Raw genomic sequence first — 57671 nt, 5'->3', positions numbered from 1 at the left:
GATGACGCAGACCAGGCCGAAACAGAGGATCGCCAGCGGAACGCTCTGGACCAGCATCAGGCTGATATTTTGCCAGCTGAGGAAGTAGGGCGACTGCACGCTCAGCCACACCAGCAGCGCCAGAAACAGGATCAGGGGGAATTTTTCAACAAGCGTCGCCAGGCCCGGACGGCCGCGACGCTGGATAGCGGTATTCATGGTGAAGGCTCCTGTCCGCCGTTGATCGTCACCAGCAGGGCGTCGAGGGTCAGCCCGCGGGTGGGCAGATTGGCCGCCAGCGCACCGCGCCAGAGGACGAGGATCCGGTCGCATAGTCCGAGCAGTTCGGTGGCGTCGCTGGAGGAGACCAGCACCGCCCGCCCTTTATCGGCCAGCTGGCGCGTACGTTGATAAATATCGCGGCGGGCGCCGATATCAACCCCGAGGGTGGGTTCATCGAGAATAAACAGCCGGGCATCGGTGCCGAGCCAGCGGGCGAGGATCGCTTTTTGCTGGTTGCCGCCGCTCATGTAGCGTACCGGCAGTGCCGGGCGACCCGGGCGGATCGCCAGCTGTTCTATCCAGTCGCGCGCTTTCCTCTCGGCGATCCCCCGCCGCTCCCAGCCAAAGGTGGCGGTCTCCGGCAGCGAGGCGAGATTAATATTGTCGGCGGTAGTGAAGGAGAGGATAAGCCCCTGATGGCGGCGGTCGCGCGGGACCAGCGCCATTCCGGCGCGGATCGCCTGCTTTGGCGTACGGATTCGTCGCGGCAGGCCGTCGAGATGGATAGTGCCGCGCTCCGCCGGACGCAAGCCGTAGAGTAAGTCCACCAGCACATCGCGCCCGGCGCCGAGCAGGCCGGCGACGCCGACGATCTCCCCCGGGTGAATATCAAAAGAGAGATCCTGCAGCTGCCGTCCGTCGCTCAGCTGGCGCACCGAGAGCAGCGGAGCCTCCCCGTTGTCTGCCGCCGGGCGCTGGCGCGGAGTATACAGCTGGTCGATTTCCCGGCCGACCATCATGGCGATCAGCGCCTCGGTATTCTGCAGCAGGTCGCGGTCGGGATAACCGACCACTTCCCCGTTGCGCAGCACAGTGCCACGGTCGCAGAGGCTGGCTATCTCATTGAGATAGTGGGAAATATACAGAATGGCAATGCCCTGGTCGCGCAGGCGCAGGATGGCGGAGGTGACCAGACTGGCCTCCTGGGCCTCGAGGGGGGCGGTGGGCTCATCGAACACCACCAGCCGCGCCGCGCCGTCGATCAGCGCGCGGGCAATCTGCACCAGCTTGCGCTCGGCCAGGCTCAGGTCTCGCACCAGACGTTCGGGGTCGATCGCCAACTGCCAGTTTTGCTGGAAAAATTGCGCCGTGGCGGCCTTCATCCGTCGGCGATCCAGCGCCCCCCAGCGGGTGCGATACTCCTGGCCCAGAAACACCGATTCCGCGACGGTAAAGTGCGGGATCAGGTTGAGCTCCTGGTGGATAACGCGGATGCCGGCGGCTTCGATGGCTGCCGGGTTGCCGAGGGGCAGCGGGCGACCGTCGAGGGTCGCGCTGCCGCTGTCGGCCTGATAAACGCCGGCGAGGATCTTGATCAGCGTCGATTTACCGGCGCCGTTCTCGCCAATCAGGCCATGAATCTCCCCCGGATTGAGGCGCAGGGTAACCGCATTAAGCGCCATTACGCTGGCAAAACGTTTGCCGATCTGGTCCATGACCAGACCCGCGGCGGGGCGCTCCCCGCCAGGGTGTTGATTTATCACTGCAGTTCGCCGTATCCCAACTGTTTATACACCGCTTTCGCTTCCTGCGGACCTTTCACCGGTATCACCGGGATAAAGGTTTGCACCGGCAGTTTCTGACCGGCAAAGTAGCGGGCCACATTGTCGGCGGAGGTCTGGCCGATCAGATGCGGCTGCTGCGCGACGTTAGCCACGAAGGGGCTGCCGGGCTCCGCCATGATCTCCAGCGTTTCCGGACCGGCGTCGATGGCCGTCACTTTCACGTCCTTATCACGGCCGGTCTCTTCCAGCGCCTGGACGATACCGATGGCCGGTTGATCCCAGCAGGCGACATGGATGGCGTCCAGTTTGCCTTTCGGATACTGGCTGAGTAATTCGAGGGTTTTCTTCCGCGCGTCTTCCGGCGAGTTGGCGAACTGTTCCGCGAGCTCGGGCTGGATAATATGAATACCCGGGTAATCCTTAAGGACATATTTCCATTGATCGTAACGAATTCCGCAAATACGCAGCGCGCTGGAGAACGCATTAAATACAGCGACGTTGCCTTTACCACCTAATTCGCCCGCCATGTAGCGACCGATGGTGGAGCCCAGAGTGTAGTTATCGGAGGTGGTATTATTGACCGAATATTGTGAAACATGATCCACGGTGAATACCGGGATACCAGCATCACGCAATGCTTTAAATTTGGGTTCGACGGCGCTGTCGCCGAGAATACTAATTACCGCATCCACCTTGCGTGACAGTAAAATATCGTGATTATTGGCATGAACCTGGTTATCCCGGCCGCCATCGACGCCAATGACTTTGCCTCCCAGTTTCTCCACTTCCTCTGTCGCGCCTTTAAAAGCTTCGCGATCCCAGAAATGCTGGGTGCCTACTACGGCAACGCCAATGGTTTTTCCCTGTAAGGAGAGGGTATCAGCGGCAGTGACGCTCAGCGAGGCAAGGGAAAGCAGTCCCAGCGCGGCAGGCAATAATTTTCTCTTCTGCGACATTGTTATTATGATCCTGTGATGAAGGTGGTTGCGGACCGGTAGCATGACAAGAAGCACCTCGCCACCTCAAATACAAAATAAGTCTAAGTTATGCCGGCAATGTTATATCGCGGAAACGCCAGAGAAAAAGTTTATTTTGTCATGAAGAACCTGAAAATATTTCATGATGGCGGATAAGCCTTTTTATTTTGTGGTTTTATTTTTGGCTTATTCCGTGTTTATTTAGCAGATAAAGACAATTTTCTGTTTATTATGAGTGTATGGGAAATACGGCATCTACAGAGAAAAAGAGAAGATTGCGCGGGCTAAAGCTTTTTTTAGCAGCGCAATGTCTGGCCGGGTAAGCAATATTACCGCATTTCCCCGCTTTATTTTAACGAACCTTAGGCTGAGAAGAACGCGGGCGCTATGAAGAAACAGCATAATTATACGGTGATGCACTGGGGAACCTGGCAGGTGGAGAGCCGCGAGGGCGAGATCGTGGCGGTTAAGCCGGTGCCCTGGGATAAAAACCCTTCACGCATCGGTCAGTCGCTCCCCGACGCGGTGACCAGCCAAACGCGCATTCGTCGCCCGGCGGTACGCGCCGGCTATCTGCAGCACGGGCCGGCGTCACGAGAAGGGCGAGGCAAGGAGCCCTTTGTCGAAGTCAGCTGGGAGGTGGCCCTGGACCTGGTGGCTCGCGAGCTGCGCTCGGTCAAGGCGCGCTGCGGCAATGAGGCGATTTACGGCGGCTCCTACGGCTGGGCCAGCGCCGGGCGCTTTCACCATGCGCAGAGCCAGCTGCACCGTTTTCTTAAGGGCTTTGGCGGGTATACCGCCAGCACCAATACCTATAGCAGCGCCGCGGGCGAGCGTATTCTGCCGCATATCCTTGGGCCGCTGAGCCCGCTGCATCGTCAGCATACCCATTTTTCCGAGCTGGCGCGGGAGTGTCAGCTGTTTGTCGCGATTGGCGGCCTGCCGCTGCGCAATGCCCAGGTCAACGGCGGCGGCGCCAATGACCATATGTTGCCGTACTGGCTGGATAAGATGCAGGCCAACGGCACGCGGTTTATTAATATCAGTCCGGTGCGCAATGACCTCAGCGCGGTGCCCGACGCCGAGTGGCTGGCCATTCGGCCGGGCACCGATACCGCACTGCTGCTGGCGCTGAGCTATGTGCTGATCGCTGAGTCCCTCTACGACCAGGCGTTTATCGCCAGCCATACCGTCGGGTTTGCCCCTTACCGCGCGTATCTGTTGGGCGAGCATGACGGCATAGCGAAAACACCGGCGTGGGCGGCGGCAATTACCGGCCTTGACGCCCAGCGCATCGCCGAGCTGGCGCGGGAGATGGCCCGCCACCGGACGATGGTGAATATCTCCTGGTCCATCCAGCGCGCCCGTCAGGGGGAGCAGGCCTACTGGGCGACGGTGGCCCTGACCGCGCTGCTGGGACAGATCGGCACGCCGGGCGGCGGCCTCGGGTTTGGCTATGCCTGTACCAACCTGGCGGGGGCGGTGCGAAAAGCGTTTTCCGGCCCGCGCTTGCCCGCCGGCGAAAATGCGGTGGACAGCGTTATCCCGGTGGCGCGGCTGTCCGATATGCTGCTGCACCCGGGAGAAGCCTATGAGTTCGACGGTCAGCTGCTGCATTATCCCGACATCCGTCTGGTCTACTGGGCGGGAGGCAATGCGTTTCACCATCACCAGGATATTAACCGACTGTGCGAGGCCTGGCGCCGTCCGGAGACGGTGGTGGTGCATGAGCAGTACTGGACCGCGCAGGCCAAATTCTCTGACATCGTCCTGCCGGCTACCACCTCGCTGGAGCGAGAGGATATCGGCAGCGGCGGTCATGACGGATTTATGATTGCCATGAGCGCGCAGATCCCGCCGGTGGGCGAGGCGCGTGATGATTACGCTATTTTCCTCGATCTTGCCGGGCGGCTGGGCTTCGGAGAACTGTTCAGCGAGGGGCGGGACGCCGGGCAGTGGCTGCGCCATCTCTATGAGGAGTCAAGGCCGCGGGCGCAGGAGGAGGGCATTGCGCTGCCCTCGTTCGAGGATTTCTGGCAGCAAGGGGTGCTGGAATACAGTGCGCCGGAGCGGCCGCAGGTCTTTCTCGCCGATTTTCGCGCCGATCCGCAGCGCTATCCGCTTTCCACGCCCTCCGGCAAGATTGAACTCTTTTCCTCTACCGTCGCCGGGTTTGGCTATCGCGAATGCCCTGGCCATCCCTGGTGGGATGAGGAAGAGGCTGCCCGGCAACGACTGGAGGCGGCGCGCTGGCCGCTTCATCTGCTCTCCAGTCAGCCACGCGCCCGCCTGCACAGCCAGTATGATCACGGCAGCGTCAGTCGGGCGACGAAAATTCAGGGACGCGAGCCGCTGTGGATGCATCCGCGGGACGCGCAGGCAAGAGACATCCACGAAGGCAGCGTGGTGAAGGTGTATAACGACCGCGGGGCGATTCTGGCGGGCGTGCATTTGAGTGAACAGATTTTGCCGGGGGTGGTACAGATGTCCACCGGCGCCTGGTATGACCCTCTGGATCCGAATGAAAAAGGAACCCTCGATAAGCACGGTAATCCCAACGTGTTAACCGAGGATCGCGGCAGTTCGCGCCTGGGGCAGGGCTGTAGCGCCCAGAGTTGTTGGGTGGAAATCGCCCCGTGGCGAGAGGAACTGCCGCCGATCACCGCCTTTGACCCGCCGAAGTTTATTGCGGTTTAAGCGTGGGAGGATCGCCGGCGGCGGGGCGGGTAGCCCGGAGAAGGCGCAGTATGCGCCGCCTCCGGGAAAGCGCGGTCCAGGCAGTTTAAGGCTCCTGACCAGGCGGTAATGGATGACAGGACGACGTTACGCCAGCCGTGGGTAGGCGCTGGCGATATCGTCGCCGGTAAACTGGGCGATCCAGCCTTCCGGGTTATCAAAAATGCGAATGGCGGTGAAGTTCGGTTCTGATCCCATATCAAACCAGTGCGGAGTGTGGGCAGGAACCGAAATCAGATCGTTCTTTTCGCACAGCACCTGGAACACCTCGTCGCCAATGTGCAGGCAGAACAGACCGGCGCCCTCGACAAAAAACCTGACCTCGTCTTCGCCATGGGTGTGCTCATTCAGGAATTTTTCCCGCAGCGCCTCTTTCTGCGGGTTATCGGCGCGCAGGCTGATGACGTCCCAGCTCTGATAGCCCTTTTCGGCGACCAGTTTGTCAATCGCATGCTGATAGGCGGCAATCACCGTTTCTGCGCTGGGGTCTGCGCCGAGGTCGCGGTCGGCCTGCCAGCGTTCGAAACGGACGCCTTTGGCGTTAAGCTGCTCCTGAATCGCTTTGGCGTCGGTGCTGTGCCAGACCGGCGTTTGCGGATCGGTCACAGAAAATAGGGTTAATGCGCTCATGCTGGGATCTGCTCCGGATGAATGTCGTCAAAACGCTGAACCTGAGGGTGGTGGCTTGCCGGGTCGCGATCGCCGCGTACCAACTGGACAGTGCGCAACCCCGCGGCTTCGGCGGCGTCGAGTTCCTGATGGATATCCGACAGGAACAGGATGGCCCCGGGGGCGTGGCCCAGGTGTTCAGCAATGTTGCGGTAGGACTGCGCTTCGCGTTTAGCACCTACCAGGGTATCGAAATAGCCCGTAAACAGATGAGTAATATCACCTTCATCGCTGTAGCCAAATAACAATTTCTGCGCTGCCACGGAGCCAGAAGAATATACATACAAATCAATGCCCTGTGCTTTCCATTTCTCCAGCGCCGGCAGCACGTCCGGGTAGAGATGGCCGGTAAAGTCGCCGTTGAGGTAGCCATCGCGCCAGATGATCCCCTGGAGTGCCTTCAGCGCAGTGGATTTACGGTCTTCGTCCATAAAGGCGAAGAGGGTAGCAATCAGGTCGGCGGTGCTGGCGGCGGGGGAGTCTGTCTCTCGGCGCAAGTTGTCGAGAATCGTTCTCACCGGCTCAGCGTGCTGTTGAGCGGTCACAAAGCCGGCCAGTCGTTCGCGGGCGTAGGGGAACAGCACGTTATGCACGAAGCGGATATCGCTGGTAGTGCCTTCGATGTCGGTCACGATGGCGCGGATCATGGTTTCTCCAGAGTGGGCGTAGCGTGGAATAACATTAGCATTTAGACGTCTAAGCGTCTTGATTGCCAAATATTAACATCGTGTTATAGTGGCTTCAACAACAGCATTACAATCGGTACAAAAAGAATGAGTAATAACCCATTGATTCCAGAGAGTAAACTCCCGTCACTTGGCACCACCATTTTTACCCAGATGAGCGCTCTCGCCCAGCAGCATCAGGCCATTAACCTGTCTCAGGGCTTTCCCGATTTTGACGGCCCGCGCTATCTTCAGGAGCGTCTGGCGTACCACGTGGCGCAGGGGGCGAATCAGTATGCCCCGATGACCGGCGTGCCGGCGCTGCGCGAGGCGATCGCTGACAAGACGGCGGAGCTGTATGGATATCGACCCGACGTCAACAGCGATATCACGGTCACCGCCGGGGCGACGGAGGCCCTGTACGCGGCGATCACCGCCCTGGTGCGCCGTGGCGACGAGGTGGTCTGTTTCGATCCCAGCTACGACAGCTATGCTCCCGCGGTGGCGCTGGCCGGCGGCGAATTACGCCGTATTGCCCTTCAGCCGCCGCATTTTCGCGTCGACTGGCAGCAGTTTGCCGCGACGCTGAGCGACAAAACCCGGCTGGTGATCCTCAACACCCCGCACAACCCCTCGGCCACGGTCTGGCAACGCGAGGATTTTGCCGCCCTGTGGCAGGCGATAGCCGAACGTGAGATCTATGTTCTCAGCGACGAGGTCTATGAGCATATCAACTTTGCCGAAAACGGCCACGCCAGCGTGCTGGCGCATCCGCAGCTGCGCGAGCGGGCGGTGGCAGTCTCTTCGTTTGGCAAAACGTTTCATATGACCGGCTGGAAGGTTGGCTACTGCGTGGCCCCGGCGGCCATCAGCGCGGAGTTGCGTAAGGTTCATCAGTATCTGACCTTCTCGGTGAATACCCCGGCGCAGCTGGCGATCGCCGATATGCTGCGCGAGGCGCCAGAGCACTATCTCGAGCTGCCGGCGTTTTATCGTGAACGCCGCGATCTGTTTATTGAGGCGCTGCGCCCCAGCCGGCTGAAACTCCTGCCCTGTGAGGGCACCTACTTCCTGCTGGCGGACTACAGCGCCCTCTCCGATCTTGACGACGTGAGCTTCTGCCGCTGGCTGACGACAGAGGTTGGGGTGGCGGCGATCCCGCTCTCCGTCTTCTGCGCCGACCCGTTCCCGCACAAGCTGATCCGTTTGTGCTTCGCTAAACAACCGGAGACCCTGCTGGCCGCGGCGGCGCGTTTGTGCCAGCTATAGTTATTTAATGGTCCATGCCTGAGAGAACTGGCGGCCGGCGAACATTTCCGTCAGGCCGCTGATTTGCTTCAGACGCAGTACCTCATCGGCATCCATCCCCAACTCTTTGCCGATCTTTTGCGGTGTCCAGCCGAGCCGGGTCAGCTCGCGCACAATCTCCGACATGGCGTGGATTTGGTGACGTCCCCGCGCCCGGTTGTGGCGTATGGTTGCCGCCATCAGCCCATCGCGGGAGGCGGTTTCATTCGGCAGACAGGTCACCGGCAGATAGCCTCGCAGGGTTTTCTTCAATGACGCTTTGCTGCAGGCCAGTTCATGACGGTGAAAACCATCGACAATGGTATACGCCTGCGGACCCTGGCGGATGACCACCACCGGCTGGGTAAAGCCATCGGCTTCCAGCGAGGTCTGCAGCAGACGTTTTTCCGGCGGCGCCACGTTGTTCGGATTGTAGTCATTGGGGGCGACCTGCTCCTGTTTGACCCACAGCACGCAGTCAACCGGCTGGGAGCGGAAGGGGCTGCGCTGGTGGAGCACATGGCGAAACGCGTTGATAGCCTCGATGCGCGCTTCATCATCCAGCGTTTGCAGGAAAGCGTCCAGCGCCTGCGTTAGTTGTTGTTGCATAATATCCCCCATTGTTGGCGATGTTTTTCCATACGTTTTCGGTAGCGCTGATAGTGGCTGCTTTTGGTCGGACTGAACGAGAGCTGACGGCACCAGTAGTCGTTATTGAGCAGCACTTTGCAGACTCGTCGCCAGGAGGGGATATCCTTTGTGCCAATGTCCCCGGGCTGGGTGTCGGGAATATCTTCCATCCCTTTTTTCTGATACCAGCGCAGGTAGACGGCGATTTTATTGCGATAGTGCTCGGCGGTGGTTTCCGGCATGCTGTCGAGCAGGAAAAGAGCATAGCTTTTCCATGTCAAATGGTCGGGTTTGTCGATTTTTCGGTGACCGTAGAACTGATTGTCATGCCCGGCATAGACGCCGCCGCTGTGCGCGCCGCTGACCCGCTGACACATCGCGGCCCAGCGTTCCGGCTCCAGCACATGGTACAGCCACAGCCCCTGGCGCTGCTCCGGACCGAAGGGTTCGCAGATGCGCATGTAGCGCAGCGGCACTCCGGCCTGATACATCAGATCGTACAGCGGATTATAGGGCTGGCCGCTTCTGGCAAACCAGGTCCAGATATCGGCGGTTTTCCAGTCATAGAGCGGATAGATGTACCAGGCGTGCCCTCCCGGCGCCGAGGTGGTCCACGGTTTATCGTCGGCGAAGCGCTGTTTGCGCTGGGAAGAGATGGTCATAAAGCGATTCAGCGACTCATCAGCCCGAATGCCCACCAGCACGGCGGCGGGCCGCCGCTGGGAAAACCACTCGGCAAAATGGCTGACGAAGGCCTCAAAGCTCATTCCGGGTTGGTAGAAGGGGAAATAATCCGGGTGGGCGATCGCCCCTGGCGGCGGCTGGCGGACCCAGCGGGTTCCGGGCTCCCAGCATTGCCATTGCGGCTTATACTGCGTCAGGGCATTTTGGGTCGTGAGCGGCAGGGCGACCCAGTAAAAGGTGTCGATGACATCCTGATACAGGGCGCGCAGTTTTTCACAGTGGGCGATGGTGCAAGAGAACTGTGCTTCCCAGTCAATAAACAGTACGCTGATTTTCTTGCCCTGTAACCGAGCTGCCTGCGCGGTTAAATGCAGCATAACGGTGGAGTCTTTTCCGCCAGAGAAAGAGACGCAAACGCGTGAAAAATTATCCAGAACCCATTGGATCCGCTGCTCCGTCGCCTGCAGCACCGACTCCGGTAAGGGATATTTGATAAACGACATGACCATTAATCCTTTAATACGAGATATTCCCATTTGGTCAGTATAAACGATGAGGGTCGGGAGTTTAATGGTCGTTTTTTTTATTCGGGCAATGTGGGGTAAATAGTGGATATGTTATCCATTGTTATTAATTTGTGGTTGTGATGCTACTCTATCATTCATTAGAATGCTGATTAATTCAGATAAGAAATGATTCTGCGAAGATGAATGATGGTGGTTAATATATATTGTGATATCCGGGAAGAGATTATCTATATTGATGACGTGAAGCTGCATAGTGGGTGAAATAAAATCAAATAAATAGGAAGGAACGAAGCCAATTAAGTCGGTTTTACTGATCATATTAAGAATGGTCATAAACGAGTCACTGAGAAAGGCGATATTGTTCGGGTTCAGCCACGGCATGCTGCTCTGCTGAACGCGCTGAATCACGGGATCGTTGGTGATGTAGTGGGTAAAAAACTCCTGCGCCAGCGCTTCAACCGATGTGAGTTCCTCACGCCGCGGATGGTCCATCCGGCACAACGCCAGCGTCTGCACCGTCTTATAGGGCTGACAAATAGTAGCGCGGTTGTTGATGGGCATTCGGGTGAATACCAGATCCGCCTGGCGATACGCCAGCAACTCCTCCGCCGATTCCGTGGTGGTCAGGTTATGGTGCTCAATCTGTAAATTAGCCTGATGACAGAGCTGGTTAATCATAAAATGGCTGTTTACTGAACAGAACAGCGGCGGGCCATATATCACAATACGCTTTCGCAGTTCGGTGCGTTTATTGAGATTGATTGTTTTTTCCAGTTGTTCAAGGTTTTGTTGCAGATGATAATGAAGATTGACGGAGGCGGTGGTGGGCGTCATGCCTTTCCCGACCCGAACAAATAGCGGATCATTTAATTGTTGGCGCAGACGCTGCAATGACTGACTCACCGCCGACGGGGTGATAAATAACGTCGCCGCCGCTTTGCTGATGCTTAAATGTTGATATATACACTCAAAAATAACCAATAGGTTTAAATCGAACTTTTTCAGGTCGTAAAGATTTGCCATTAATGCAGTCCTGTGTATTATCAGTGCGAATTGAAATATTCATAATAAGAATGTTGAATGGCTTAATATGCGTGGTGTGAATTTATTTTTGGCCAGTAATATTAAGCTTTGCTTAATATATCTTATTGTCGATAGCGGCGCCAGCGGTGGTTGTTGTCTGGCGCCACTCCACAATAAGATTATTTCTTTTCACCCATCATAATTTGTAGCTTCTCTTTATCCGGCAGGCCGACCACCTGCTGCAGCATATTGTCCTTATTCATATAATAAATGGCTGGCGTGACGTTGGCCCCCAGATCGTCCATCAGCTGCTGATTGACGTTGAGCATTTTCATTTTCTCGGGCGGGATAGCCTTCGGTATCGTCAGGGCCATTTTGCCGTTCGATTGCTCGTAATCGTGCCAGGTTTTCGCCGGATCTTTACTGGCGAGAATCGCTGCGGCAGTGACCGGGCTCTCCGGCTTGATCACGCCCACCAGCAGGGTGCGGATCTGCACTTTACCGGCGTCTACCCAGGGACGGGACTGCTGCCAGAACTGTTTGCAGTAAGGGCAGAAGGGATCGGCAAAGACATACAGCACGATGGGGGCGTCTTTGTTGCCATCCTGCAGCCAGTGGGCGCTGGCCATCTTCTTCCACATCTCTTGTCCCGCCGGCGTGTAGAGTTCTTTTTGAAACAACTGCTCGCTGAGGTTGTTGCCGTTCTCGTCATACATATAGCCGGAAATGGCATGTTTGCCGTCTGGCGTGAGGTAGATGGCGACGCCCATATCCTGGTATTTACCCAGCCAGCCTTTCATTCCCCCCGGCGCGTCAAAGGGTTTGATGATGGTAATGCCTTGTTTTTCAATAGCTTTTACCGGGGCGGGTAGTTCTTCCGCATAGCTGCAAAAAGGCAAAAGGCTGAGCAACAGCAGACGTTTTAACATGAGTATTCCTTGTAAAATCAGCAGGAAAGGAAGAAAGATTGCCAAACCTATTACAGTTATAGGCAGGATCAGCAGAACGACGGATTGCCCTTTCCTGGCGTGGGTGATGTAATCCTGGATGCTGTTACATTAAGGTAATGTAGAGCGCAACACATAGCCAGTCTGACTGGCGCTGAACCTACCTTCGGGTATTTCAGGTAACGGGGCCGCCTGAAAAGGTGGCCTTTTTACTTTTGTCGCGGCAAATGATGCGAAAAACAGCGAACAGCGCTGAACGCGTCGCCAGGTTCACAAAGTTGTCTTGTTCCGGTTGTTAGATAACGCTTATTGATTCGATAATGTAAACGCATTGGTCGGGTCAGGAAAAATTCGTTAACTTAGACCTCAACGAAAACACGGAGGAAGTATAGATGTCCTTAATTAACACCAAAATCAAACCGTTCAAAAACCAGGCATTCAAAAATGGTGAATTCATCGAAGTCACCGAGAAAGACACCGAAGGCCGCTGGAGCGTCTTCTTCTTCTATCCGGCTGACTTCACCTTCGTCTGCCCGACCGAACTGGGCGACGTGGCTGACCATTACGAAGAACTGCAGAAGCTGGGCGTAGACGTTTACTCTGTTTCTACCGATACCCACTTCACCCACAAAGCGTGGCACAGCAGCTCTGAAACCATCGCGAAAATCAAATACGCGATGATTGGCGACCCGACTGGCGCCCTGACCCGTAACTTCGACAACATGCGTGAAGATGAAGGTCTGGCTGACCGCGCCACCTTCGTGGTTGACCCGCAGGGTATCATCCAGGCAATCGAAGTTACCGCTGAAGGTATCGGCCGTGATGCGTCTGACCTGCTGCGTAAAATCAAAGCGGCGCAGTATGTTGCTTCCCACCCAGGCGAAGTGTGCCCGGCGAAATGGAAAGAAGGCGAAGCGACGCTGGCTCCATCCCTGGACCTGGTCGGTAAAATCTAAATTTCCGTCGCCTTTCACGCTATAGCGGCGTTGGCGTTGCCTGCTCACCCCGGTCACTTACAGGTGTAAGCTCCCGGGGATTCTCAGGCTAGCCGCCTTGCTCTGGCGCGACATGCTCAGGAAATTGCGTAGATTATCAGGGCGCTTTGGCGCCCATTTTATTCCAACACCATGATGCAAGCGCATTCAGGCAGCCTGACAAGGCCGCTTGCATGATGATGTTTTAAGCCCAGGAGATAACAATGCTCGACACCAACATGAAAACCCAGCTCAAGGCCTATCTTGAGAAGCTGACTAAGCCTGTTGAGCTGATTGCCACGCTGGATGACAGCGCTAAATCGGCAGAAATCAGGGAACTGCTGGCTGAAATTGCTGAACTGTCAGACAAAGTCACCTTTAAAGAAGACAACACGCTGGCGGTACGCAAGCCATCGTTCCTGATTACTAACCCAGGTTCCGACCAGGGCCCACGCTTTGCGGGCTCCCCGCTGGGCCACGAGTTTACCTCGCTGGTGCTGGCGCTGCTGTGGACCGGCGGTCATCCGTCGAAAGAGGCCCAGTCTCTGCTGGAGCAGATCCGCGATATCGATGGCGACTTTGAGTTTGAAACCTACTACTCGCTCTCCTGCCATAACTGCCCGGACGTGGTCCAGGCGCTGAATCTGATGGCGGTGCTCAACCCGCGTATCAAACATACGGCGATTGACGGCGGGACGTTCCAGAATGAGATCACCGAGCGCAACGTGATGGGCGTGCCGGCGGTGTTCATGAACGGCCAGGAGTTTGGTCAGGGACGGATGACGCTGACGGAAATCGTCGCCAAAGTGGACACCGGTGCGGAAAAACGCGCAGCGGAAGAGCTGAATCAGCGTGACGCTTACGATGTGCTGATCGTCGGTTCCGGCCCGTCCGGCGCGGCGGCCGCGGTTTACTCTGCGCGTAAAGGGATTCGTACCGGCCTGATGGGCGAACGCTTCGGCGGCCAGGTGCTGGATACCGTGGATATCGAAAACTACATTTCGGTGCCGAAAACCGAAGGCCAGAAGCTGGCCGGGGCCCTGAAAGCGCACGTTAGCGACTATAACGTCGATGTGATCGACTCCCAGAGCGCGACCAAACTGACGCCGGCGGCGACAGAGGGCGGCCTGCACCAGATCGAAACTGCCTCCGGCGCGGTGCTGAAGGCGCGCAGCGTCATCATCGCCACCGGGGCGAAATGGCGCAATATGAACGTGCCTGGCGAAGATCAGTATCGCACCAAGGGCGTAACCTACTGCCCACACTGCGACGGTCCGCTGTTTAAGGGCAAACGCGTGGCGGTAATTGGCGGCGGTAACTCCGGCGTGGAAGCGGCTATCGACCTGGCGGGCGTCGTGGAGCATGTGACCCTGCTGGAATTCGCACCGGAGATGAAGGCCGACCAGGTGCTGCAGGATAAAGTCCGCAGTCTGAAGAATGTCGATATCATTCTCAATGCGCAGACTACGGAAGTGAAAGGCGACGGCAGTAAGGTCACCGGTCTGCAGTACCGTGACCGGGTGAGCGGCGATGAGCATCATGTCGCGCTGGCGGGGATTTTCGTGCAGATCGGCCTGCTGCCTAACACCACCTGGCTGGAAGGCGCGGTTGAGCGTAACCGTATGGGTGAGATCATCATCGATGCGAAGTGCGAAACCAACGTCAAAGGCGTATTCGCCGCCGGTGACTGCACCACTGTGCCGTACAAGCAGATTATTATCGCGGCAGGGGAGGGGGCGAAAGCGTCGCTGAGCGCCTTTGACTACCTGATCCGCACGAAAACCGCATAACAAGTCAGACAATAGACCTGCATAACCAAGAGGCTACCCTGGGGTAGCCTCTTTTTTTATGCTCTTTTTCCTCACCCTTACCTGACGACCATCACCGGGATATGGGCATGACGGATGACGCTCGAGGCGTTGGATCCCAGCAGGTGGGTACTGATGGAGGGATTGCGTGAGCCAATCACCACCACGTCGGCGTTTATTTCACTGGCCAGTTCGTTGACCATGTCGCGCACGCTGCCGAAACGCACATGCAGCTTGATACGTGAGGGGTCAATGCTGAAATGGCTGACCATGGTCTGCAGGCGGGTTTCCGCCTCATGCTGCAGATGCTCCTCAAAACGCCGCAGGTCGGCGGTAAACCGGCTCATGGTGAAGCTCGCTGAACCGGGTAATACGTGGAGCAGATGGATTACCCCGTCCTGCTGGGCCAGAAACTCCGCGTGCCGGACGGCTTTATCGCTCAGCGCCATCTCAAAGACATCAACCGGCATAATGATAGTCTTATACATATGCAATCCTCCTTGTTCGTTTGCGTCTATATCAACATATTATATGCGGATATTGTGTCATTCAGGTCGCAAAACTGTCAGTCAGGCAGGCGCAAAGCGTAAAAAAAGGTTAGCGGGGGGCAAGACAGCAGAAAGAGGATGTGTGGACATCCTCTGAATAAAGCGCGATACGCCTCAGGCAGCGGACATTAGCGGTGGAATTCGCCAGCGGCTTCCGGCTGGTACAGCAGCGCCAGCACTTCCAGGTGCGTTGACGCCCCGCCCGGCAGCTCCCAGTGAATGGTGCTGCCGACCTTGAGGCCGAGCAGAGCGGCGCCCACCGGCGCGAGGACCGAGAGCTGGCTGGCGCTGTCGGTCACCTGCGACGGAAACACCAGCGTCCGCACGCGCTCTTCGCCGCTGGTTAAATCTCGGAATTTAACCGTACTGTTCATGGTGACGACATCGTGCGGCATCGCTTCCGGCGCCAGCATTTGCGCGCGGTCGAGCTCGTCGTTCAGGGCATCGGCAACCGGCGAGCTGGCGAAAGCTGGCTGCTCCAGCAGCCTGTCGATACGTTCGGCATCCAGTTCGTTAATGATGATTGCGGGTCTGGTCATTGCATACTCCATGTTATCCAGGAACCTGTCCGTAAAAGAAAACCCTCGCCGAAAAAGGCAAGGGTTAAGGTTCTCCCATCATACTGAGAGTTGCCGGCAGTTTGAAGTGATGAAACGCACAATCAGCGCGCAACGACCCCCGGCGAACGACGTTTTCTGGTCAGCACGCCGCGTCGCGCTAGTGGCCAACCTTATCGAGGATAAACTGCGCGCCGCAGTTACCTGGGTGAGGCTGAGGCAAAAAGGCGGAAGTGGCCAGCGGGGCATTGATGGTCGCGGCGTTGAGCGAGATTTGCATCTCGGTCAAATAGGCCGGATTACCGTTACAGGTTAATTTAAACGCCTTCACGCTCTGCGGACCCCAGGCGCGGGCCACAGCGGCATCGAAGTCGGCGCGGCTAACGGTTTGGCCATAGTGTTTGGCAATGAAATCGCCCACCGGGCTGCGCTTAATTTCTCCATTCAGGCGCACCATGGCGCCAAAATAGCTGTCGGGATCGAAGCCGAAGCAGACGCCATGTTTGGCGTATTCGTAACGTTCGAGGCAGGAGGTGCCGCCCGCGCCCGGCATCACGCTATTCAGTTTGTTGGCCATCTCCAGCGACAACCCGGTCTCCGCCGCCTGACATTTGCGGTTCGCTTTCACCTCCGGCATGTCGGGCACCGGGCGCGTGGCGCAGCCGTAGCGCATCCAGCGTCGTTCATCCACTCCGCGCGCGGCAATGGACTTTGGCAGCCCGGGCCACAGGCCATGCACGGTCAGAAAATCGGCTTTATTCGCGGTTTCCTGCTGCAGGCGACACTCTTCCGGTTCGTTGCGGTTACGGTCATACATGCTCTGACAGAATCCGGTTTGCCAGGAGAGGGCCAGGACATAGCGGTCAAAATCAGCGTATCGCGTCGCGGTGAGCGGTTCAGCGCCGGTCTGAGTGGCGGTAAGCACAAGGGCAAGCGCGGCGAATTCCTTCCTGAACATGTTTATTCCTGATTGTGGATGGCAAAAGATAACGGGGGGTTATTAAAGCATAAAAAAGGCGCCTGCTGGCGCCTTTTCACGTGGTTAGACCATTAGTGGACCGCGCTGCCGGGGACGAGGATCTCGGTCGCGACGATCACCACCAGCAGGCCAACCATCACCGGCACCGAGGTGCGTTTGACCACTTCGAACGGGGAAATCTTCGCCATCCCGGCGACGGCCACCACCACGCCAGAGACTGGCGATATTGTGCGGCCAAGGTTCGAGGCCTGCAGCATCGGGATCGACAGATAGGCCGGATTGATGCCGGAGGAGTGCGCCAGCTTGGGGATCATCTCGACAAAGGCGTAGAACGGGGCATTGCCGGAGCCGGTGGTCATCGCCGCCAGCATGGTCAGGATCACCAGCACCAGCATCAGAATAATACTGGCCGAGCCGAAGGAGGTAGCGATGGAGATCAGACCATTGATGAAGCCGATGGTGCTTAATCCCTGAGCAAAAACGCCGGCGGCGACCAGCAGCATCACCACGCCGGCGAAGGCGTCAGCCATCCCGCGGTAGGCGACTTCCAGTCCGCTGAAGACGTTTTTGGTGTTGAACCCGCGCAGGAATTCGAGGATCGCCGCCAGCAGCATGCAGCCGACGAGGATGGTAATAATGTGCAGTTCCGGTCCCCATTTGCCATCGAAGATCAGCACGCCAATAATAGGCGTAAACGGCAGGATGGCGTACAGCGCCGGAGCGTTGGTGGTGATCTCGTTGACGTCGAGCATTTCGTGGGAAATGTTCTCTTTTTTATCCAGGTAGCGCTGCCAGAAGAAGTGGGCGATCGCCATGCAGATGATAGCGGCGATGGAGATCGGCAGCGTGGTCTTAAAGGCAAAGTCGATCAGCGGCATTTCGGCCGCTTTGGCCGCCAGCACGACGTCGCCCGAGGTGGGCGAAAGGATAATCGCCGCCGGCGAGGCGCAGATGGCCGCCGCCGCCCCGCGGCTGATACCGACGTTTACCATCACCGGGAACAGGGTCGCCATCAGCAGCACGCCGAGGCCGGTCGCGGAGGAGACGGCCAGTGACATCAGGCAGGCGACAAAGTAGGCGGCAATCATCAGCAGATAGGGCGAATTGATATAGCGCAATGGCTTTGAGGCTAATTTCACCACCATATCATTGGCGCCAATATGAGTCATATAAGTGGCGAAGCCGCACAGCATCATGATCATCATACCCAGATCGCCGCCACGGCTCATGAGGAGAATCTTAATGTATTCAATAATGTCAGTGGCGGAGTAACCGGTGCCCGCGGTATTGCCTGGTAAGACTTTATGTCCCAGCAGGGCGCTGACGATCAATAAGATTAAGCCCCCGACGAACAGCACCCCGGTGGCCGAGTAGCCTTTGATGATATAGCGGGCGACGCCCACAATGACCACGATCCCGATCAGGATCTCAATAAACGTCAGCATTTATTACCCCTAAGCCCAAAGAATATGTAGTGAAAAAGCGTCACACCAAATTTTAATGTGCGAATGTGCCGAAAAAACGGACGAAACTCGCTGATGCAAATCAATAAAGCGACAAGAACTACGCGTCCCCGTTACGCCTGGATATAATCACCAGATGGATAGTTAAGTGGTTCTGATGGTCAGCGGGAGAAAATCAGGAGTTTGCCTTATTTCGTTCAACCTGTATTGAGACTATCTTTGCTATTTTAGGTGGCTTTTAAATGAAAGTGGTAATAGAAAAGTGTTGATGTTACGTCGTTTTTCATTGTTTTCTCTTGGTTTTTTAGGATGGTTATTGGTGTCCGGAAACGCCAGCGCGTCGTTTTCATCGACCCTTAGCGAAGGTTACCATACCTTAAGTAATAACGTTGCGCAGACCTGGAATGAGCCAGAGCACTATGATCTGTACGTTCCAGCCATCACCTGGCACGCGCGCTTTGCCTACGATAAGGAAAAGACGGATAAGTATAACGAACGTCCGTGGGGGGCCGGTTTCGGCGTCTCCCGCTGGGATGAGAAAGGGAACTGGCACGGCCTGTACCTGATGGCGTTTAAAGACTCTTTCAATAAGTGGGAGCCCATTGGCGGCTACGGCTGGGAGAAAACCTGGCGCCCGCTGACGGATCAGAACTTCCGCCTCGGTCTCGGCTATACCCTTGGGGTGACGGCGCGCGATAACTGGAACTACATTCCGATTCCGGTGATCTTGCCATTAGCGTCAATAGGTTACGGTCCGGCAACGTTCCAGATGACCTACATTCCCGGCACCTACAATAACGGTAACGTTTACTTCGCCTGGGCTCGCATACAGTTTTAATTCGCTAAGTCTTAGCAATAAATGAGATAAGTGACGCGTCTTGTGGAAAAACAAGGACTAAAGCGTTACCCACTAAAAAAGATAGCGACTTTTATCACTTTTTAGCAAAGTTGCACTGGACAAAAGGTACCACAATTGGTGTACTGATACCCGACACAGCATTAGTGTCGATTTTTCATATAAAGGTAATTTTGATGTCTAAGATTAAAGGTAACGTTAAGTGGTTTAATGAGTCCAAAGGATTCGGTTTCATTACTCCGGAAGATGGCAGCAAAGATGTATTCGTACACTTCTCTGCAATCCAGTCCAACGGTTTCAAAACTCTGGCTGAAGGTCAGCGCGTAGAGTTCGAAATCACTAACGGTGCCAAAGGCCCTTCTGCTGCAAACGTAATCGCTCTGTAAGCAACGCGTCAGTAGAATATAAAAACCCGCTAAACAGCGGGTTTTTTTTTGCCTGTTGATTACGCCTTTAGCGGCTGGCGGCCTGCGAGAAGAGCCAGAAGGCGACAGCCGTCATGGCAAACGAACCCAGCAAGTTCACCGCAACGTTGAGGAGCGCCCAGCTCACTCGCCCCTGCTGCAGAAGAAACACCACTTCCGCAGAGAAGGTGGAAAAGGTGGTCAACCCGCCGCAGAAACCTGTGGTGATCAGTAGCTTCCACATCGGGTCAATGCCGGTCAGTCGATTAAACCACGCCAGCCCGGCGCCGATCACAAAGGCGCCTAACAGGTTGGCGGTCAGCGTTCCAATAGGGATAGCATGGTGCACAGGATTGAGCTTCATGCCGAGCCACCAGCGCAAAACGCTGCCGGTGCCGCCGCCAATAAAAACGGCGCAAAGAAGTTGAAACACGGTCGTTTCCTGCTATTTGATGTAAGAGAGTGTCAAGTGTAGCGCGCAACGGGCGCAATTGGCTATTCATAACCTGACGGGAGAAAAACATGCGGGTAGCGGCAGGGCAGTTTATCGTCACGCCAGTATGGCAGACGAATGCGCACACTTGTGTGGCGATGATGCAGCAGGCGGCGCGTGAAGGGGCGGCGCTGCTGGTGCTGCCGGAGGCGTTGCTGGCACGTGATGACAACGACCCGGATCTGTCGGTGAAATCGGCCCAAACGCTGGATGGGGCGTTTTTGCAGCTGCTGCTGGCCGAGAGCGCGCGTAACGGCCTGACGACGATCCTGACGCTGCATGTGCCCTCGGGGGAGGGAAGAGCAACCAACACGCTGGTGGTATTGCGTGAAGGGAAAATCATTGCCCATTATCACAAACTTCATTTATACGACGCCTTCGCAATGCAGGAGTCCCGGCGGGTGGATCCCGGCCGGCAAATTCCCCCGGTGATTGACGTGGCGGGATTTCGCGTTGGCCTGATGACCTGTTACGATCTGCGTTTTCCGGAACTGGCGTTGTCGCTGGCGCTGAACGGTGCGCAGCTGCTGGTGCTGCCCACCGCATGGGTGAAAGGGCCGCAAAAAGAGCATCACTGGGCGACGCTGCTGGCGGCGCGCGCGCTGGACACGACCTGCTACGTCGTGGCGGCAGGCGAATGCGGGACGCGTAACATCGGGCAGAGCCGCATCATCGATCCGCTGGGGACCACCGTGGCGGGCGCGGGGAGCGAGCCGCAGCTGATCTATGCCGATATTTCCGCAGACTACCTTACGCGGGTTCGCGAGCGTTTGCCGGTGCTGCAGAACCGACGGTTTGCGCCACCGCAATTATTGTGACGTTTTTTTAAACAAGGCTTGATTCACCTTGTTACAGATTGCTATTGTGTCCGCGCGCCAAATACCCGTATTGTTTATCCCAATAATTCGCTGTGCACGTCAGGACGGACACCCCAGCGCTCACTCCCGGAGGGGAGGCCTCGGGCTGAATCACGCGGCCCGCGCACAGGTGGATTACAATATGACGGATAAATACGTGTATGATGGCGTATTCGCAGCTTGTATAGAGAAGAAGGTTAGCTATGGGTGAGATTAGTATTACCAAACTGCTGGTAGTCGCAGCACTGATTATCTTAGTGTTTGGTACCAAGAAATTACGTACGCTGGGCGGCGACCTGGGTTCGGCTATCAAGGGCTTTAAAAAGGCCATGAACGAAGATGATGATAGCGCGAAGAAAACCACCGCTGAAGACGAAGTACCGGCGCAGAAGCTCTCTCATAAAGAGTAATTCTCCGGCTGCGTCCCCTGGCGGGATGCGGAAGGTTCGGCGAAGAGGCCGCGACGTTTACGTTGCGGCCTTTGTCGTTTTTATCGACGCCGCGCAGGAAAGATGCAACTAATTGTTACGGGAAGGCGAAGCGGATGAAGCGGAGAGCGCCGCTGCGCCGGGAAGTGACGCAGCGGGAGAAGCGGCAGGTTATTTAACTTCCATCCCTTTAGCCTGCAGGTCGGCATGATAGGAAGAGCGAACGAAGGGGCCGCAGGCGGCGTGGGTGAAGCCCATCGCCATGGCTTCTGCTTTCATCTCTTCAAACTCTTCCGGGCTAACGTAACGCTGCACTGGCAGGTGGTGACGGCTCGGCTGCAGATACTGGCCTAACGTCAGCATGGTGACGCCATGACGGCGCAGGTCGCGCATAACTTCGATGATCTCGTCGTTGGTTTCGCCCAAGCCCACCATCAGGCCGGATTTTGTCGGGATCTCCGGGTGCGCTTCTTTAAAACGCTCCAGCAGCTTCAGCGACCAGTTGTAATCCGCGCCCGGACGCACCTGACGATAGAGGCGCGGTACGTTTTCGAGGTTGTGGTTGAAGACGTCCGGCGGGGTCACCGTCAGAATCTCCAGGGCGCGATCCATGCGGCCGCGGAAATCCGGGACCAGCGTTTCGATTTTAATCGTCGGGTTTTTCTCGCGAATGGCGCTGATGCAGTCGGCAAAATGCTGTGCGCCGCCATCGCGCAGGTCGTCACGGTCCACCGAGGTGACCACCACGTAGCGCAGCCCCATATCGGCGATAGTTTGCGCCAGCTTCTGTGGCTCGTTCGCATCTGGCGCGACCGGGCGGCCATGCGCGACGTCGCAGAATGGGCAACGGCGGGTACAGATCGCGCCGAGGATCATAAAGGTCGCGGTACCGTGGTTGAAGCATTCTGCAAGGTTCGGGCAGGAGGCCTCTTCGCATACGGAGTGCAGGCCGTTCTTACGCATCGCTGCTTTGATTCCCTGGATACGGGACGAGTCTGCCGGAAGTTTGATTTTCATCCATTCCGGTTTTCTGAGCAGAGCTTCACGCTCAGTTGCCACGTTCTTCACCGGGATAAGGGCCATTTTATCGGCGTCGCGGTACTTAACACCGCGTTCCATCACAATGGGTTTACTCATAGCGTGCGTGTTCCAGTTGCGAGTCACGAAGGAAAGCGAATTAATTCAATGAAATGTTGCAATTATCAACTATTTTTGAATCAAGAGCAGGCAGTATACCATTGAAAAGGGGCAGAAAGCAGCCTGCCTGCCCGGCAAATTGTAAAATAGTTGTTGTTTTATCCTTTTCCCTTCCGTGCGCTACGCCTTAAACGCTTGGATCACGGTCTCAATGATCTCTTTCAGCAATGGCTCTTTCCCGCTCTGCTTATTGAAGTGCAGCGCAACATCAATCTGTTCTTCCCGCAGGGAGGGAACATCCAGGGTTTGCAGCGGCCAGAGACGGGATACCATGGCGAACAGGCGCTCGGTGGTTAGCCCCAGCATATCGCTCTCGGCGATCATTGCCGCCTGGGTCAGCAGGTTGAAGGTGCTGAAACCGCAGCGGCGCTCGCCCATCTCCTCCTGCAGTCGACGATGCAGCGTAGGGTAGCGCTGGCCTTCAGGCAGCAGCAGCGCAAACTCGTATTGCGCGAGGGCGGATTCATCTTGTGGACCGTCCAGCGCAGGATGCCCAGCGCGGCAGTACATCTGCACCCGATCCTGATACAGCACGTGATGGCTTAGCGCCTGACCGCTGTGCAGATGGGTGTCGATTAACAGATCCACCTGGCGCTGGTCGAGCTGCCGCGCGGCGTCGGTAAGGGCGATGTTGTGCAGCAGTATCTGCGGAAAGGCCGGCTTCAGCGCGCTGGCCAGGCAAGGCATCAGCAGCGCCCCCATGGCTGGCGTAGTGGCGATAGTGATCACCCGCTGCTGGTCCGGGCTGCCGGTGATATCCAGCGCGCTAAGGAAAGCCTCCATACCGCGGCTGATGTACTGGTGAAGGTGGGTGGCATAGGCGGTGGGCGTCACGCCCTGGCCTTTGCGGATAAACAGCGGATCGGGGAACAGCGCCCGCAGTTTGTTAATTGACTGGCTAATGGCCGACGGCGTGATATTGAGTATCTTCGCGGCATTGACGATACCTTTGTGTACATACACGGCTTCGAAGATGGTCAACAGATTGAGGTCAATATTACGCAGGATGCGAAACATCTGACGGTCGTAACGTTCGTCCTGTCTGTCAGGAGATTCTGACGGCGGCGTATTCTCTGGCACGCGATGAGTCCGGTTGGGAATGATAGGCCAAGTATAGCGGCCCGCGGCGTTGCCGTGCGTGACAATTGATTGCAAAAATAATGTGTTACTTGTTCAGCCCCCCGCCGTCAGCGGGGCGCTGATCTGCCGCTTAACCCTGAGGCAGGTATTCGTGCGGGGGATGGTTCAACAGCGCCAGCAGATTGGCGACCAGCCGCGGAGCGACAGTCTCCGGGGTGGCTTCCGGTAGCCACTGACGCATTTGCGTCATCTCCATACCGGCATAGCCGCAGGGGTTGATACGCAGAAACGGCGTCAGATCCATCGCGATATTGAGCGCCAGGCCGTGGAAAGAGCAGCCTTTACGGATCCGCAATCCCAGAGAGCAGATTTTGCGATCGCCGACGTAGACGCCAGGGGCATCGGCGCGGGGGTGCGACTCAATCCCATATTCGGTAAGGGTATTGACGACCGTTTGCTCCAGCAGCGTCACCAGTTCACGCACCCCCAGCTTGCGGCGCTTGAGGTTCAACAGGACGTACATTACCTGCTGTCCCGGGCCGTGATAGGTTACCTGGCCGCCGCGATCGCTTTGGATCACCGGAATATCACCGGGCACCAGCAGGTGTTCCGCTTTGCCGGCCTGACCCTGGGTAAAGACCGGGTGATGTTCTACCAGCCAGATCTCATCGAGGGTATCTTCATCACGGGCGTCGGTAAATTCATGCATCGCCTGCGAGACGGGTTCGTAAGGTTGCAGGCCAAGCTGCCGGATTAGAATTTTATTGTGCTGCAAAACAACATCTCCGCCGGGAAGAGAGAATTCAGGTCGGGGAGTATATCACAGCCGTGTGAAAGGGAATGAGAAGACCCGGCACGGCGGCCGGGTCAGGGAAAGGGTTACAGCACCATCCGAACGATATCGATATTGCCTAACTCTTCGTACAGCGTTTCCACTTGTTCAATGTGGGTGGCGTTGATGGTGATGGAGACCGAGTGGTAGTTACCTTTGCTGCTCGGTTTTACTGACGGCGAGTAATCACCTGGCGCATGGCGCTGTACCACTTCCACCACCTGATCAACCAGCTCAGGCAACGCCTGCCCCATTACTTTGTAAGTAAATGGCGTAGGGAATTCAAGCAGTTCGTTAAGTTTGGTTTTCATGTCAGCTCCGGTGTTACGACAAAATAATAACTCCCACCAAGGGCGGGAGTTATCAGGTTACTTGGATGAATAGTATATGGGGATGGAAATCACACTTTCAAGCGTTCGATTTTTAACCAAACCAGTGGTGGAACATTAATTTAATGTAATCAATAATTTTACCGAAGAAATTACCTTCCGGAATTTCCTGCAGCACCACCAGCGGGCGCTGGTCAATGGTTTTACCATCCAGCTGGAAGTTAATGGTGCCGACGACCTGGTTTTTCTGCAGCGGGGCATGCAGCTCAGTGTTATTCAGCACGTAGCTGGCTTTCAGATCTTTCATCCGGCCGCGCGGGATGGTCAGGTAGACGTCTTTATCCACCCCCAGCGAAGCGCGATCGCTGTCGCCGAACCAGGCTGGTTCGGATGCAAACTCTTTGCCGGCTTTAATCGGGTTGACGGTTTCGAAGAAGCGGAAGCCCCAGGTCAGTAGTTTTTTGCTTTCCGACTCACGCCCTTTGAACGTCCGGCCGCCCATTACCGCCGAGATCAGACGCATCTGGCCTTCGGTGGCGGAAGCGACGAGGTTGTAGCCTGCTTTGTCGGTGTGGCCGGTTTTGATGCCGTCGACGTTCAGGCTGTTATCCCACAGCAGGCCATTACGGTTCAGCTGGCGGATGCCGTTGAAAGTGAACTCTTTCTCACGATAGATCGAGTATTCGTTCGGCACATCGCGGATCAGCGCCTGGCCAATCAGCGCCATGTCGCGCGCCGAGCTGTACTGGCCGTCAGCGTCGAGGCCGTGAACGGTCTGGAAATGGGTGTTTTTCAGGCCGAGGGCGTTGACGTAGTTGTTCATCAGGCTGACGAAGGCATCCTGGCTGCCGGCGACATAGTCGGCCATCGCCACGCAGGCATCGTTACCGGACTGCAGGTTGATACCGCGGATCAGCTGGGAAACCGGCACCTGCATCCCCGGTTTGAGGAACATCAGGGAAGAGCCTTTGAATACCGGGTTGCCGGTGGCCCAGGCGTCGTTGCCGACGGTGACCAGATCGGACTCTTTGAATTTGCCCGCTTTCATCGCCTGACCAATAACATAGCTGGTCATCATTTTGGTCAGACTGGCCGGGTCGCGGCGGGAGTCGGCGTTGTTTTCAGCCAGCACCTTGCCAGAATTGTAATCGATAAGGATCCAGGATTCGGCGTCAATCTGCGGGGCGCCTGGGATCATCGTTTTGATATTCAGGTCATCGGCGCGGGCAGCGGAGGAGAGCGCTGCAACGGAGAGCGCCGTGATGAGTAAACGAGCGGTGAAAGAGGTCTTCATGGTCAGAACAACGGCATCCGTGATGGAGTTAAAAAAAGTGCCTTACTATAGCAAATGCTCTGCGGGCCAGCATCCGACATTGCGCATGAGTTTGTTAATGACTTTTACATGCGCAAGGTGAACGGGCTGCCCGCGGCCTTTAGTTGGCGCGAGTAATAAAGGACTGCAGCTGCGCTTCGCTTTGCAGGCGCTGCTGAACGGCGCTGGCCTGCGCCTTGTCGGCAAATGGTCCCAGCTGAATACGCCACACCGCGCCGTTTTGCATGACCCGGCCTGGCACAGAGAACTGCTGGCTCAGACGCTGCTGATACTGCTGCGCCCGCGCCTGGTCGCTCACTGCGCCCACCTGGACGACAAAGTTACCGCTGGCGCTGGAGGTGGCGGAAGAGGAAGCGGCAACGGCGCCGGCGGCTGCGGCCGCTGCGGGCGCGACGCTACCCTGGATGGAGCCGGGGGCGGTCACCGGCGCTGCTGGCGTGGCGCCGGCGGCAGGTGCGGTCACGGTGGCGGCCGCGGGTTCGCTGCTCTCCAGCACGCCGCTGTTCAGCGGCGTCGGGGCGCCGAGGAAACCGCCGCTGTTCACCGGAGCGCCAACGCTATCTTCCGGCTTCAGCGTGCTGTTGCTGATCGGGCGAACGTCAGTGGGCGCAGGCTGGTTCATGCCAGCAGCGTCACCGCCGTCCAGATTCGGACGGGCGGGCAGAGCGTAAGTCTGTTTGGCGACGGTGGTACAAGCCATTCCCGGGCCGGAAAGCGAACCGTCAGGCGCGACGATGATGGGGTCGATACGCACTTTGGTGTTGTTCGAGGTGTTCAGGCGGTCGGCGGACGCGCGAGAGAGCGAGATAACCCGATCGTTGCCGTAGGGACCGCGATCGTTAATCCGCACGACGATCATGCGCCCGTTGGCGAGGTTGGTGATCCGCGCATAGCTCGGGATCGGCAGCGTCGGGTGCGCCGCGGTCAACTGCGTCGGGTCGAAGGTTTCACCGCTGGCGGTCAGGTTGCTGTTGGGTTCCGCGTCATAGATCGCCGCGAAACCGGCCTGAGTAAAGTTTGCCGGATCCTGGACGATTTTGTAGCGCTTACCGTCGCGCTCATAATCCTGATTCGCCGTCGCGTTCGGCGTTTCATACTGCGGATCGGCGCCGCTGATCTCAACCGTCGGGCCATTACAGACGGCCGGCTGTGGAGTACTGACCGTCTTTTGTTGCACGTCATCACTCGAACATGCCGCCAGCAGCCCCGCTGCTATGCAGATCCCCAGCCATTGCTTACGCATTGCGAACCCCTTTAAACGCTTTTCGACAACATTTTTCTGTGGGTATGGATCGACATCACGATACCAAACCCGGCCATCAATACGATCAGGGCGGAGCCCCCGTAGCTCACCAGCGGCAACGGTACGCCCACCACCGGTAAAATACCACTCACCATACCAATATTTACGAAGACATAAACGAATAAAATCAACATTAAACCACCGGCCATGACCCGGCCAAAGGTGGTCTGCGCCTGAGCGGCGATCCACAGTCCGCGCATGATCAGCAGAATATAGAGCGCCAGCAGGATCAGCACGCCAATCAGGCCCAGCTCTTCGGCGAGAACGGCGAAGATAAAGTCGGTATGGCGTTCCGGCAGGAACTCCAGCTGCGACTGGGTGCCGTGCAGCCAGCCTTTGCCGCGCAGACCGCCAGAGCCAATGGCAATTTTAGACTGAATAATATGATACCCCGCGCCCAGCGGGTCGGTTTCCGGATCGAGCAGCATCATCACGCGCTGGCGCTGATAGTCGTGCATCAGGAAGAACCACAAAATCGGGATAAAGGCGGCGACCAGCACCACCGCAATGCCGATCAGTCGCCAGCTGAGGCCGGAGAGGAACAGCACAAACAGACCGGAGAGGGCGATCAGAATCGAGGTCCCGAGGTCAGGCTGCGCCGCTACCAGCAGCGTCGGCAGAAAGATCAGCACCAGGGCAATACCGGTGTTCTTCAGCGAAGGGGGGCAGACGTCGCGGTTAATAAAGCGCGCCACCATCAGCGGCACGGCAATTTTTGCAATCTCCGACGGCTGAAAGCGGACGATACCGAGATCCAGCCAGCGCTGCGCCCCTTTGGAGATGGCGCCGAAGGCGTCGACGGCCACCAGCAGAATAATACAGAAAATATAGAGATAGGGCGCCCAGCCTTCATAGACCCGCGGCGGGATCTGCGCCATGACGATCATGATCACCACGCCCATGGCGATCTGGCCGATTTTACGCTCCATCATGCCGACGTCCTGACCGCTGGCGCTCCAGATAACCAGTGCGCTGTAGGTCAGCAGCGCCAGCAGGATCAGCACCATGGTGGGGTCAAGATGGATCTTATCCCACAGCGATTTTTTGTTCGGATTATCCGTCATTATTGATCCTCCCCTGCGGTCACCGCCGGGTTTTCGCTTGGTAGCGTGGTGTTGTTATCGCCCAGCATGATGTGATCGAGGATTTGGCGCATAATCGTACCGACCGCCGGGCCGGCACCGCCGTTTTCCAGGATCATCGCCACGGCAACCTGCGGGTTGTTATAAGGCGCAAACGCCGTCATCAGTTTATGGTCACGCAGACGCTCAGAGATTCGGTGCGCGTTATAGGTTTCGTTGGCCTTCAGGCCAAACACCTGGGCGGTACCGGACTTGGCCGCGATTTTATACGGCGCGCTGGCGAAATACTTGTGCGCGGTGCCGTTGCCGCGGTTGGCCACGCCGAACATGCCGTCTTTGGCGATTTCCCAGTAGCCGGAATGAATGTCGCCTACCGGCGGCTCATGAGGCTGGACCCACGGAACGGGCTTGCCGTCTTCCACGGTGCTTTGCAGCAGGTGCGGCACTTTCACCACCCCGTCGTTAATCAGGATCATCAGCGCTTTGTTCATCTGGATCGGCGTGGCAGTCCAGTAACCCTGGCCGATGCCCACCGGAATGGTGTCCCCCTGGTACCAGGGTTTCTTAAAGCGTTTGAGCTTCCATTCGCGGGTCGGCATGTTGCCCGAGCGCTCTTCGGCAAGGTCGATACCGGTATAGTGGCCGTAGCCAAACTTGCTCATCCACTCCGCGAGGCGATCGATGCCCATGTCATAGGCGACCTGATAGAAATAGGTATCCGCGGACTCCTCAAGCGCTTTGGTGACGTTCAGGTGGCCGTGGCCCCATTTTTTCCAGTCACGATAGCGTTTTTCCGAGCCGGGCAGCTGCCACCAGCCCGGGTCAAACAGGCTGGTATTGCGGGTGATCACCCCGGCGCTCAGCGCCGAGACGGCGACGTACGGTTTGACCGTCGATGCCGGCGGATAGACCCCTTGCGTCGCACGGTTGACCAGCGGCGTGTTCGGATCGTTGAGCAGGCCGGAGTAATCTTTACTGGAGATGCCGTCGACGAACAGGTTCGGGTCGTAGCTCGGCGTCGAAACCAGCGCCAGAATGGCGCCGGTACGCGGGTCGGTGACCACCACTGCGGCGCGGCTACCAGCCAGCAGCGTTTCGATATACTGCTGCAGCTTGAGGTCAAGGGTGAGGTAGATGTCGCGTCCGGCCTGCGGCGGCACCTCTTTGAGCTGACGAATCACGCGGCCGCGGTTGTTCACTTCAACCTCCTCGTAGCCGGTCTGACCGTGCAGGACGTCCTCGTAATAACGCTCAATACCCAGCTTACCGATGTCGTGGGTCGAGGCGTAGTTGGCCAGTTTGCCCTCTTTATCGAGGCGGTCGACGTCTTTATCGTTAATTTTCGAAACGTAGCCGATGACGTGCGTCAGCGCCGAGTTATAGGGATAGTAACGGCGCTTGTAGCCTTTGACTTCCACGCCGGGAAAGCGGTACTGGTTGACGGCAAAGCGGGCCACCTGCACTTCGCTGAGGTTGACCTTTACCGGAATCGAGGTAAAGCGATGGGAGCGGGCGCGCTCCTTTTTGAAGCCGGCGATATCATCGTCGGTTAAATCGACGACGTCGCGCAGCGCATCCAGCGTTTGCTGCACGTTATCGACTTTCTCCGGCATCATCTCCAGCTGATAAATGGTGCGGTTAAGCGCCAGCGGAGTGCCGTTACGATCGTAAATAATGCCGCGGCTCGGCGGGATCGGCACCAGCTTGATGCGGTTTTCGTTCGAACGCGTCTGATAGTCGTCGAAGCGAACGATTTGCACATTGTACAGGTTGGCGATCAGAACGCCGGTAAGCAGCAAAATCCCCAAAAAAGCGACCAGCGCCCGGCGCACGAACAGCGAGGATTCAGCCGTATAGTCGCGGAAAGAATTCTGTAATTTCATTCGCTGCTCAGTCTACCCTGATCATCATTACTCACGGTGGTACGGATGGTTGGTGGTAATGCTCCACGCCCGATACAGGCTCTCGGCCACCAGTACGCGCACCAGCGGGTGAGGTAAGGTGAGGGTGGAGAGCGACCAACTCTGTTCCGCCGCTGCTTTACAGGCTGGAGAGAGGCCTTCCGGGCCGCCGACCAGCAAACTGACGTCGCGCCCGTCCTGTTTCCAGCGTTCCAGTTCGCGCGCCAGCTGCGGCGTATCCCATGGTTTACCCGGAATATCCAGGGTCACGATGCGGTTTTTACCGGCAGCGGCTAACATCATCTCGCCCTCTTTTTCGAGGATGCGCTTGATATCAGCGTTCTTGCCGCGCTTACCGGCTGGGATCTCCACCAGTTCGAACGGCATATCTTTGGGAAAACGGCGCAGATACTCGCTAAAGCCGGTCTGTACCCAGTCCGGCATTTTGGTGCCAACGGCCACCAGCTGCAACTTCACGCATTAACTCCAGAGTTTTTCCAGCTCGTACAAACGACGGCTCTCTTCCTGCATGACGTGAACCATCACGTCGCCGAGGTCGACGACGATCCAGTCGGCGGCGGCTTCCCCTTCAACGCCCAGCGGCAGCATGCCGGCGGCGCGGGATTCCTGAACCACGTGGTCGGCGATGGACATCACATGACGCGTGGAGGTGCCGGTGCAGATAATCATGCAATCGGTGATGCTGGATTTGCCATGTACATCAATGGCAACGATGTCCTGACCTTTCAGGTCATCAATTTTGTCGATAACAAAATCCTGGAGTGCTTTACCCTGCAAGTGTTCCCCCTGGGTGCGTGAAGATTGATAATCATAAAGAGCCTGACAGTATACCTGAACTGATGAAAAAGTCGGGTGAAATGTCTGTCGGCAGGCGTTCGCGGCGGGGTATCATCCCATCCCTCGCCGAGGATTGCATCGCCATTTTTGTAAAACAATTTTCTGCAAAGCGGCTTTGGCGGATGCTGCCTGGCAGCGGAGAATAGCAGCCTGCTCTGGCCTGTCAATGGTTCGGCGGGAATTCTTCTTCCGACTGCCAGACGGCCTGGCTATTTAATACCCGCAGGGTGGTGAAATCGTGGCGGATTTCGAGCAGGCTCCAGGCGCCATGGGCTATCGGAAAGTGCCACATCGCCGCGGCGGGCATCTGCAACAGCAGGGCGGTCAGCAGGCTCAGAACGCCCTGATGGCCGACGATCAGCAGATGGTCAAGATGGCGGCAGTCGGTCAGCGTGGGGATAAACTCGCTGACGCGGCGGGCAAAACGCTGAAAGCTTTCGCCGTTAGTAGGGGCCGCGTGCTGCCAGTCAGCACACCACGCGGCATAGTTTTGCGCATCTTCTCGTTGAAGGTCGCGATGATGACGCATCTCCCAGTCGCCGAAAAACATCTCATTGAGCGCGGCATGGCATTCGCGCGGGATAGCGCGATCGCCAAGCAGCAGATCGGCCGTTGTCCCGGTCCGCGCCAGCTCGCTACAGAAGACTTTATCGAAAGGCACCGCGCGCAGCCGTTCGCCGAGCGCTCGCGCCTGAGCGACGCCTCGCGGCGTCAGGGGCGTTGGGGCATGGCCGCTGTATAATCCGGCAACGTTGGCTTCGGTTTCGCCATGGCGAACTAACCATAATTTCATGAACAGGCTCTGACAGGCGATGGAGAGGTGGCGTTACCATAGCGCTTTTTTCGCGTCAGGCCCAGCGCGGGGTCAGCAATAGAGACCCTGCTCGCGGATGTAGTCCAGCACCGCGGCCGGCAGCATCTCGGCGCAGGACTCGCCGCGCTCGAGGCGCTGGCGAATGATCGTCGCCGAAATATCGAAACACGGTGTCTCAGCCAGGTAGATCACGCCGGAAGGGCGGCGATGCAGAGATTCCACATCGTGGGTTAAATGGCGATCCAGCCAGCGCTGATCGGCCTCATGGGCCATGGTCAGTGGGTAACCCGGCCGGCGGCAGACAATCAGGTGAACATTGTCGAGGATGGTTTCATAGCGGTGCCAGGTGGGAAAGGTGAGCAGCGAATCCTGGCCAATGATAAACGCCAGCGGCTTGTGCGGCCCCTGCTCCTGGCGCCACTCCTGCAGCGTTTGCGCCGTCCAGGAGGGGGTATCGCGCTGCAGTTCGCGTTCATCGAGCGTGAACAGCGGCTTATCGGCAATCGCCAGCTTCAGCATGTGCACGCGCTGGGCGCTTGTGGCTTCCGGTTGTGGACGGTGCGGCGGGACGTTATTAGGCATGATGATGACCTTGCTCAGGCCAATCTGATTCGCCAGGATCTCGACCGGCTTGAGGTGACCATAATGCACCGGATCGAAGGTGCCGCCATAGATTGCCTGTAAGTGAGTCATATCAACCATCAATAAAAACGTCCGCCAGGGCTTTGTGGCAGAGCAACAACGAAAGACTTTCCAGTTCGGGCCAGACGTCGTACCCGTAATCCTGTTTAAAGGTCAGTTCCGCACGGGTCAGAAGAGTCACCGCCTGGCGCAGCTGTTCGCCGCTCAGTCGGGCGAGGGCGTCGCTGAGCAGCTGACGGCGGTTTTGCCAGACCCGATGTTTATCAAACAGCGAACGCAGCGGCGTCTGTGCCGACTGGCGCTTGAGGGTCACCAGCAGCAGCAGCTCCCGCTGTAGCGTACGCAGCAGGATCGCCGGCTCGCAGCCTTCAAGACGGAGCTGCTGCAGGACGTGCAGCACGCGCTTACTTTTGCCTGCCAGTAGGGCATCGACCCAATGGTAAGGGGTAAAGTGCGCGGCATCGTTCACCGCCTGCTCAACGCGGGGCAGCGTCAGCTTACCGTCCGGCCAGAGTAGCGCCAGACGCTCCAGCGCCTGCGCCAGCGCCAGCAGATTGCCTTCGTAACAGTAGCACAGCAGCTGGCTGGCCGCGTCGTCGAGCTGCAGCTGATGCTGTTTGGCCCGGGCGGCAAGCCAGCGCGGCAGCTGCGCGTATTCCGGCGTCTGGCAGCTGACCTGGACGGCGCGCTGCGCCAGCGCGGTGAGCCACGCGGCATTCTCCTGGGCTTTGGTCAACTTACTGCCGCGAACTATCAGCAGCAGGTCGTCGTGCAGCAGACCGACCAGCGTCGCCAGCTGTTCGTTGATCGCCGCGTTGGGGCCATTCTCTGGCAGGATTAGCAACAGGGTTTGCCGGCTGGCAAACAGGCTCATCGCCTGGCTTAAGGCGAAAAGCGCCTGCCAGTCGGTGCTGTTGTCGATAGAAAAGGTATGGTGTTCGGTAAAGCCTTGTGCGGCAGCGGCTTCGCGAATAGCGTCCTGGCTTTCCTGCAATAACAAAGGATCGTTGCCAAGCAGCAGATAGGCCGCGCGCAGCCCTTCAGTGAGCTGCGCGCGGAGCTGTTCCGGGTACAACCGAATCATCATTGACCCAGCGTGGTGGTGACGCGGTTACCCGAGGACGCCGGCGCGGTGTTGCCCGCGACCGGTTTTTCTTCCTGCTGGGTGGCTTCAACATCCGCTACCTGAACGCTTGGTAGTTTACGAATCAGCTGTTCCGCCGCTTTATCGTACATTTCCTGGATAATCATATCCTGCTCGGCGTCTTTGGCTAACGCCGCCTGCGGGTTATCAAAGAACGAACGATAGACCTTAGTGGTTATCGGATAGATATCGTGACCCGGGATCAGAACGCTGGCATGGACGGTCATGACCATCTGATATTCCGCCGTACGACCGTCCTGGAACACCGAGGCCGTATCTTTCTGAATCGACGAACCATCGAGGCGCAGAGAAGGGACATCTTTACGCAGCGTGCTGGCGTCGATCAGTTCCACGCCGTTAAGACGCAGCTGATTGCGCACCGCGCGGCTTAATGGGCCATTCGGATCGCTCGACTGGAAAATCATGGTTTTCATGGTGGTGGGCACCTTGGTAGTGCTACGCAGATGCCAGCCACAGCCGGCGGTGGCAAGCACCGCCAGAGATAACAACATTGTTACCAGATATCGCACGCTTCCTCCCGCGCTTAGCCAACGACCAGATTGAGCAGTTTACCCGGGACGTAAATCACTTTACGCACGGTTTTGCCGTCGAGATACTTCGCCACCAGATGCTCCTGGCCGGCGCGCTCGCGGACCTGCTCTTCAGTTGCGTCTACCGCAACGGTAATTTTACCACGAACTTTGCCGTTGACCTGGACGACGACGAGGGTGCTGTCTTCCACCATCGCGCTTTCATCCGCCACCGGCCACGGCGCGTTGTCGATATCACCTTCGCCGTTCAGCTCACGCCACAGGGTGAAGCTGACGTGCGGGGTGAACGGGTTGAGCATACGCACTACCGCCAGCAGGGCTTCCTGCATCAGGGCGCGATCCTGCTTATCTTCTTGCGGCGCTTTCGCCAGCTTGTTCATCAGCTCCATGATCGCCGCGATGGCGGTGTTGAAGGTCTGACGACGGCCGATGTCATCGGTCACTTTGGCGATAGTTTTGTGGATATCGCGACGCAGCGCTTTCTGATCTTCACTCAGCGCCGCCACGTTCAGGGCCGCAACGTCCCCTTTGGTGGTGTGTTCGTAGACCAGCTTCCAGACGCGTTTCAGGAAGCGGTTCGCCCCTTCGACGCCAGATTCCTGCCACTCGAGGGTCATATCCGCCGGGGATGCGAACATCATGAACAGACGGACAGTATCCGCGCCGTAGCGCTCAACCATGACCTGCGGATCGATGCCGTTGTTTTTCGACTTGGACATCTTGCTCATGCCGGTGTACACCAGCTCGTGACCCGCCGCGTCTTTCGCTTTCACGATGCGGCCTTTTTCGTCACGTTCGACGATGGCGTCAACCGGGGAGACCCAGTTACGTTCGCCGTTTTCGCCTACGTAGTAGAAGGCGTCAGCCAGCACCATGCCCTGGCACAGCAGCTGTTTCGCCGGCTCATCGGAGTTGACCATCCCCGCGTCGCGCATCAGCTTGTGGAAGAAGCGGAAGTAGAGCAGGTGCATGATCGCGTGTTCGATGCCGCCGATGTAGATATCGACCGGCAGCCAGTAGTTGGCCGCTTGCGAATCCAGCATCCCTTCCTGATACTGCGGGCAGGTGTAGCGCGCATAGTACCAGGAGGATTCCATAAAGGTGTCAAAGGTGTCGGTTTCGCGCAGCGCCGGCTGGCCGTTAACCGTGGTTTTGGCCCATTCAGGATCGGCTTTGATCGGGCTGGTGATACCGTCCATGACTACGTCTTCTGGCAGGATCACCGGCAGCTGATCTTCCGGGGTCGGCAGCACGGTGCCGTCTTCCAGGGTAACCATCGGGATCGGCGCGCCCCAGTAGCGCTGACGGGATACGCCCCAGTCACGCAGGCGGTAGTTAATTTTACGCTCACCTACGCCCATGGCAGCCAGTTTGTCAGCAATAGCGTTGAAGCCCGCTTCATAATCGAGGCCGCTGAATTCGCCGGAGTTAAACAGGACGCCTTTCTCGGTCAGCGCCTGCTGGGAAAGATCCGGCTCGGAGCCGTCGGTGGCGAGGATCACCGGCTTGATGTTCAGCCCGTATTTGCTGGCGAACTCGTAGTCGCGCTGGTCGTGGCCCGGAACGGCCATCACCGCGCCGGTGCCGTACTCCATCAGCACAAAGTTAGCCGCCCATACCGGAATTTCTTCACCGGTCAGCGGGTGGATAGCTTTAAAGCCGGTATCGACGCCTTTTTTCTCCATCGTCGCCATGTCGGCTTCCGCCACTTTGGTGTTGCGGCATTCGTCGATGAAGGTGGCCAGCGCCGGATTGTTCGCCGCAGCCTGCTGCGCCAGCGGGTGACCCGCAGCGACCGCCAGGTAGGTACAGCCCATAAAGGTGTCCGGGCGGGTGGTATAGACGGTCAGCTTGTCGGCGTAGTTATTGACGTCAAAGGAGATTTCCACCCCTTCAGAACGGCCGATCCAGTTGCGCTGCATGGTCTTCACGGTGTCCGGCCAGTGGTCCAGCTTATCCAGATCGTTCAGCAGCTCATCGGCGTAGGCGGTGATTTTAATAAACCATTGCGGGATCTCTTTACGCTCGACTTTGGTGTCGCAGCGCCAGCAGCAGCCGTCGATAACCTGCTCGTTGGCCAGCACGGTCTGGTCGTTCGGGCACCAGTTCACTGCGGAGGTTTTTTTGTACACCAGGCCTTTTTTATACAGCTCAGTGAAGAACTTCTGCTCCCAGCGGTAGTATTCCGGGGTGCAGGTTGCCAGCTCGCGGCTCCAGTCATAGCCGAAGCCCAGCATTTTGAGCTGGTTTTTCATGTAGGCGATGTTGTCGTAGGTCCACGGCGCTGGCGCGGTGTTGTTTTTTACCGCCGCCCCTTCCGCCGGCAGACCGAACGCATCCCAGCCAATTGGCTGCAGGACGTTTTTACCCAGCATGCGCTGATAGCGGGCAATCACGTCGCCGATGGTGTAGTTACGCACGTGACCCATGTGTAGTCGACCAGAAGGATAAGGAAGCATCGACAGGCAGTAATACTTCTCTTTGCTCTCGTCTTCAGTTACTTCAAATGTACGATTTTCGTCCCAGTGAAGCTGGACTTTCGATTCTATCTCTTCCGGGCGGTATTGCTCTTGCATGGCAGCCAGTGGTCCTGTTTTCAATACAGCTACAAAATGTAGCCAATGGATGTGTTATTTCAGATCGGCATAGCATAGCCCAAACGCCAACGTCAAAACAGCTTTTCGCACATCAACATCGGCAAAAGCTGGGCAGATTATTTCGCGAGTCTGTGGCTTGTCAGACACAGCGGGAGAGGAATAAGGTCTATTATCAGAAGACGTTAACCACACCGGAGGCGAAATGATGAACAAGGTTGCTCAATATTACCGTGAACTGGTCTCCTCGCTCAGCGAACGGCTCCGCCATGGAGAACGCGATATTGACGCGCTGGTGACGCAGGCACGCGATAAAATTGTCCGCGCCGGCGATCTGACGCAGAGCGAGATTGAGTCGGTGATAGCCGCGGTCAAGCGCGATCTTGAGGAGTTTGCCCGCAGCTACGAAGAGAGTCATGAAGACGAGAGCGACAGCGTGTTTATGCGGGTGATCAAAGAGAGCCTGTGGCAGGAGCTGGCCGATATCACTGACAAAACCCAGCTTGAGTGGCGGGAGGTTTTTCAGGATCTGAATCACCACGGCGTATACCACAGCGGCGAAGTGGTCGGTTTAGGCAACCTGGTGTGTGAGAAGTGTCACTATCACCTGGCGGTGTATACCCCGGATGTGCTACCGCGCTGTCCGAAATGCGGCCACGATCAGTTCCAGCGCCGGCCATTTGAACCCTGATGCATCCGGCCCGGTGCGTATTAATAGCATCGGGCCTGATTAAAAACGACCTATCATTGCATTAACGAGATAGATAAACGTCTTCCCTGTGATTGTAAAATATCTCAGCTGTCTCTTTTACCCTGATCACTTCGCGCTTCATATAATCATTATGAGCGAGCAGAGCACTCGTCCTCAGCATGAATGCGGCTTGATGATTACTATCTCGTGATAGATCTTTCCGCGCGAATGGAAAGCGTGTGCCAGCATGGTGCGCCATAATAAAATGACTACCGGCGATGCGCTGACATCAGCGCATCGCCTGCTCTTACCGCTTGGTCGTGATTTCAGCTTGTTTAAACTGCTGATGACCGCCCATCTCGGAAACATAGTTGTGCGCGGAGTTCAGCACCAGTTTGTTAGTGGAGATAGAACCAACATTACAAGTTGAAAGCTTCAGGAAACCACAGCGATAGCCGCCATTATAGACTTTATTAGCGATAATCGTCAGATTCTCTCCTGCCTGAAGAGTGCCGTAGTTGGTGATATCGGCAAAATTTTTCGTATCCAAGGTGAGATCTTTGGCTGCGATGATTTGGCCTTCATTTTTCATACCATAATAAGCGATGATATTCGCATCGACACTATCAATAGTTGCCTTATTGTGAACGTTATTACTCTCAATCTGTACGGATTTTCCGTAAACGTAGTTGTTATTTTTGAACTGGACGCTTTTAACCGTCATAGAGTTTCCGCTAACAAGGTTACCGTCCTGGATGATATCGCCATTAGTGATAAGCGATATATCGATACCAGAAATTCGCCCTGTATTATGGATGTTGCCTGAACTGACGTTGCTATCCTTTGCCGACACGATAGCCAGATTAGTGTAGCCCCAAAGGTTACCGGTGACGGTGAGATTATCCCCGCTAAACTTGACGTTGGTGATTTCGCCCCACATTGTACCGCCGTTGTTGATATTGTGGGCAGAAATATTTAACTGGCCATCGGCGTTAATCGTTGAACCATAGGTGGTATTGATATCGCCGAGGGTGGTTAAGGTTAATGCCTTGGTGCCATTAATTCTGCCGGTATTGACGAGGTTGCCGGCGGCGCTCACGTTAAGCGTTTTGTCACTGGTAATCGTGCCTTCATTGGTCAATGTGTTCAGAGTGGTGACCTGAGTGGCGAGGGCGCTGCTGTTAATGCTGCCCTTATTTTTCATCTCACCTGCTGAGACGATTTGCGTCGCGATGCCTTTCCCAGTGATAGCGCCTTCATTAATCAGTGAACCGTTGCTGGTCATGGTGAGAAGGGTGTTTGTAGCCATCGTGCCTTTATTCCGGACGCCGAAACCCAGATTATTACCAGTCATGGTGATACTGTTGGCCTTGATTCCGCCTAGTTGGCTAATATCAATGCTGTATTCCGGATATAATATTTGTTTGGCTGTGGCTGCTTTTCCAAGGCTGGTCATCTTTCCGGTTTTGTTATCAAACGTTAAGTTGCCCGCGCCCACCATAGCGTTAGCTGCCGTCATTGTGCCGTTAATCGCGATGGCGTCGGCCAGCAAGGCTACATAGCTGTTAGACGCGTTCATACCTTTATCGTCAATGGTGATTTTACCCTGCGTGACCGTATAGCTATCAATCGCGCCGGTATCGCTCAGATTGACCTGGCCTGTCGTCAGCACTGCTTTGTTAGTATTAATAAAACTGCACCCGGAGCAGGTGATGCCGTTAGGGTTGGCGATAACGACATCGGCTTTTTGTCCGTTAACTTCGATAAAGCCCTGCAGATTACTCATTTTATTGGAGGTGACTTCATTTAAAATAACGGAAGCGCTGCCGTTGGTCAGATTATTATTCTTAGCGATATTACCGTGAGTGCTGTGGTTCACGTCGCTGGCGCTGTTGTTTAAAATAGTGCCGTTAGGGCCGACGTTGAATTCGCGATATAAGTTATGCGAGACGCCAGCGGCATTAGGAGCTTCGATATCAATAACATTTGCCCCTGATCTATGCGTATAGCTTGACGGATCGGCATAAACAACGGATGAACTTAGCGCTGCAGCCAGAGCAACATATGAAACCTTGAATTTAAACATGTAATTTATTCCTTTAAATAGTAAAAAATGAATCAGTAAATTGCAGTAATGCGCCGATGAAAACTAATACCTCCACTGTAATGAAAAGCCCAGGTTCATGGCATCGCTATGAAAGTCATCAGGTTTACTGATGGGCGTGCCGATAAAAAAATCATATTGCGTAGACGCTATTTCTCCGCGGACGCCGCCGACTGCGCCTGAAAGGCTTTTTCCCTGTCTGGCGCGCTCGGTACCAATGATCCTGCCGAAGTCAAGGCCAAGATATACCTGCTGGTCGGGGGTGGGAATATTCCAGCTAAAATCATTGCGCCAGTACCAGCCTTGATTGGCCGAAAGCGTATTTTCACCGTCAAAGCCGCGAACCGTCCAGCGATTGCCGATATTAAACTGGTTGTCCGAAGATAATCTATCCGGGCTGAACTGGGCATGGAAACGCGGCATCCAGCTAAACTTATCGCCGGTTGCGGCAAACTGCATCAAGGCCTGTATATCGGCGTGAACAATGCGCGATTGATGGCTATATAAACCGCCTTTTTCCTCGGGGGTGGGGACGGAGCTCAGCCACGGCAGGCTGCGCTGAACGCCCAGGCTTGCGTCGATAATTTTCCTGTTGAAATAGTGCTGATGGCGCACGGTAAATTCCCAGACAGGATTTTGTTTACGCATCACATACAACTCATCGCCGCCAAAGAAATAGTGCGAACTGCTCTTCGCTATGCGCAGATCGGCGGTCGTTTTTTGTTGTCGGGTATGCGAAAGCAGGCGGCTAAGGGTCGCGCTGTAATAACGGTTTTTACTTTTATAGTCGATGCTTGACCATCTTCCTTTAAACAGCTGGCGGTACTGGCTGTAGGAGCCGTACAGGCTCAATGACCAGTAACCAAAAGGCACGGAGTAGTAAAGGTTGCCGTTATGGTTGCCGTCGTTGTGCTGGTTGAATTCAACGTCGCCGCCTGCCGAGATGGAAAGAATATCGTTCAATGAAGATAAATCGTAAAGGTATAGCGCGCCGCCACCCTGATAGCGACCGCTGGCGCGGCTGCCTGCGTCATCAAGCCAGGCGCCAACCTGCCACTGTTTATCCATTACCCGGGCGATTTCAATATCACTTTCGCCAATGTGTTCCCCGGGCCGCAGCTTCATATGGGCGCTGGCGCCAGGCAGGCGCTGCAGGTTAGCCATCCCTTGTTCAAGATCGCTGAGGCGCAGGATTTTACCGGTATGGGTGGGCATGGAGGTCCACAGGTTCGTCACGGCACTATTTGGCGCAAAATCAATATGCCCCGTTTTGCCATAAGTCAGCGTTATTTTGAGAATGCCCCCTTCTAGTGACTGAGAAGGGATATCGATCAGGGAAGTAATATACCCTTGTGTTATCAGTTCATTTTGTAGGGCGTTCGTCAGCAGGCGAATCCCTTCTATTCCGAGGCAATGGCCGGGCGCCTGGGCAGCGATCTTCCCGAGGAGGGCGGTGGTTTTTGCGTTGTCCTCGGAGGCAATATCAACTTTCGTGATGTACCGACAGGTCGCTTCCTCGGGAAATATCAAGGTTTGCGTTTTCGCATAGGTGCGAGAAGATTGGTATTGCTGCTGATGGGGCATTAATGCGCTTTCACGGGCTTTATCCTGTTCTACCTGGTTTACCGTGGCGGAGTCAATACCCGCCCGCGCGGTAAAGCAGGTGAGCAAATTTAAACACAAAATAATGGCCAGTCCGTTAGTGTTAGTCCGCATGAAGCAATATCCGTTTGTTTCATTGAGTAAGATTATAATTAATGGTTGTGCACGGCATGAAATAGCCTGCGCGGCGTATAGCAAGTCAATTGAAATATTATTTCAAGAAATTTAAACTCACGGGGATTATTACAAGATGCCGTATGCTAACGATGACGTGGCGGTTAATCTATTCTACGGCCCCTGAATTCTTTGTGAAATTTTTACTTCACGTTGTGAAGCTGTCGCTTTGAGATGAAGCAATTGAAAAGGGGAGGGGCTGACAGGCGCGCACGGTGATATCGTGCGCGCCGCAGAAGTTAGTGCAGAATTTTGGCGAGGAAATCTTTAGCGCGATCGGATTGTGGATTGGCGAAGAAGGCCTCTTTATCGGCATCTTCGACTATCTTTCCTTCATCCATAAAGATCACCCGGTTGGCCACCTTACGGGCGAAGCCCATTTCATGGGTCACTACCATCATGGTCATCCCTTCGTTGGCCAGTTCCACCATGACGTCCAGTACCTCGTTGATCATCTCCGGGTCGAGCGCTGAGGTGGGCTCATCAAACAGCATAGCGATCGGGTCCATACACAGGGCTCGGGCAATGGCCACGCGCTGCTGCTGGCCACCGGAGAGCTGCGCCGGATATTTTTCCGCGTGCGCCGCCAGGCCAACGCGCTCCAGCAGCTTGAGACCCTTCTTGCGCGACGACGCTTTGTCACGATTGAGAACCTTAACCTGCGCCAGCGTCAGGTTGTCGATAATCGACAGGTGCGGGAACAGTTCAAAATGCTGAAACACCATTCCGACGTGCGAGCGCAGTTTGGCAAGATTGGTCTTTTTATCGTTAACCACGGTGCCATCGACGATAATCTGCCCCTGCTGCACCGGCTCAAGGCCGTTTACGGTTTTAATCAGCGTGGATTTACCGGAGCCTGACGGCCCGCAGACCACCACGACTTCGCCTTTTTTCACTTCCGTGGAGCAATCGGTCAGCACCTGAAAGTGACCATACCATTTTGAAACGTTTTTCAGGGTAATCATTACACAGTCCTTTTCTTCAACCAGCTGACCAACAGCGAGGCGCTGAGGCTAATCACAAAATAGACGCCGCCCGCGAACAGGATCATTTCGACCTGGGTCCCGTCACGCTCGCCAATCGTGGAGGCGGTACGGAAGAAGTCGGCGAGGCTCAATACATACACCAGCGAGGTATCCTGGAACAGGACGATCCCCTGGGTTAACAGCAGCGGCACCATGGCGCGGAAGGCCTGCGGCAGGATCACCAGCCGCATCGACTGCCAGTGGGTCATTCCCAGCGCCAGCGCGGCGCTTGACTGGCCGCGGGAGATGCTCTGGATACCGGCGCGGATAATCTCTGAATAGTAGGCGGCCTCGAACATCGAAAAGGCCACCATCGCCGAGATCAGGCGAATATCCGTTTTCGGCGACAGTCCCAGCACGTTCTGCAGGAAGCCCGGGACAATCAGGTAGAACCACAGCAGAACCATCACCAGCGGGATAGAACGGAACACGTTAACGTAGGATTTAGCAAACCAGGCCAGCGGCAGAAAGCTGGACAGGCGCATGACCGCCAGCAGGGTGCCCCAGACGATGCCGACCACGATGGCGATCACCGTAATCTTCAGGGTGATCACCAGCCCTGCCAGCAGGTAGGGCATGGAGGGAACGATCGAACTCCAGTCAAAATCGTACATTATTTGCCTCCCATATTGCCAGGCAGGCGAACCTTACGCTCGACCACATACATAATCAGCATAATCACCGCGTTGATGAAAACATAGGCCAGGGTGATGGCGGTAAAAGACTCCCAGGCATGAGCTGAGTAGTCCAGCAGTTTGCCCGCCTGCGCGGCCATATCGGCCAGACCGATGGTGGAGGCGATGGCCGAGTTTTTCACCAGGTTCATCATCTCCGAGGTCATCGGCGGCACGATAACGCGATAGGCGTTCGGCAGCAGCACGTAGCGGTAGGTTTGCGGCAGGGTCAACCCCATCGCCAGACCGGCGTTCTTTTGCCCGCGCGGCAGCGACTGGATAGCGGCGCGTACCTGCTCGCACACGCGAGCGGCGGTAAACAGCCCCAGGCACAGCATGGAGGAGACAAAGAACTGAATGTTTGGGTCCAGCTCCGATTTAAACCACATGCCGATATTTTCCGGCAGGAATTCCGGCACCACCAGGTACCAGGTAAAGAACTGCACGATCAGCGGCACGTTGCGAAACAGTTCGACATAGCAGGTGCCAATGCCCGAGAGGAAGCGATTGGGGACCGTGCGTAAAATGCCGAACAGCGAGCCGACGAGAAAAGCGATGATCCAGGCCGAGATGGAGAGGGCGACGGTGATCTGAAAACCGCTCCACAGCCAGCCCAGGTAGGTAGTGTTGCCGAAGGGGGCCTGTTGCAGGAATATCCCCCAGTTCCAGTCTATTGACATACATGACTCCTGGAAAAAAAAGGGTAGCCATTGCTACCCTCGAAGACGGTTGTCCAGCTTGTTTCGGTATTCGCGGCGGCTGGGGAACGACCAGCCGCCGTATAGTCTGTCCGTGCTGTGACAATCATCGGGAGGGCAGGATATCCCGCCCCTGGTTGTTATAATTAGTTCAGTGCTTTGTCATTAGGTGATTTGAACAGCGCTTTCATGTCGTCCGACAGCTCGAAGTTCAGGTTAAGATTTTTTGGCGGAATCGGGTTTTTGAACCATTTGTCGAACCACTTCGCCGCTTCGCCAGAGGTCTGGGCCTGGGCAACGGTTTCATCGACCAATGCCTTGAAGGTTGGATCGTCCTTACGCAGCATGCAGCCATAGGCTTCTTTCGACTGCGCGGTGCCGACGATTTCCCAGTTATCCGGTTTCTTCGCCTTGGCGCGTTCGCCGGCCAGCAAAGCGTCATCCATCATAAAGGCCACCGCGCGTCCGCTTTCCAGAGTACGGAAAGAGTCGCCATGATCTTTGGCGCTGATGATGCGCATATTCATTTTTTTCTCATCGTTCAGCTTATGCAGCAGGATCTCAGAGGTGGTCCCGGAGGTGACGACGACCGCTTTATCCTTCAGGTCCGGGAAATCTTTGATCGGGCCGCCTTTCTTCACCAGCAGACGGGTGCCGACGACGAAGATAGTATCGGAGAAGGCCGCCTGTTTCTGGCGCTCAAGGTTGTTGGTGGTAGAGCCGCACTCGAAATCAAAGGTGCCATTCTGCAGCAGCGGAATACGATTCTGCGAGGTGACCGGGATCAGTTTGACCTGCAGATCGGGTTTGTTCAGTTTTTTCTTGATGGCATCGACGATGGCGTTGGAGTAGTCCTGAGAGTAACCCACAACCTTCTGTTGGTTATCGTAGTAAGAGAAAGGGACGGAAGATTCGCGATGGCCGACAACGATAACGCCATTTTTCGCGATCTTATCCAGAGTGCTCTGGCCAGCCGCCGGGGCAGCATCTTCCGCCTGCGCCAGACCAGCGGTCATTCCCATTACCAGCATTGCCGTGGCCAGTTTACGTAATTGCATATCCAACTCCTTATCCGCAGCGTCACCGACGCTATTGATACCCATTGTGATTGTGTGTGTTGTTATTAGGGGCACGCATCCACGTGCCGCATTTGTATGTGTTTGTTAGCATTTAGTTTGGCTTAATGTAAATATTTTGCTGCTTTATTGTTTATTTTTGCGAAGCGCTCCGCACCAATGGGAGGCAAATATCTTCCATTGCACCAAAATAGCGCGACCACCGATCGTTTATGGTGCAACCCGGTTGCACTGGGCCGGAGGACGGCGCTACTCGATTAAATAAAGCAATCACTGTGCCAGGGTGGCAAATGACGGGAAGAAAAAAGCCGGCGACGGGCGTCGCCGGTAGAGAACTTATCGGCGACGCTGACGCAGGCTCATCAGAAGCGCACCGAAGCCGAGCAGCGCCGTCAGCGCCCACAGCGGCCAGTTGCCAGTGCGAGCGTAAGGGGTCATGCCGCTGGTGGGCGTCACGGTGGTGGTCAACACCTCACGGGTAAACTGCGGGATCATCTTCTGGATCTCGCCGCGTGGGCCGATCACGGCGGTAATGCCGTTGTTGGTACTGCGCAGCAGGGGGCGGGCCAGCTCCAGGGCGCGCATCCGCGCCATCTGGAAGTGTTGCCACGGGCCGATGGACTTGCCGAACCAGGCGTCGTTAGAGATGGTCAGCAGGAAGTCGGTATCCGGACGGAAGTTATCCCGCACCTGTTCCCCGAGGATGATCTCGTAGCAGATGGCCGCGGTCAGCTTCAGGTTATGCGCCATCAGCTGCGGCTGCACGTAGGGACCGCGGCTGAAGGAGGACATCGGCAGGTCGAAGAATGGCGCCAGCGGACGCAGAATCGACTCCAGCGGTACAAACTCGCCGAACGGCACCAGATGGTTCTTGTTGTAGCGGTTGGTCGAGTCGTAGCGGTACGGGTTATCTTTGCCGAGGGTAATGATGGTGTTGTAGGTGTCGTAGCGATTCTGCTTATTAAGACGCGCGTCGACGATGCCGGTGATCAGCGAGCTGTCTTTTGCGCGCAGCAGATCGTCCATCATGCTGAGGAACTGCTGCTGGTTGATCTCCAGATCCGGGATCGCCGATTCAGGCCAGATAATCAGCTGCGAGTGGCCGATATGCGGCTGGGTCAGCGCCAGGTAGGTTTTCAGGGTATTAACCAGCTGTTTCTCGTCCCACTTCATGGCCTGCGGGATATCGCCTTGCACCAGCGAGACCTGCGTCGCGCGCTCCGGCAGCAGCTGATACCACTGGATATAGCGCAGCGGGAACGGCAGGGCGAACAGCACCGCGGCGATCACCAGCGCCTTCCCGTTGCGCTGCACGAGGGCCAGAGCCAGCAGGCCGCTAACCATCATCAGCAGGAAGTTGATCGCCTCAACCCCCATCACCGGCGCCAGGCCTTTCAGCGGGCCGTCGATCTGGCTATAGCCGAACTGCAGCCACGGAAAGCCGGTCAGCACCCAGCCGCGCAGGAACTCGGTGATCTGCCAGACGACGGGGGCGGCGATCGCCACCCGTAGCCAGCTGGTTTTGGGCCACAGCCGGGCGAGCAGGCCGGCAAACAGGCCGGTGTAGAGCGACAGATAGGCCGCCAGCAAAACGACGAGGAAGACGTTAACCGGACCCGGCATACCGCCAAACTGCGCGATACTGACATAAACCCAGTTGATTCCCGTGCCGAACAGGCCAAGTCCCCAGAAATAGCCGATGCCGGCGCTTTGCAGCGGGCGGCGGTTGAGGGTTAACGCCTGCAGACCGACCAGTGAAATAATTGCCGCGGGCCAGAAGTCGTAAGGTGAAAAAGCCAGCGTTCCGCTGGCTCCGAATAGCAGCGCCAGCAGCAGACGTACGCGCTGGCGTTCAAGAAGAGAGGCAAATACCATTTAGGCTAATCGTCCCGTAAATTAACGCCTGTTGCCACAGGCTATGCTGTTTGCCAGCCGGGGAGGGGACAACCGAGTATCGCCACGGTCTGTCTCCCGGCTGGCCGTGACATTCAGCGCCGCCGCTTACTCTTCCAGCTTCGGCTGGGGAGCATCATCCGGCAGCTTAACATGCACCTGAATGATACGACGACTATCTGCCATTGCTACCTTGAATTGGTAACCATCAATGTCGATAGATTCGCCGCGAGCCGGCAGGTGGCCAAAGGCCTGCATTACCAGCCCGCCAATGGTATCCACTTCTTCATCGCTGAAGTGCGTATCGAAGGCGTCGTTGAAGTCTTCAATGGAGGCCAGGGCGCGTACCGTCCAGGTATGGCGGCTCAGCTGGCGGAAATCGATATCTTCTTCTTCGTCGTACTCGTCTTCAATTTCCCCGACGATGAGCTCAAGGATATCCTCGATGGTCACCAGACCGGAGACGCCGCCGAATTCGTCAATAACGATCGCCATATGGTAGCGCTGTGAGCGAAACTCTTTCAGCATGCGGTCGACCCGCTTGCTTTCCGGAACGACAACCGCCGGCCGTAACACTTTTTCCATGCTGAAGGCTTCGGCGTCGCTGCGCATAAACGGCAGCAGATCCTTGGCCATCAGAATCCCTTCGATGTGATCTTTATCCTCACTGATGACCGGGAAGCGCGAGTGGGCGGATTCGATGATGACATCGAGGCACTCGTCCAGCGTCTGATTGCGTTTCAGGGTAATCATTTGTGAACGGGGGATCATAATGTCGCGGACCCGCTGGTCGGCGATATCCATTACCCCTTCGAGCATGTCACGCGTATCTTCATCGATAAGATCGTTCTGCCCGGAATCACGGATCAGCGCCAGCAGTTCATCGCGGTTTTTCGGTTCCCCGTGAAAGAGCTGGCTGAGTAACAGGGAGAAAAATCCCTTTTTGCTGTTTACTGTGTCACTACTGTGTGAATTGTCGTCGCTCATGGCGTCGTTTGGGTTCTCATGTTGATTTAATGTCGCTCGTCGCGCGTAAACTCAGCGCCGGACGGCATGGGTTGCCTGACGTTCAGGCGGGTAAAATGCATGAACAGCAGCCGGATGAGGCGCAAGCGCCACGATCCGGCAGGGGGCTATTCAGCAATCTTCTCGGAAATGTACGGGTCCTCATAGCCCAGAGCAAGCATTATCTCTGTTTCGAGGCCTTCCATCTCTTCCGCTTCGTCATCTTCGATGTGATCGTAGCCCAGCAGATGCAGGCTGCCGTGCACCACCATATGCGCCCAGTGCGCCTCCAGCGGTTTACCTTGCTCGCTGGCTTCCTGCTCCACCACCTGACGGCAAATGATCAGATCGCCGAGCAGCGGCATTTCAATCCCCGGCGGCGCTTCAAACGGGAAAGAGAGGACGTTGGTCGGCTTATCCTTGCCGCGATAGGTCAGGTTCAGCTCATGGCTTTCTGCAACGTCGACCAGACGAATCGTTAACTCTGACTCCTCCTGAAACGGCGGAATGACGGCGTCGACCCAGCGTTGAAAAAGGGCTTCGTCCGGCAGGCCGCTGGTCTCTTCGCAGGCCAGCTGTAAATCGAGGATCACCTGACTCATTTTTGCTCCTGTTCCTGGGCTTCGCGTTTGCGCTCGGCGGCCAGTTCTGCTTTACGTTTCTGGTCTGCGGCTTCCCATGCCTCATAGGCGTTCACGATGCGGGCGACCACCGGATGGCGGACCACGTCTTCGCTATGGAAGAAGTTAAAGCTGATCTCATCGACTTCCGCCAGCACTTCGATGGCGTGGCGCAGACCGGATTTGGTGCTGCGCGGCAGGTCAATCTGCGTGATATCGCCGGTGATCACCGCCTTGGAGTTAAAGCCGATGCGGGTCAGGAACATTTTCATCTGCTCGATGGTGGTGTTCTGGCTTTCATCAAGAATGATAAAGGCGTCATTCAGCGTCCGTCCGCGCATATAGGCCAGCGGGGCCACTTCGATGACGTTACGCTCAATCAGCTTTTCCACCTTCTCAAAGCCGAGCATCTCGAACAGCGCGTCGTACAGCGGGCGCAGATACGGGTCGACCTTCTGGCTCAGATCGCCGGGCAGGAAGCCGAGCTTTTCACCCGCTTCGACGGCCGGACGGGTCAGCAGAATGCGGCGGATCTCCTGACGCTCCAGCGCATCAACCGCCGCCGCCACCGCCAGATAGGTTTTCCCGGTACCCGCCGGACCCACGCCGAAGGTGATGTCGTGATCGAGGATATTGGCGATGTACTGCGCCTGGTTCGGCGTACGCGGTTTGATCACCCCGCGCTTGGTCTTGATATTGACGGCTTTTCCGTACTCCGGCACGCTCTCGGCGCTTTGCTCAAGCACGCGCGCCTCTTTGATCGCCAGATGGATCTGCTCTGGTTCAATATCCTGAATCTGACCGCGCATCGGCGCCGTGTCGACATACAGGCTGCGCAGAATATCGGCGGCGGCGTGTACGCAAAGGGCGCGTCCGGTCAGCTTAAAGTGATTGTCACGGCGGTTGATCTCAATGCCTAACCGACGCTCCAGCTGTTTGATGTTGTCGTCAAACGGGCCGCACAGGGCTAACAGGCGTGCGTTATCCGCTGGCTCCAGGGTAATTTCACGAGTGTCTATGTTCAAACTGTTCCTCTTTACGCAGGTGGCCGGACGCGGCGCGTGGCCGGCTAATCAGGAAATTATTTACGTCACAGGAAAATGGCGCAAGCATTGCTGTAGATATAGGGACGGAGAGAGGAATTACAAGGCCTGCCGGAACCGACAGGCCTGAAGGGATCACGGCTGATAGATACCCACGCCAAGATCGTTCTCTTTACGGGTGCGGGCAATCACTGATTCGGGTGATTCAGCGATACGCAGACCCATCTCCGCTTCGGTGCGCACGATTTTGCCGCGCAGCGAGTTGGTGTAAACATCGACGATTTCGACATCGACAAACTTGCCGACGAGGTCCGGGGTGCCTTCGAAATTGACCACCCGGTTGTTCTCCGTACGCCCGGAGAGCTCCATGATGTTCTTGCGCGACGTGCCTTCCACCAGGATGCGCTGTACCGTGCCGAGCATGCGACGGCTCCAGGCCATCGCCTGCTGGTTGATGCGCTCCTGCAGAATATACAGACGCTGTTTCTTGTCTGCATCCGGCACGTCGTCGACCATATCGGCCGCCGGGGTGCCCGGACGGGCGGAGAAGATAAAGCTGTAGCTCATATCGAAATTGACGTCGGCGATAAGCTTCATCGTCTTTTCGAAATCTTCCGTGGTTTCGCCGGGGAAGCCGACGATAAAGTCTGAGCTTATCTGAATATCCGGACGCGCTTCACGCAGCTTACGAATAATCGCTTTATACTCCAGCACGGTATGGGTCCGTCCCATCAGGTTCAGCACGCGGTCGGAACCGCTCTGCACCGGCAAGTGCAGGAAGCTCACCAGCTCCGGCGTATCGCGATAGACGTCGATGATGTCGTCGGTAAATTCGATCGGATGGCTGGTGGTGAAGCGAATGCGGTCGATGCCGTCGATAGCGGCCACCAGGCGCAGCAGATCGGCAAAGCTGCCGGTGGTGCCGTCGTAGTTCTCACCGCGCCAGGCGTTCACGTTCTGGCCCAGCAGGTTGACTTCACGCACGCCCTGCGCCGCCAGTTGGGCGATTTCAAACAGGATATCGTCGCACGGGCGGCTGACTTCTTCACCGCGGGTGTAGGGCACCACGCAGTAGGTGCAGTATTTGTTGCAGCCTTCCATAATCGAGACAAAGGCGGTCGGGCCTTCGGCGCGCGGTTCTGGCAGGCGATCGAATTTTTCAATTTCCGGGAAGCTGATATCAACCACCGGGCTGCGGTTGCCGCGCACAGAGTTAATCATCTCCGGCAGGCGGTGCAGGGTTTGCGGCCCGAAAATAATATCGACATAGTGCGCGCGCTGACGAATATGGTCGCCTTCCTGGGAGGCCACGCAGCCGCCAACGCCAATAATCAGGTCCGGGTTCTTCTCTTTCAGCAGCTTCCAGCGTCCAAGCTGATGGAAAACTTTTTCCTGGGCCTTCTCACGAATTGAGCAGGTATTGAGCAACAGCACATCTGCTTCTTCCGCCACTTCGGTCAGTTGATACCCATGTGTCGCATCCAGCAGATCGGCCATCTTTGATGAATCATACTCGTTCATCTGACAGCCCCAGGTTTTAATATGGAGTTTTTTTGTCATTGACTTGCTCATGCTCAGTAATAGATATCCAAAACGCGGGGATATATACAGGGTGAATTTCGCATTCCAGGGCGCGTATTGTAATGCTTTGGTCGCCCCCTGACCAGTGCGAGCGTTATCACCGCAAGAGGGCGAAAAATCCGGTAAACTTAACGGATTCTGCTTTAAGGATAATAGCCATGACAATTCACGCAACAGATGTCGCCATCGTGGGCGGCGGCATGGTCGGCGGCGCCCTGGCGTTAGGGCTGGCGCAACAGGGATTTACCGTGACGGTGCTTGAGAAAACGGCGCCCCCGGCTTTCGATCCGGCATCCGCCCCGGATGTGCGGATCTCGGCGATCAGCGCGGCCTCGGTCGGCCTGCTGAAAAGCCTTGACGTCTGGGATGCCGTGCGGGCGATGCGCGTCCACGCTTACCGTCGTCTGGAGACCTGGGAGTGGGAGAGCGCGCACGTCGCCTTTGACGCCGCAGAGCTCAAGCTGCCAGAGCTGGGCTATATGGTTGAGAACAAGGTCCTGCAGTGGGGCCTGTGGCAAGCGCTGGCGGCGCACGAAGGGGTTACCCTCCGCGTTGGCGGCGAACTGGAGGCGATGCAGCGCGGCGAGGCGCAGACGGCGCTGCGTTTACGCGAGGGGGAGACGATCCACGCCCGGCTGGTTATCGGCGCCGACGGCGCCAGCTCTCAGGTGCGGGAGATGGCCGGCATCGGCGTGCATGCCTGGCAATATCAGCAGTCCTGTATGCTCATCAGCGTCCAATGCGCCGACGATCCCGGCGACAGCACCTGGCAGCAGTTTACCCCCAGCGGACCGCGCGCCTTCCTGCCGCTGTTCGACAACTGGGCCTCGCTGGTGTGGTATGACGCCCCGGCGCGGATCCGTCAGCTACAGGGCATGTCCATGCCCCAGCTTCAGCAGGAGATCGCCCGCCATTTCCCGGCGCGTCTCGGACGGGTGACGCCGCAGGCGGCCGGCGCCTTCCCGCTCACCCGGCGTCATGCGCTGCAGTATGTTCAGCCCGGTCTGGCGCTGGTGGGCGATGCGGCGCACACCATTCATCCACTGGCGGGGCAGGGGGTTAACCTTGGCTATCGCGATGTCGACGCCCTGCTGGAGATCCTGGCGCAAGCGCGCGGCCGAGGCGAAGAGTGGGCCAGCCTGCCGGTGCTCAAGCGCTACCAGGCGCGGCGGCGGGCGGATAATTTTATTATGCAGTCGGGGATGGATCTGTTTTACGCCGGATTCAGCAATGACCTGGCGCCGGTGCGGATGCTGCGTAATATTGGCCTGATGGCGGCCGAACGCGCCGGGGTGCTGAAGCGTCAGGCGCTGAAGTATGCGTTAGGCTTGTAACTCCGGCTTCCCGGGCGGGGGCGTAGTGGAAAGCGCCTGCCCGGCAGTCAGTGACGCGCCAGGATGGCTATACGCCAATAGCAAAAAAGCCCACCGAGGTGGGCTTTTTTGCATTTAAGTGGCTGGGGTACGAGGATTCGAACCTCGGAATGCCGGAATCAGAATCCGGTGCCTTACCGCTTGGCGATACCCCAATTGTCTGTTGCGCCTGACCGTCATTATCCCGGTTTAAGAGCAACAGTGCGTTCATTGCTGAACGACTTTTTAATTTGGCTGGGGTACGAGGATTCGAACCTCGGAATGCCGGAATCAGAATCCGGTGCCTTACCGCTTGGCGATACCCCAACAAATTGTTTGCGGATTTATCGATGTGTATCGATACGTCCCGAATATGGTGGCTACGACGGGATTCGAACCTGTGACCCCATCATTATGAGTGATGTGCTCTAACCAGCTGAGCTACGTAGCCAAATTGTCTTACTGTTTCTTCGATGGCTGGGGTACCTGGATTCGAACCAGGGAATGCCGGTATCAAAAACCGGTGCCTTACCGCTTGGCGATACCCCAATACCGTCGCGGTGACCCGCAAATATCGAAGAAATATGGCTGGGGTACCTGGATTCGAACCAGGGAATGCCGGTATCAAAAACCGGTGCCTTACCGCTTGGCGATACCCCATCCGTACAACGCTGACTGGTGAATGGTGCGGGAGGCGAGACTTGAACTCGCACACCTTGCGGCGCCAGAACCTAAATCTGGTGCGTCTACCAATTTCGCCACTCCCGCAAAAAAAGATGGTGGCTACGACGGGATTCGAACCTGTGACCCCATCATTATGAGTGATGTGCTCTAACCAGCTGAGCTACGTAGCCATCTTTTTTTCGCGTAACCTTATCGGCGTTGCGGGGCGCATTATGCGTATTGGGCCTGCGAGCGTCAACCTCTTTTTCAAGGAAAATCGTTGTAATGTGACTGTTTGGTTAGGTTGCGAACAGCTCGCTGCAATAATCGGCAATTATTGGTTATTTATCGTTTTTCAGCGGCATAATTCCCGCAAAAAGAAAACGGACCCCGGAGGGTCCGTTTCGCGTTTCAACGCCTGTCAGGGCTTATTTATAGGCCGACTGGTGGACGCCTACCGCGCGGCCTGACGGATCGTTCATGGTTTTGAATGCTTCATCCCACTCAATGGCTTTAGCAGAAGAGCAGGCCACCGACGGACCGCCAGGGACACACTCCGCCGCGCTTGGCAGCGGGAACAGCTCTTCGAAGATCTCGCGGTACAGATAGCCTTCTTTGGAGGTCGGCGTGTTGTACGGGAAGCGGAAGCTTGCGGTTTCCAGCTGCTGATCGCTGATCTGTTTCGCGGCCACTTCTTTCAGCGTATCGATCCAGCTGTAGCCGACGCCGTCAGAGAACTGCTCTTTCTGGCGCCAGGCAACGCTGGCCGGCAGATAGGATTCAAAGCATTCGCGCAGCACGTGTTTTTCCATTTTGCCGTTGCCGCACATCTTATCCTGCGGGTTGATGCGCATCGCCACGTCGAGGAACTTCTTGTCAAGGAACGGTACGCGGGCTTCCACGCCCCAGGCGGACATCGCTTTGTTGGCGCGGGCGCAGTCAAACATATGCAGCGCCTGCAGCTTACGTACCGTCTCTTCGTGCAGTTCTTTGGCGTTCGGCGCCTTATGGAAGTAGAGGTAGCCGCCAAACACTTCGTCCGAGCCTTCGCCGGAAAGCACCATTTTGATGCCCATGGCTTTAATTTTCCGCGACATCAGGTACATCGGCGTCGAAGCGCGAATAGTGGTCACATCGTAGGTTTCGATGTGATAGATAACGTCGCGGATCGCATCCAGCCCTTCCTGGACGGTAAAGTGAATTTCATGGTGCACGGTGCCAAGGTGGTTAGCCACTTCCTGCGCCGCTTTCAGGTCAGGAGAGCCTTCCAGACCGACCGCGAAGGAGTGCAGCTGCGGCCACCAGGCTTCGCTACGCTCCTGATCTTCAACGCGACGGGCGGCAAATTTCTTGGTGATGGCGGAGATGACCGAAGAATCAAGGCCGCCGGAGAGCAGCACGCCGTAGGGGACGTCGGACATCAGATGGCTTTTCACCGACTCTTCCAGTGCCTGGCGCAGCTCGTTCTTATCGGTAACGTTGTCTTTTACCGCGTCGTAATCGAACCAGTCGCGCTGATAGTACTGGCGAATTTCACCGTCTTTGCTCCACAGGTAGCTCCCCGCCGGGAACTCTTTAATGGTGCGGCACACCGGCACCAGGGCTTTCATTTCAGAGGCGACATAGAAGTTGCCGTGTTCATCATGACCCATATACAGCGGGATAATGCCGATATGGTCGCGGCCAATTAAGTACGCGTCTTTCTCGCTGTCGTACAGGGCGAAGGCGAACATCCCCTGCAGGTCGTCGAGGAACGCCGGGCCTTTTTCCTGATACAGCGCGAGGATCACTTCGCAGTCGGAGCCGGTCTGGAACTGATAGCGGTCGCCATATTCCGCGCGCAGCGCCTGATGGTTGTAGATTTCGCCGTTAACGGCCAGCGCATGGGTTTTTTCGGCGTTGTACAGCGGCTGAGCGCCGGCGTTGACATCGACAATCGACAGGCGCTCGTGCGCCAGAATCGCTTTGTCGCTGGCATACACGCCAGACCAGTCCGGACCGCGATGGCGCATCAGGCGGGAAAGCTCCAGCGCCTTTTTACGCAGCTCACCTGCGTCAGTTTTAATATCCAGTACGCCAAAAATAGAACACATAGCCTTCTCCATTACCCTGTCGTGTTTGATGTTGTGCTGGCTTCGTCTCGTGGCGAAGCCTGAGTGCGTGCTTAAGAAAATGCCGTAAAGGGGGAGCAGGCGCAAGGGTTTTACGGCTGGAAAAAGAAAAAACGCAACTGCGATTGTTGAATAGTAAAAAAAGAGTATCTTTTGAACGGCTTCATTGAAGAATACGCAATTTTAAGCCGTTTTTATTAGATATGGTACTTTTGGCAGGCGTCAAAAATGAACAACCACGTCCTGAGACGTGGCTGACATTAGAAAATATCGATTTCCGCGACGGAGGGGTAGATCCACGACGGGCGGAACGGCATGCTGTCGATGTCGTCGAGGGTCGAGACTCCGGAGAGCACCAAAATGGTCTCCAGCCCCGCCTGGAAGCCAGCCAGAATGTCGGTACGCAGATTGTCGCCGACAATCACCGTCTGTTCGGAGTGGGCCTGCATTTTGTTCAGCGCTGAGCGGATGATCCACGGGCTGGGTTTACCGACGTAAAACGGCTTACGGCCGGAGATCTTCTCGATCCCGGCGCACAGGGCGCCGCAGGCCGGGTAGAAGCCGCGACCGTGAGTATCCGGGTTAGTGGCAATGAAGCGGGCGCCATTGGCGACAAAGAAGGCCGCCTTATGCATCATCTCCCAGTTAAAGGAGCGGGTTTCCCCGACGATGACAAAATCCGGGTTGACGTCGGTAATGGTAAAGCCGGCTTTGTACAGCTCGTGGATCAGCGCCCCTTCACCCACCACATAGGCTTTCTTACCTTCCTGGCGGCGCAGAAAATCGGCCGTCGCCATCGCCGAGGTGTAGAAGGCGCTATCCGGAACCTCAATCCCGGCGGTGGCGAAACGGTTCGCCAGATCCTGGCCGGTTTGCGACGGGTAGTTGGTCAGCATCACCAGCGGCATGCCTTTCTCGAGGATGCGCTTGATAAACTCGGCAGCGCCGGGAACGGCGACGTTATCGTGCATCAGCACACCGTCAATATCACAAATTATGTTTTGAATGGTCATGGTGGGTCCAGAATCATTATCAAAGACGAAACTATACGCGTCATTGATGAGGTTTCACACCTCTGACGGGCGATGCCCGCCAACGACAGAGCGACGCGCTTATCAATAAAGGGGGGCGGTTAGCTCTCAAGCAAGCGCTGCAGCAGCGTGCCATTGAGCATGGCGCGTTTGACCAGCGCGAAGGCGCCAATCGCTGAGCGATGATCGAGGGTGGAGCGCACCACAGGCAGGTTCTTACGAAACGCCTTCAGCGCCTGGGCGTTAATGCAGCCCTCAATGGCCGGGAGCAGCACTTTCTCGGCTTCCACAATTTCGCCGGCGATGACGATTTTTTGTGGATTGAACAGGTTGATGGCGATGGCGATCGTTTTTCCGAGGTGACGCCCTACGTACTCGACCACTTCGCAGGCCAGGGCATCGCCTTTGTTGGCCGCTTTGCAGATGGTTTTGATGGTGCAGTCATCGAGGGTCAGACGGCTCTGATAGCCCTGCTCCAGCAGGTGGCGAACGCGATGTTCGATGGCGGCATTAGCTGCGACGGTCTCCAGACAGCCAAAGTTGCCGCAGTGGCAGCGCTCGCCCAGCGGGTCGACCTGAATATGGCCGATTTCGCCGACGTTGCCGTTACGGCCGATAAAAATGCGTCCGTTGGAGATGATCCCCGCCCCGGTGCCGCGGTGCACGCGCACCAGAATGGAGTCTTCGCAATCCTGGCTTGCGCCAAAATAGTGCTCGGCCAGCGCCAGGCTGCGGATATCGTGTCCGACAAAGCAGGTAACGTTGAAGCGTTTTTCCAGCGCCCCGACCAGGCCCCAGTTTTCCACCGCAATGTGCGGCATATAGCGGATCACCCCGCTTTCCGGATCCACCAGCCCCGGCAGGATCACCGAGATGGCGATCAGCTCGCGAATTTTGCGCTGACAGTTTTCAATAAAAGTGGCGATGATATTCAGCAGGGCGTGTTCCAGCGTTTCCTGGGTGCGCTCGGGCAGCGGGAAATGCTCCTCTTCCAGGGTCTTGCTGCTTAAATCATAGAGGGTGAGAGTGGCGTCATAGCGGCCAAGGCGCACGCCAATGGCGTTGAAGTTGCGCGTCTCCGCAATGATGGAGATGGCGCGGCGCCCCCCGGTGGAGGCCTGCTGATCGACTTCTTTGATCAGGCCGCGCTCAATAAGCTGACGCGTGATTTTGGTCACGCTGGCAGGGGCAAGCTGGCTTTGTTCCGCGATCTGAATGCGCGAGATAGGCCCATGCTGGTCAATCAGGCGGTACACGGCCGCGCTGTTCAGTTGTTTTACGAGGTCAACGTTACCAATTTGAGCTTGTCCGCCTGCTGTCATACTTTTACTTACTCAGTGACGACCTCGTTACCATTAACGATGGTCTTGGTGATTTTATAATCGCGTGT

General features: G+C 56.6%; 54 protein-coding genes and 7 tRNA genes (2 of these 61 cut by a window edge). 10 read left to right on the top strand and 51 right to left on the bottom strand.

The window, feature by feature from the left end; translation table 11 throughout:
- The 3 genes in view from MKS11_RS07275 to MKS11_RS07265 are tightly spaced (at most 44 nt apart) and all read right to left on the bottom strand, a layout consistent with a single transcriptional unit that may run on beyond the window.
- Window positions 1-198, bottom strand: the beginning of a protein-coding gene (locus MKS11_RS07275; RefSeq protein ID WP_004885817.1) for an ABC transporter permease. It extends 792 nt beyond the left edge of the window; the window shows 198 of its 990 coding nt (coding positions 1-198); the start codon lies at window positions 196-198; the stop codon falls past the left edge of the window.
- Window positions 195-1697 (bottom strand): sugar ABC transporter ATP-binding protein, encoded by a 1503-nt coding sequence (locus MKS11_RS07270; protein WP_074186536.1) that lies wholly within the window; start codon window positions 1695-1697, stop codon window positions 195-197. The genes MKS11_RS07275 and MKS11_RS07270 overlap by 4 nt, the downstream gene beginning before the upstream one ends.
- 44 nt (window positions 1698-1741) lie before the next feature.
- Window positions 1742-2722, bottom strand: a complete 981-nt coding sequence (locus MKS11_RS07265; protein ID WP_259596117.1) for a sugar ABC transporter substrate-binding protein — start codon at window positions 2720-2722, stop codon at window positions 1742-1744.
- A 408-nt stretch (window positions 2723-3130) separates the two neighbouring features.
- Between MKS11_RS07265 and MKS11_RS07260 the strand changes: the two genes are divergently transcribed.
- Window positions 3131-5440, top strand: a complete 2310-nt coding sequence (locus MKS11_RS07260; protein WP_048323370.1) for a molybdopterin-dependent oxidoreductase — start codon at window positions 3131-3133, stop codon at window positions 5438-5440.
- A gap of 126 nt (window positions 5441-5566) precedes the next feature.
- On the opposite strand, the gene MKS11_RS07255 is transcribed toward MKS11_RS07260, so the two are convergent.
- Both MKS11_RS07255 and mtnC read right to left on the bottom strand, forming a co-directional pair.
- The gene (locus MKS11_RS07255; RefSeq protein ID WP_004885825.1) at window positions 5567-6109 is read right to left on the bottom strand and encodes an acireductone dioxygenase; all 543 of its coding nucleotides are present in this window, start codon (window positions 6107-6109) and stop codon (window positions 5567-5569) included.
- Entirely contained in the window at window positions 6106-6795 is a 690-nt protein-coding gene (gene mtnC / locus MKS11_RS07250; protein ID WP_004885828.1) for an acireductone synthase, read from the bottom strand. The genes MKS11_RS07255 and mtnC overlap by 4 nt, the downstream gene beginning before the upstream one ends.
- A gap of 141 nt (window positions 6796-6936) precedes the next feature.
- On the opposite strand from mtnC, the gene MKS11_RS07245 reads away from it, so the two are divergent.
- A complete protein-coding gene (locus MKS11_RS07245) occupies window positions 6937-8082 on the top strand; it encodes a pyridoxal phosphate-dependent aminotransferase (RefSeq protein ID WP_074194562.1) in 1146 nt (381 codons plus the stop codon).
- On the opposite strand, the gene MKS11_RS07240 is transcribed toward MKS11_RS07245, so the two are convergent.
- The 4 genes from MKS11_RS07240 to dsbG all read right to left on the bottom strand — a co-directional run bounded on the left by MKS11_RS07240 (window position 8083) and on the right by dsbG (window position 11893).
- The gene (locus MKS11_RS07240) at window positions 8083-8709 is read right to left on the bottom strand and encodes a ParB/RepB/Spo0J family partition protein (protein ID WP_023319959.1); all 627 of its coding nucleotides are present in this window, start codon (window positions 8707-8709) and stop codon (window positions 8083-8085) included.
- Complete coding sequence (locus tag MKS11_RS07235) at window positions 8694-9917, bottom strand: phosphoadenosine phosphosulfate reductase (RefSeq protein ID WP_017899082.1); 1224 nt, start codon at window positions 9915-9917, stop codon at window positions 8694-8696. The genes MKS11_RS07240 and MKS11_RS07235 overlap by 16 nt, the downstream gene beginning before the upstream one ends.
- 114 nt (window positions 9918-10031) lie before the next feature.
- Complete coding sequence (locus MKS11_RS07230; RefSeq protein WP_087771318.1) at window positions 10032-10964, bottom strand: LysR family transcriptional regulator; 933 nt, start codon at window positions 10962-10964, stop codon at window positions 10032-10034.
- Window positions 10965-11143: 179 nt separating this feature from the next.
- Window positions 11144-11893, bottom strand: coding sequence for a thiol:disulfide interchange protein DsbG (gene dsbG, locus MKS11_RS07225; RefSeq protein WP_004885845.1), 750 nt, complete (start codon window positions 11891-11893; stop codon window positions 11144-11146).
- Window positions 11894-12303: 410 nt separating this feature from the next.
- Between dsbG and ahpC the strand changes: the two genes are divergently transcribed.
- Window positions 12304-12867, top strand: a complete 564-nt coding sequence (gene ahpC, locus MKS11_RS07220) for an alkyl hydroperoxide reductase subunit C (protein WP_002894394.1) — start codon at window positions 12304-12306, stop codon at window positions 12865-12867.
- 242 nt (window positions 12868-13109) lie between these two features.
- Entirely contained in the window at window positions 13110-14675 is a 1566-nt protein-coding gene (gene ahpF, locus MKS11_RS07215) for an alkyl hydroperoxide reductase subunit F (protein ID WP_017899084.1), read from the top strand.
- Between the two features lie 77 nt (window positions 14676-14752).
- Here ahpF and uspG read toward each other — a convergent pair whose 3' ends face one another.
- The 4 genes from uspG to dcuC all read right to left on the bottom strand — a co-directional run bounded on the left by uspG (window position 14753) and on the right by dcuC (window position 18222).
- Window positions 14753-15181, bottom strand: coding sequence for a universal stress protein UspG (uspG, locus tag MKS11_RS07210; protein WP_002894401.1), 429 nt, complete (start codon window positions 15179-15181; stop codon window positions 14753-14755).
- Between the two features lie 188 nt (window positions 15182-15369).
- Window positions 15370-15780 carry a nucleoside diphosphate kinase regulator gene (gene rnk, locus MKS11_RS07205; RefSeq protein ID WP_004885849.1) on the bottom strand — a complete coding sequence of 137 codons (411 nt, stop codon included), beginning with the start codon at window positions 15778-15780 and terminating at the stop codon, window positions 15370-15372.
- A 178-nt stretch (window positions 15781-15958) separates the two neighbouring features.
- Window positions 15959-16756 carry a ribonuclease I gene (gene rna, locus MKS11_RS07200; RefSeq protein WP_284109458.1) on the bottom strand — a complete coding sequence of 266 codons (798 nt, stop codon included), beginning with the start codon at window positions 16754-16756 and terminating at the stop codon, window positions 15959-15961.
- A gap of 92 nt (window positions 16757-16848) precedes the next feature.
- Window positions 16849-18222: an anaerobic C4-dicarboxylate transporter DcuC gene (dcuC, locus tag MKS11_RS07195; protein ID WP_023319964.1), complete on the bottom strand. Its 1374-nt coding sequence runs from the start codon at window positions 18220-18222 to the stop codon at window positions 16849-16851.
- Window positions 18223-18559: 337 nt separating this feature from the next.
- Here dcuC and pagP point away from each other — a divergent pair, with 337 nt between their 5' ends.
- Window positions 18560-19078, top strand: coding sequence for a lipid IV(A) palmitoyltransferase PagP (pagP, locus tag MKS11_RS07190; protein WP_004885852.1), 519 nt, complete (start codon window positions 18560-18562; stop codon window positions 19076-19078).
- A 194-nt stretch (window positions 19079-19272) separates the two neighbouring features.
- Complete coding sequence (gene cspE / locus MKS11_RS07185; protein ID WP_002439184.1) at window positions 19273-19482, top strand: transcription antiterminator/RNA stability regulator CspE; 210 nt, start codon at window positions 19273-19275, stop codon at window positions 19480-19482.
- Window positions 19483-19549: 67 nt separating this feature from the next.
- Here cspE and crcB read toward each other — a convergent pair whose 3' ends face one another.
- Window positions 19550-19933: a fluoride efflux transporter CrcB gene (crcB, locus tag MKS11_RS07180; RefSeq protein WP_002894459.1), complete on the bottom strand. Its 384-nt coding sequence runs from the start codon at window positions 19931-19933 to the stop codon at window positions 19550-19552.
- Between the two features lie 89 nt (window positions 19934-20022).
- Here crcB and MKS11_RS07175 point away from each other — a divergent pair, with 89 nt between their 5' ends.
- Both MKS11_RS07175 and tatE read left to right on the top strand, forming a co-directional pair.
- Entirely contained in the window at window positions 20023-20811 is a 789-nt protein-coding gene (locus MKS11_RS07175; protein WP_043521639.1) for a deaminated glutathione amidase, read from the top strand.
- 242 nt (window positions 20812-21053) lie between these two features.
- Window positions 21054-21260 carry a twin-arginine translocase subunit TatE gene (gene tatE / locus MKS11_RS07170; protein ID WP_004885862.1) on the top strand — a complete coding sequence of 69 codons (207 nt, stop codon included), beginning with the start codon at window positions 21054-21056 and terminating at the stop codon, window positions 21258-21260.
- A 189-nt stretch (window positions 21261-21449) separates the two neighbouring features.
- Here the strand turns inward: tatE and lipA are convergent, their stop codons facing one another.
- The 15 genes from lipA to leuS form a co-directional block, all read right to left on the bottom strand.
- Window positions 21450-22415, bottom strand: a complete 966-nt coding sequence (lipA, locus tag MKS11_RS07165; RefSeq protein ID WP_004885864.1) for a lipoyl synthase — start codon at window positions 22413-22415, stop codon at window positions 21450-21452.
- A gap of 180 nt (window positions 22416-22595) precedes the next feature.
- The gene (locus tag MKS11_RS07160; RefSeq protein ID WP_017899088.1) at window positions 22596-23555 is read right to left on the bottom strand and encodes a YbeF family transcriptional regulator; all 960 of its coding nucleotides are present in this window, start codon (window positions 23553-23555) and stop codon (window positions 22596-22598) included.
- Between the two features lie 130 nt (window positions 23556-23685).
- Entirely contained in the window at window positions 23686-24330 is a 645-nt protein-coding gene (lipB, locus tag MKS11_RS07155; protein ID WP_004885871.1) for a lipoyl(octanoyl) transferase LipB, read from the bottom strand.
- Between the two features lie 104 nt (window positions 24331-24434).
- The gene (ybeD, locus tag MKS11_RS07150; protein WP_002894474.1) at window positions 24435-24698 is read right to left on the bottom strand and encodes a DUF493 family protein YbeD; all 264 of its coding nucleotides are present in this window, start codon (window positions 24696-24698) and stop codon (window positions 24435-24437) included.
- Window positions 24699-24810: 112 nt separating this feature from the next.
- Window positions 24811-26010 carry a D-alanyl-D-alanine carboxypeptidase DacA gene (gene dacA, locus MKS11_RS07145; protein WP_002894539.1) on the bottom strand — a complete coding sequence of 400 codons (1200 nt, stop codon included), beginning with the start codon at window positions 26008-26010 and terminating at the stop codon, window positions 24811-24813.
- A 139-nt stretch (window positions 26011-26149) separates the two neighbouring features.
- Window positions 26150-27292: an endolytic peptidoglycan transglycosylase RlpA gene (gene rlpA / locus MKS11_RS07140; RefSeq protein ID WP_043521635.1), complete on the bottom strand. Its 1143-nt coding sequence runs from the start codon at window positions 27290-27292 to the stop codon at window positions 26150-26152.
- Between the two features lie 11 nt (window positions 27293-27303).
- Complete coding sequence (gene mrdB, locus MKS11_RS07135) at window positions 27304-28416, bottom strand: peptidoglycan glycosyltransferase MrdB (RefSeq protein WP_004885876.1); 1113 nt, start codon at window positions 28414-28416, stop codon at window positions 27304-27306.
- Entirely contained in the window at window positions 28416-30317 is a 1902-nt protein-coding gene (mrdA, locus tag MKS11_RS07130) for a peptidoglycan DD-transpeptidase MrdA (RefSeq protein WP_004885880.1), read from the bottom strand. The genes mrdB and mrdA overlap by 1 nt, the downstream gene beginning before the upstream one ends.
- A gap of 27 nt (window positions 30318-30344) precedes the next feature.
- On the bottom strand, window positions 30345-30812 hold the full coding sequence (rlmH, locus tag MKS11_RS07125) for a 23S rRNA (pseudouridine(1915)-N(3))-methyltransferase RlmH (RefSeq protein ID WP_002894620.1): 468 nt from the start codon (window positions 30810-30812) through the stop codon (window positions 30345-30347).
- A gap of 3 nt (window positions 30813-30815) precedes the next feature.
- Entirely contained in the window at window positions 30816-31133 is a 318-nt protein-coding gene (gene rsfS, locus MKS11_RS07120) for a ribosome silencing factor (RefSeq protein ID WP_002894623.1), read from the bottom strand.
- 223 nt (window positions 31134-31356) lie between these two features.
- A complete protein-coding gene (locus MKS11_RS07115; protein ID WP_004885883.1) occupies window positions 31357-31986 on the bottom strand; it encodes an adenosylcobalamin/alpha-ribazole phosphatase in 630 nt (209 codons plus the stop codon).
- Between the two features lie 72 nt (window positions 31987-32058).
- Window positions 32059-32709, bottom strand: coding sequence for a nicotinate-nucleotide adenylyltransferase (gene nadD / locus MKS11_RS07110; protein WP_165474094.1), 651 nt, complete (start codon window positions 32707-32709; stop codon window positions 32059-32061).
- The gene (holA, locus tag MKS11_RS07105; protein ID WP_004885888.1) at window positions 32702-33733 is read right to left on the bottom strand and encodes a DNA polymerase III subunit delta; all 1032 of its coding nucleotides are present in this window, start codon (window positions 33731-33733) and stop codon (window positions 32702-32704) included. The genes nadD and holA overlap by 8 nt, the downstream gene beginning before the upstream one ends.
- Window positions 33733-34323 carry an LPS assembly lipoprotein LptE gene (lptE, locus tag MKS11_RS07100; protein ID WP_284109457.1) on the bottom strand — a complete coding sequence of 197 codons (591 nt, stop codon included), beginning with the start codon at window positions 34321-34323 and terminating at the stop codon, window positions 33733-33735. Before lptE ends, holA begins: the two co-directional genes overlap by 1 nt.
- 14 nt (window positions 34324-34337) lie before the next feature.
- Window positions 34338-36920: a leucine--tRNA ligase gene (gene leuS / locus MKS11_RS07095; RefSeq protein WP_087771319.1), complete on the bottom strand. Its 2583-nt coding sequence runs from the start codon at window positions 36918-36920 to the stop codon at window positions 34338-34340.
- A gap of 226 nt (window positions 36921-37146) precedes the next feature.
- On the opposite strand from leuS, the gene MKS11_RS07090 reads away from it, so the two are divergent.
- Entirely contained in the window at window positions 37147-37629 is a 483-nt protein-coding gene (locus MKS11_RS07090; protein ID WP_025999140.1) for a zinc ribbon-containing protein, read from the top strand.
- Between the two features lie 307 nt (window positions 37630-37936).
- Here MKS11_RS07090 and MKS11_RS07085 read toward each other — a convergent pair whose 3' ends face one another.
- From MKS11_RS07085 to miaB, 11 genes are all read right to left on the bottom strand, one after another.
- Entirely contained in the window at window positions 37937-39715 is a 1779-nt protein-coding gene (locus tag MKS11_RS07085) for a filamentous hemagglutinin N-terminal domain-containing protein (RefSeq protein WP_087771320.1), read from the bottom strand.
- Between the two features lie 63 nt (window positions 39716-39778).
- Window positions 39779-41449, bottom strand: coding sequence for a ShlB/FhaC/HecB family hemolysin secretion/activation protein (locus tag MKS11_RS07080; RefSeq protein ID WP_017901432.1), 1671 nt, complete (start codon window positions 41447-41449; stop codon window positions 39779-39781).
- Window positions 41450-41748: 299 nt separating this feature from the next.
- Window positions 41749-42474: an amino acid ABC transporter ATP-binding protein gene (locus MKS11_RS07075; protein ID WP_004885898.1), complete on the bottom strand. Its 726-nt coding sequence runs from the start codon at window positions 42472-42474 to the stop codon at window positions 41749-41751.
- Window positions 42474-43148 carry a glutamate/aspartate ABC transporter permease GltK gene (gene gltK / locus MKS11_RS07070; RefSeq protein WP_002894707.1) on the bottom strand — a complete coding sequence of 225 codons (675 nt, stop codon included), beginning with the start codon at window positions 43146-43148 and terminating at the stop codon, window positions 42474-42476. The genes MKS11_RS07075 and gltK overlap by 1 nt, the downstream gene beginning before the upstream one ends.
- On the bottom strand, window positions 43148-43888 hold the full coding sequence (locus tag MKS11_RS07065) for an amino acid ABC transporter permease (RefSeq protein WP_002894709.1): 741 nt from the start codon (window positions 43886-43888) through the stop codon (window positions 43148-43150). Before MKS11_RS07065 ends, gltK begins: the two co-directional genes overlap by 1 nt.
- Window positions 43889-44052: 164 nt before the next feature.
- Complete coding sequence (locus MKS11_RS07060; protein ID WP_004885900.1) at window positions 44053-44964, bottom strand: amino acid ABC transporter substrate-binding protein; 912 nt, start codon at window positions 44962-44964, stop codon at window positions 44053-44055.
- Between the two features lie 354 nt (window positions 44965-45318).
- The gene (gene lnt / locus MKS11_RS07055; RefSeq protein ID WP_004885901.1) at window positions 45319-46857 is read right to left on the bottom strand and encodes an apolipoprotein N-acyltransferase; all 1539 of its coding nucleotides are present in this window, start codon (window positions 46855-46857) and stop codon (window positions 45319-45321) included.
- 126 nt (window positions 46858-46983) lie between these two features.
- On the bottom strand, window positions 46984-47862 hold the full coding sequence (gene corC, locus MKS11_RS07050; protein ID WP_004197606.1) for a CNNM family magnesium/cobalt transport protein CorC: 879 nt from the start codon (window positions 47860-47862) through the stop codon (window positions 46984-46986).
- 146 nt (window positions 47863-48008) lie between these two features.
- Window positions 48009-48482, bottom strand: a complete 474-nt coding sequence (gene ybeY, locus MKS11_RS07045) for an rRNA maturation RNase YbeY (RefSeq protein ID WP_002894722.1) — start codon at window positions 48480-48482, stop codon at window positions 48009-48011.
- On the bottom strand, window positions 48479-49525 hold the full coding sequence (locus MKS11_RS07040; protein WP_004176871.1) for a PhoH family protein: 1047 nt from the start codon (window positions 49523-49525) through the stop codon (window positions 48479-48481). The genes ybeY and MKS11_RS07040 overlap by 4 nt, the downstream gene beginning before the upstream one ends.
- A gap of 153 nt (window positions 49526-49678) precedes the next feature.
- Window positions 49679-51103, bottom strand: a complete 1425-nt coding sequence (gene miaB, locus MKS11_RS07035; RefSeq protein WP_087771322.1) for a tRNA (N6-isopentenyl adenosine(37)-C2)-methylthiotransferase MiaB — start codon at window positions 51101-51103, stop codon at window positions 49679-49681.
- A 179-nt stretch (window positions 51104-51282) separates the two neighbouring features.
- Here miaB and ubiF point away from each other — a divergent pair, with 179 nt between their 5' ends.
- Entirely contained in the window at window positions 51283-52458 is a 1176-nt protein-coding gene (gene ubiF, locus MKS11_RS07030; protein WP_023319974.1) for a 3-demethoxyubiquinol 3-hydroxylase, read from the top strand.
- Window positions 52459-52577: 119 nt separating this feature from the next.
- Here ubiF and MKS11_RS07025 read toward each other — a convergent pair.
- The 11 genes from MKS11_RS07025 to nagA all read right to left on the bottom strand — a co-directional run.
- Window positions 52578-52652 (bottom strand) — tRNA-Gln (locus MKS11_RS07025).
- A 76-nt stretch (window positions 52653-52728) separates the two neighbouring features.
- Window positions 52729-52803 (bottom strand) — tRNA-Gln (locus tag MKS11_RS07020).
- A 47-nt stretch (window positions 52804-52850) separates the two neighbouring features.
- Window positions 52851-52927, bottom strand: a tRNA-Met gene (locus tag MKS11_RS07015).
- Window positions 52928-52950: 23 nt separating this feature from the next.
- Window positions 52951-53025 (bottom strand) — tRNA-Gln (locus MKS11_RS07010).
- A 36-nt stretch (window positions 53026-53061) separates the two neighbouring features.
- Window positions 53062-53136: transfer RNA gene (locus tag MKS11_RS07005), tRNA-Gln, on the bottom strand.
- A gap of 23 nt (window positions 53137-53159) precedes the next feature.
- Window positions 53160-53244, bottom strand: a tRNA-Leu gene (locus MKS11_RS07000).
- A gap of 9 nt (window positions 53245-53253) precedes the next feature.
- Window positions 53254-53330 (bottom strand) — tRNA-Met (locus MKS11_RS06995).
- Between the two features lie 237 nt (window positions 53331-53567).
- Entirely contained in the window at window positions 53568-55232 is a 1665-nt protein-coding gene (asnB, locus tag MKS11_RS06990; RefSeq protein WP_004885914.1) for an asparagine synthase B, read from the bottom strand.
- A 278-nt stretch (window positions 55233-55510) separates the two neighbouring features.
- Complete coding sequence (locus MKS11_RS06985; RefSeq protein ID WP_004885918.1) at window positions 55511-56263, bottom strand: HAD-IIA family hydrolase; 753 nt, start codon at window positions 56261-56263, stop codon at window positions 55511-55513.
- 119 nt (window positions 56264-56382) lie between these two features.
- Window positions 56383-57603: an N-acetylglucosamine repressor gene (locus tag MKS11_RS06980; protein WP_004885919.1), complete on the bottom strand. Its 1221-nt coding sequence runs from the start codon at window positions 57601-57603 to the stop codon at window positions 56383-56385.
- Window positions 57604-57611: 8 nt separating this feature from the next.
- Window positions 57612-57671 carry the final stretch of an N-acetylglucosamine-6-phosphate deacetylase gene (gene nagA / locus MKS11_RS06975; protein ID WP_004885928.1) on the bottom strand. The gene runs 1089 nt beyond the window's last position, so only the last 60 of its 1149 coding nucleotides appear in the window; the start codon falls outside the window, past its right edge; the stop codon is at window positions 57612-57614.

Source organism: Klebsiella sp. K5-45, assembly GCF_030128605.1.
In the GTDB taxonomy this organism is placed as follows: domain Bacteria; phylum Pseudomonadota; class Gammaproteobacteria; order Enterobacterales; family Enterobacteriaceae; genus Klebsiella; species Klebsiella quasipneumoniae.
This window is presented reverse-complemented; position numbering and strand designations above follow the sequence as displayed.

Coding starts and splice junctions, on each gene's coding strand:
- MKS11_RS07270 (WP_074186536.1), bottom strand. CDS start 1,697: ATGGACCAGATCGGCAAACGTTTTGCCAGCGTAATGGCGCTTAATGCG.
- MKS11_RS07265 (WP_259596117.1), bottom strand. CDS start 2,722: ATGTCGCAGAAGAGAAAATTATTGCCTGCCGCGCTGGGACTGCTTTCC.
- MKS11_RS07260 (WP_048323370.1), top strand. CDS start 3,131: ATGAAGAAACAGCATAATTATACGGTGATGCACTGGGGAACCTGGCAG.
- MKS11_RS07255 (WP_004885825.1), bottom strand. CDS start 6,109: ATGAGCGCATTAACCCTATTTTCTGTGACCGATCCGCAAACGCCGGTC.
- mtnC (WP_004885828.1), bottom strand. CDS start 6,795: ATGATCCGCGCCATCGTGACCGACATCGAAGGCACTACCAGCGATATC.
- MKS11_RS07240 (WP_023319959.1), bottom strand. CDS start 8,709: ATGCAACAACAACTAACGCAGGCGCTGGACGCTTTCCTGCAAACGCTG.
- MKS11_RS07235 (WP_017899082.1), bottom strand. CDS start 9,917: ATGTCGTTTATCAAATATCCCTTACCGGAGTCGGTGCTGCAGGCGACG.
- MKS11_RS07230 (WP_087771318.1), bottom strand. CDS start 10,964: ATGGCAAATCTTTACGACCTGAAAAAGTTCGATTTAAACCTATTGGTT.
- dsbG (WP_004885845.1), bottom strand. CDS start 11,893: ATGTTAAAACGTCTGCTGTTGCTCAGCCTTTTGCCTTTTTGCAGCTAT.
- ahpC (WP_002894394.1), top strand. CDS start 12,304: ATGTCCTTAATTAACACCAAAATCAAACCGTTCAAAAACCAGGCATTC.
- ahpF (WP_017899084.1), top strand. CDS start 13,110: ATGCTCGACACCAACATGAAAACCCAGCTCAAGGCCTATCTTGAGAAG.
- uspG (WP_002894401.1), bottom strand. CDS start 15,181: ATGTATAAGACTATCATTATGCCGGTTGATGTCTTTGAGATGGCGCTG.
- rnk (WP_004885849.1), bottom strand. CDS start 15,780: ATGACCAGACCCGCAATCATCATTAACGAACTGGATGCCGAACGTATC.
- rna (WP_284109458.1), bottom strand. CDS start 16,756: ATGTTCAGGAAGGAATTCGCCGCGCTTGCCCTTGTGCTTACCGCCACT.
- dcuC (WP_023319964.1), bottom strand. CDS start 18,222: ATGCTGACGTTTATTGAGATCCTGATCGGGATCGTGGTCATTGTGGGC.
- cspE (WP_002439184.1), top strand. CDS start 19,273: ATGTCTAAGATTAAAGGTAACGTTAAGTGGTTTAATGAGTCCAAAGGA.
- MKS11_RS07175 (WP_043521639.1), top strand. CDS start 20,023: ATGCGGGTAGCGGCAGGGCAGTTTATCGTCACGCCAGTATGGCAGACG.
- tatE (WP_004885862.1), top strand. CDS start 21,054: ATGGGTGAGATTAGTATTACCAAACTGCTGGTAGTCGCAGCACTGATT.
- lipA (WP_004885864.1), bottom strand. CDS start 22,415: ATGAGTAAACCCATTGTGATGGAACGCGGTGTTAAGTACCGCGACGCC.
- ybeD (WP_002894474.1), bottom strand. CDS start 24,698: ATGAAAACCAAACTTAACGAACTGCTTGAATTCCCTACGCCATTTACT.
- dacA (WP_002894539.1), bottom strand. CDS start 26,010: ATGAAGACCTCTTTCACCGCTCGTTTACTCATCACGGCGCTCTCCGTT.
- rlpA (WP_043521635.1), bottom strand. CDS start 27,292: ATGCGTAAGCAATGGCTGGGGATCTGCATAGCAGCGGGGCTGCTGGCG.
- mrdB (WP_004885876.1), bottom strand. CDS start 28,416: ATGACGGATAATCCGAACAAAAAATCGCTGTGGGATAAGATCCATCTT.
- mrdA (WP_004885880.1), bottom strand. CDS start 30,317: ATGAAATTACAGAATTCTTTCCGCGACTATACGGCTGAATCCTCGCTG.
- MKS11_RS07115 (WP_004885883.1), bottom strand. CDS start 31,986: ATGAAATTATGGTTAGTTCGCCATGGCGAAACCGAAGCCAACGTTGCC.
- nadD (WP_165474094.1), bottom strand. CDS start 32,709: ATGGTTGATATGACTCACTTACAGGCAATCTATGGCGGCACCTTCGAT.
- holA (WP_004885888.1), bottom strand. CDS start 33,733: ATGATTCGGTTGTACCCGGAACAGCTCCGCGCGCAGCTCACTGAAGGG.
- leuS (WP_087771319.1), bottom strand. CDS start 36,920: ATGCAAGAGCAATACCGCCCGGAAGAGATAGAATCGAAAGTCCAGCTT.
- MKS11_RS07090 (WP_025999140.1), top strand. CDS start 37,147: ATGAACAAGGTTGCTCAATATTACCGTGAACTGGTCTCCTCGCTCAGC.
- MKS11_RS07085 (WP_087771320.1), bottom strand. CDS start 39,715: ATGTTTAAATTCAAGGTTTCATATGTTGCTCTGGCTGCAGCGCTAAGT.
- MKS11_RS07080 (WP_017901432.1), bottom strand. CDS start 41,449: ATGCGGACTAACACTAACGGACTGGCCATTATTTTGTGTTTAAATTTG.
- MKS11_RS07075 (WP_004885898.1), bottom strand. CDS start 42,474: ATGATTACCCTGAAAAACGTTTCAAAATGGTATGGTCACTTTCAGGTG.
- gltK (WP_002894707.1), bottom strand. CDS start 43,148: ATGTACGATTTTGACTGGAGTTCGATCGTTCCCTCCATGCCCTACCTG.
- MKS11_RS07065 (WP_002894709.1), bottom strand. CDS start 43,888: ATGTCAATAGACTGGAACTGGGGGATATTCCTGCAACAGGCCCCCTTC.
- MKS11_RS07060 (WP_004885900.1), bottom strand. CDS start 44,964: ATGCAATTACGTAAACTGGCCACGGCAATGCTGGTAATGGGAATGACC.
- lnt (WP_004885901.1), bottom strand. CDS start 46,857: ATGGTATTTGCCTCTCTTCTTGAACGCCAGCGCGTACGTCTGCTGCTG.
- corC (WP_004197606.1), bottom strand. CDS start 47,862: ATGAGCGACGACAATTCACACAGTAGTGACACAGTAAACAGCAAAAAG.
- ybeY (WP_002894722.1), bottom strand. CDS start 48,482: ATGAGTCAGGTGATCCTCGATTTACAGCTGGCCTGCGAAGAGACCAGC.
- miaB (WP_087771322.1), bottom strand. CDS start 51,103: ATGACAAAAAAACTCCATATTAAAACCTGGGGCTGTCAGATGAACGAG.
- ubiF (WP_023319974.1), top strand. CDS start 51,283: ATGACAATTCACGCAACAGATGTCGCCATCGTGGGCGGCGGCATGGTC.
- asnB (WP_004885914.1), bottom strand. CDS start 55,232: ATGTGTTCTATTTTTGGCGTACTGGATATTAAAACTGACGCAGGTGAG.
- MKS11_RS06985 (WP_004885918.1), bottom strand. CDS start 56,263: ATGACCATTCAAAACATAATTTGTGATATTGACGGTGTGCTGATGCAC.
- MKS11_RS06980 (WP_004885919.1), bottom strand. CDS start 57,603: ATGACAGCAGGCGGACAAGCTCAAATTGGTAACGTTGACCTCGTAAAA.